At 60.2% G+C, this 57671-nt stretch carries 53 protein-coding genes (1 of these 53 running past the window's edge); 5 read left to right on the forward strand and 48 right to left on the reverse strand.

Features of this window, described 5'->3' with window-relative positions:
• Positions 1–39: 39 nt before the first annotated feature.
• The 3 genes from dut to ABHR63_RS02610 are packed head-to-tail and all read right to left on the reverse strand — an operon-like array spanning position 40 to position 1432.
• Positions 40–483, reverse strand: coding sequence for a dUTP diphosphatase (gene dut / locus ABHR63_RS02600; RefSeq protein WP_138112619.1), 444 nt, complete (start codon positions 481–483; stop codon positions 40–42).
• A 4-nt stretch (positions 484–487) separates the two neighbouring features.
• Positions 488–931 (reverse strand): transcriptional regulator NrdR, encoded by a 444-nt coding sequence (gene nrdR, locus ABHR63_RS02605; RefSeq protein WP_022093781.1) that lies wholly within the window; start codon positions 929–931, stop codon positions 488–490.
• Between the two features lie 51 nt (positions 932–982).
• On the reverse strand, positions 983–1432 hold the full coding sequence (locus tag ABHR63_RS02610; protein WP_346965321.1) for a LysM peptidoglycan-binding domain-containing protein: 450 nt from the start codon (positions 1430–1432) through the stop codon (positions 983–985).
• Positions 1433–1595: 163 nt separating this feature from the next.
• Between ABHR63_RS02610 and lexA the strand changes: the two genes are divergently transcribed.
• Together lexA and ABHR63_RS02620 are read left to right on the forward strand one after the other, a co-directional pair.
• On the forward strand, positions 1596–2240 hold the full coding sequence (gene lexA / locus ABHR63_RS02615; protein WP_138374200.1) for a transcriptional repressor LexA: 645 nt from the start codon (positions 1596–1598) through the stop codon (positions 2238–2240).
• Between the two features lie 103 nt (positions 2241–2343).
• Positions 2344–2943 (forward strand): heparan-alpha-glucosaminide N-acetyltransferase, encoded by a 600-nt coding sequence (locus ABHR63_RS02620; RefSeq protein WP_346965322.1) that lies wholly within the window; start codon positions 2344–2346, stop codon positions 2941–2943.
• On the opposite strand, the gene hflX is transcribed toward ABHR63_RS02620, so the two are convergent.
• The 42 genes from hflX to pyrR form a co-directional block, all read right to left on the reverse strand.
• Positions 2928–4217: a GTPase HflX gene (gene hflX, locus ABHR63_RS02625; protein WP_138374198.1), complete on the reverse strand. Its 1290-nt coding sequence runs from the start codon at positions 4215–4217 to the stop codon at positions 2928–2930. The genes ABHR63_RS02620 and hflX overlap by 16 nt on opposite strands.
• Positions 4217–5155, reverse strand: coding sequence for a tRNA (adenosine(37)-N6)-dimethylallyltransferase MiaA (miaA, locus tag ABHR63_RS02630; RefSeq protein ID WP_138374197.1), 939 nt, complete (start codon positions 5153–5155; stop codon positions 4217–4219). Before miaA ends, hflX begins: the two co-directional genes overlap by 1 nt.
• A complete protein-coding gene (miaB, locus tag ABHR63_RS02635) occupies positions 5155–6525 on the reverse strand; it encodes a tRNA (N6-isopentenyl adenosine(37)-C2)-methylthiotransferase MiaB (protein ID WP_238023075.1) in 1371 nt (456 codons plus the stop codon). The genes miaA and miaB overlap by 1 nt, the downstream gene beginning before the upstream one ends.
• 51 nt (positions 6526–6576) lie before the next feature.
• Complete coding sequence (locus ABHR63_RS02640) at positions 6577–6894, reverse strand: stage V sporulation protein S (protein WP_006235982.1); 318 nt, start codon at positions 6892–6894, stop codon at positions 6577–6579.
• Positions 6895–6968: 74 nt separating this feature from the next.
• On the reverse strand, positions 6969–8054 hold the full coding sequence (locus ABHR63_RS02645) for an ATP-binding protein (protein ID WP_006235981.1): 1086 nt from the start codon (positions 8052–8054) through the stop codon (positions 6969–6971).
• A gap of 1 nt (position 8055) precedes the next feature.
• Positions 8056–9606, reverse strand: a complete 1551-nt coding sequence (gene rny / locus ABHR63_RS02650; protein WP_346965323.1) for a ribonuclease Y — start codon at positions 9604–9606, stop codon at positions 8056–8058.
• 257 nt (positions 9607–9863) lie between these two features.
• Positions 9864–10556, reverse strand: a complete 693-nt coding sequence (locus tag ABHR63_RS02655) for a regulatory protein RecX (protein ID WP_346965324.1) — start codon at positions 10554–10556, stop codon at positions 9864–9866.
• 11 nt (positions 10557–10567) lie between these two features.
• Positions 10568–11716 (reverse strand): recombinase RecA, encoded by a 1149-nt coding sequence (gene recA / locus ABHR63_RS02660; protein WP_022094695.1) that lies wholly within the window; start codon positions 11714–11716, stop codon positions 10568–10570.
• Positions 11717–11973: 257 nt separating this feature from the next.
• Positions 11974–12504, reverse strand: a complete 531-nt coding sequence (locus ABHR63_RS02665; protein WP_346965325.1) for a CinA family protein — start codon at positions 12502–12504, stop codon at positions 11974–11976.
• Between the two features lie 12 nt (positions 12505–12516).
• Positions 12517–13065 carry a CDP-diacylglycerol--glycerol-3-phosphate 3-phosphatidyltransferase gene (gene pgsA, locus ABHR63_RS02670; RefSeq protein ID WP_430392752.1) on the reverse strand — a complete coding sequence of 183 codons (549 nt, stop codon included), beginning with the start codon at positions 13063–13065 and terminating at the stop codon, positions 12517–12519.
• 99 nt (positions 13066–13164) lie between these two features.
• Complete coding sequence (gene rimO / locus ABHR63_RS02675; RefSeq protein ID WP_022094698.1) at positions 13165–14514, reverse strand: 30S ribosomal protein S12 methylthiotransferase RimO; 1350 nt, start codon at positions 14512–14514, stop codon at positions 13165–13167.
• A gap of 27 nt (positions 14515–14541) precedes the next feature.
• Positions 14542–15039, reverse strand: coding sequence for a YajQ family cyclic di-GMP-binding protein (locus ABHR63_RS02680; RefSeq protein ID WP_161160281.1), 498 nt, complete (start codon positions 15037–15039; stop codon positions 14542–14544).
• A 26-nt stretch (positions 15040–15065) separates the two neighbouring features.
• Positions 15066–16577, reverse strand: coding sequence for a helix-turn-helix domain-containing protein (locus ABHR63_RS02685; protein WP_346965328.1), 1512 nt, complete (start codon positions 16575–16577; stop codon positions 15066–15068).
• On the reverse strand, positions 16577–19357 hold the full coding sequence (locus ABHR63_RS02690) for an FtsK/SpoIIIE family DNA translocase (protein WP_346965329.1): 2781 nt from the start codon (positions 19355–19357) through the stop codon (positions 16577–16579). The genes ABHR63_RS02685 and ABHR63_RS02690 overlap by 1 nt, the downstream gene beginning before the upstream one ends.
• Position 19358: 1 nt before the next feature.
• The gene (locus ABHR63_RS02695; RefSeq protein WP_022094702.1) at positions 19359–21029 is read right to left on the reverse strand and encodes a ribonuclease J; all 1671 of its coding nucleotides are present in this window, start codon (positions 21027–21029) and stop codon (positions 19359–19361) included.
• Between the two features lie 648 nt (positions 21030–21677).
• Positions 21678–23924 (reverse strand): polyribonucleotide nucleotidyltransferase, encoded by a 2247-nt coding sequence (locus tag ABHR63_RS02700; protein WP_055309899.1) that lies wholly within the window; start codon positions 23922–23924, stop codon positions 21678–21680.
• A 149-nt stretch (positions 23925–24073) separates the two neighbouring features.
• Positions 24074–24352, reverse strand: coding sequence for a 30S ribosomal protein S15 (rpsO, locus tag ABHR63_RS02705; RefSeq protein WP_035138510.1), 279 nt, complete (start codon positions 24350–24352; stop codon positions 24074–24076).
• A 138-nt stretch (positions 24353–24490) separates the two neighbouring features.
• Entirely contained in the window at positions 24491–25240 is a 750-nt protein-coding gene (gene recO / locus ABHR63_RS02710; protein WP_138112644.1) for a DNA repair protein RecO, read from the reverse strand.
• Between the two features lie 15 nt (positions 25241–25255).
• Positions 25256–26323: a GTPase Era gene (gene era, locus ABHR63_RS02715; RefSeq protein WP_346964752.1), complete on the reverse strand. Its 1068-nt coding sequence runs from the start codon at positions 26321–26323 to the stop codon at positions 25256–25258.
• Between the two features lie 12 nt (positions 26324–26335).
• A complete protein-coding gene (locus ABHR63_RS02720) occupies positions 26336–26713 on the reverse strand; it encodes a diacylglycerol kinase family protein (protein ID WP_099431794.1) in 378 nt (125 codons plus the stop codon).
• Positions 26714–26722: 9 nt separating this feature from the next.
• Positions 26723–27232: an rRNA maturation RNase YbeY gene (gene ybeY / locus ABHR63_RS02725; protein ID WP_117654802.1), complete on the reverse strand. Its 510-nt coding sequence runs from the start codon at positions 27230–27232 to the stop codon at positions 26723–26725.
• Positions 27229–28215: a PhoH family protein gene (locus ABHR63_RS02730; RefSeq protein WP_138112646.1), complete on the reverse strand. Its 987-nt coding sequence runs from the start codon at positions 28213–28215 to the stop codon at positions 27229–27231. The genes ybeY and ABHR63_RS02730 overlap by 4 nt, the downstream gene beginning before the upstream one ends.
• The gene (locus ABHR63_RS02735) at positions 28196–29488 is read right to left on the reverse strand and encodes a MiaB/RimO family radical SAM methylthiotransferase (protein WP_346964751.1); all 1293 of its coding nucleotides are present in this window, start codon (positions 29486–29488) and stop codon (positions 28196–28198) included. Before ABHR63_RS02735 ends, ABHR63_RS02730 begins: the two co-directional genes overlap by 20 nt.
• Positions 29489–29497: 9 nt before the next feature.
• A complete protein-coding gene (dnaJ, locus tag ABHR63_RS02740; RefSeq protein WP_346964750.1) occupies positions 29498–30646 on the reverse strand; it encodes a molecular chaperone DnaJ in 1149 nt (382 codons plus the stop codon).
• Between the two features lie 81 nt (positions 30647–30727).
• Positions 30728–31831 (reverse strand): DnaJ domain-containing protein, encoded by a 1104-nt coding sequence (locus tag ABHR63_RS02745; RefSeq protein ID WP_346964749.1) that lies wholly within the window; start codon positions 31829–31831, stop codon positions 30728–30730.
• 58 nt (positions 31832–31889) lie between these two features.
• Positions 31890–33122 carry a radical SAM family heme chaperone HemW gene (gene hemW / locus ABHR63_RS02750; RefSeq protein ID WP_346964748.1) on the reverse strand — a complete coding sequence of 411 codons (1233 nt, stop codon included), beginning with the start codon at positions 33120–33122 and terminating at the stop codon, positions 31890–31892.
• Positions 33123–33124: 2 nt separating this feature from the next.
• Positions 33125–34168 carry a tRNA dihydrouridine synthase DusB gene (dusB, locus tag ABHR63_RS02755; protein ID WP_346964747.1) on the reverse strand — a complete coding sequence of 348 codons (1044 nt, stop codon included), beginning with the start codon at positions 34166–34168 and terminating at the stop codon, positions 33125–33127.
• Positions 34169–34172: 4 nt separating this feature from the next.
• Entirely contained in the window at positions 34173–35984 is a 1812-nt protein-coding gene (gene lepA / locus ABHR63_RS02760) for a translation elongation factor 4 (RefSeq protein WP_117770326.1), read from the reverse strand.
• Between the two features lie 96 nt (positions 35985–36080).
• Positions 36081–36347 carry a 30S ribosomal protein S20 gene (rpsT, locus tag ABHR63_RS02765; RefSeq protein WP_022094714.1) on the reverse strand — a complete coding sequence of 89 codons (267 nt, stop codon included), beginning with the start codon at positions 36345–36347 and terminating at the stop codon, positions 36081–36083.
• Positions 36348–36480: 133 nt separating this feature from the next.
• Positions 36481–37443 (reverse strand): DNA polymerase III subunit delta, encoded by a 963-nt coding sequence (gene holA / locus ABHR63_RS02770; RefSeq protein ID WP_040359839.1) that lies wholly within the window; start codon positions 37441–37443, stop codon positions 36481–36483.
• A 78-nt stretch (positions 37444–37521) separates the two neighbouring features.
• Positions 37522–39825, reverse strand: coding sequence for a DNA internalization-related competence protein ComEC/Rec2 (locus ABHR63_RS02775; protein WP_346964746.1), 2304 nt, complete (start codon positions 39823–39825; stop codon positions 37522–37524).
• Complete coding sequence (locus ABHR63_RS02780; protein ID WP_346964745.1) at positions 39822–40499, reverse strand: helix-hairpin-helix domain-containing protein; 678 nt, start codon at positions 40497–40499, stop codon at positions 39822–39824. Before ABHR63_RS02780 ends, ABHR63_RS02775 begins: the two co-directional genes overlap by 4 nt.
• A gap of 249 nt (positions 40500–40748) precedes the next feature.
• Positions 40749–41993 (reverse strand): tRNA uracil 4-sulfurtransferase ThiI, encoded by a 1245-nt coding sequence (thiI, locus tag ABHR63_RS02785; RefSeq protein ID WP_006235944.1) that lies wholly within the window; start codon positions 41991–41993, stop codon positions 40749–40751.
• Entirely contained in the window at positions 41994–42275 is a 282-nt protein-coding gene (locus ABHR63_RS02790) for a DNA-directed RNA polymerase subunit omega (RefSeq protein ID WP_035138532.1), read from the reverse strand.
• Between the two features lie 5 nt (positions 42276–42280).
• Positions 42281–42850: a guanylate kinase gene (gene gmk, locus ABHR63_RS02795; protein WP_006236131.1), complete on the reverse strand. Its 570-nt coding sequence runs from the start codon at positions 42848–42850 to the stop codon at positions 42281–42283.
• Positions 42851–43159 (reverse strand): integration host factor, actinobacterial type, encoded by a 309-nt coding sequence (mihF, locus tag ABHR63_RS02800; RefSeq protein ID WP_006236130.1) that lies wholly within the window; start codon positions 43157–43159, stop codon positions 42851–42853.
• A 239-nt stretch (positions 43160–43398) separates the two neighbouring features.
• Positions 43399–44115 (reverse strand): orotidine-5'-phosphate decarboxylase, encoded by a 717-nt coding sequence (pyrF, locus tag ABHR63_RS02805; RefSeq protein WP_006236129.1) that lies wholly within the window; start codon positions 44113–44115, stop codon positions 43399–43401.
• Positions 44109–45017 carry a dihydroorotate dehydrogenase gene (locus tag ABHR63_RS02810; RefSeq protein WP_346964754.1) on the reverse strand — a complete coding sequence of 303 codons (909 nt, stop codon included), beginning with the start codon at positions 45015–45017 and terminating at the stop codon, positions 44109–44111. The genes pyrF and ABHR63_RS02810 overlap by 7 nt, the downstream gene beginning before the upstream one ends.
• 14 nt (positions 45018–45031) lie before the next feature.
• Positions 45032–45799: a dihydroorotate dehydrogenase electron transfer subunit gene (locus ABHR63_RS02815; protein ID WP_346964753.1), complete on the reverse strand. Its 768-nt coding sequence runs from the start codon at positions 45797–45799 to the stop codon at positions 45032–45034.
• Between the two features lie 116 nt (positions 45800–45915).
• Positions 45916–47205 (reverse strand): dihydroorotase, encoded by a 1290-nt coding sequence (locus ABHR63_RS02820; protein WP_217750514.1) that lies wholly within the window; start codon positions 47203–47205, stop codon positions 45916–45918.
• The gene (locus tag ABHR63_RS02825; protein ID WP_161161342.1) at positions 47189–48133 is read right to left on the reverse strand and encodes an aspartate carbamoyltransferase catalytic subunit; all 945 of its coding nucleotides are present in this window, start codon (positions 48131–48133) and stop codon (positions 47189–47191) included. The genes ABHR63_RS02820 and ABHR63_RS02825 overlap by 17 nt, the downstream gene beginning before the upstream one ends.
• A gap of 4 nt (positions 48134–48137) precedes the next feature.
• Positions 48138–48722: a bifunctional pyr operon transcriptional regulator/uracil phosphoribosyltransferase PyrR gene (gene pyrR, locus ABHR63_RS02830; protein ID WP_195361312.1), complete on the reverse strand. Its 585-nt coding sequence runs from the start codon at positions 48720–48722 to the stop codon at positions 48138–48140.
• Between the two features lie 450 nt (positions 48723–49172).
• On the opposite strand from pyrR, the gene rpmB reads away from it, so the two are divergent.
• From rpmB to ABHR63_RS02845, 3 genes are all read left to right on the forward strand, one after another.
• Complete coding sequence (gene rpmB / locus ABHR63_RS02835; RefSeq protein WP_022094725.1) at positions 49173–49361, forward strand: 50S ribosomal protein L28; 189 nt, start codon at positions 49173–49175, stop codon at positions 49359–49361.
• A gap of 502 nt (positions 49362–49863) precedes the next feature.
• Entirely contained in the window at positions 49864–52512 is a 2649-nt protein-coding gene (gene adhE / locus ABHR63_RS02840; protein WP_346964744.1) for a bifunctional acetaldehyde-CoA/alcohol dehydrogenase, read from the forward strand.
• Positions 52513–52601: 89 nt separating this feature from the next.
• On the forward strand, positions 52602–53366 hold the full coding sequence (locus ABHR63_RS02845; protein WP_006236119.1) for an aminoglycoside phosphotransferase family protein: 765 nt from the start codon (positions 52602–52604) through the stop codon (positions 53364–53366).
• 178 nt (positions 53367–53544) lie between these two features.
• Here ABHR63_RS02845 and ABHR63_RS02850 read toward each other — a convergent pair whose 3' ends face one another.
• The 3 genes in view from ABHR63_RS02850 to ABHR63_RS02860 are tightly spaced (at most 13 nt apart) and all read right to left on the reverse strand, a layout consistent with a single transcriptional unit that may run on beyond the window.
• Positions 53545–55266, reverse strand: coding sequence for a proline--tRNA ligase (locus ABHR63_RS02850; RefSeq protein ID WP_229090669.1), 1722 nt, complete (start codon positions 55264–55266; stop codon positions 53545–53547).
• A complete protein-coding gene (ispG, locus tag ABHR63_RS02855; RefSeq protein ID WP_082421791.1) occupies positions 55267–56349 on the reverse strand; it encodes a flavodoxin-dependent (E)-4-hydroxy-3-methylbut-2-enyl-diphosphate synthase in 1083 nt (360 codons plus the stop codon).
• A gap of 13 nt (positions 56350–56362) precedes the next feature.
• Positions 56363–57671 carry the 3' portion of a M50 family metallopeptidase gene (locus ABHR63_RS02860; RefSeq protein WP_346964743.1) on the reverse strand. It continues 53 nt past the right edge of the window, so 1309 of the gene's 1362 nt are visible here — the last part of the coding sequence; its start codon lies beyond the right edge, outside the window; it ends in the stop codon at positions 56363–56365.

Consider the following 57671-nt stretch of genomic DNA (forward strand, 5'->3'; position numbering starts at 1 on the left):
GATATAGGTAAGCCCCGGGCGGGAGGGATACGAGCGCCCCTAGGCGACGCCGCTGGAGCCGAAGCCTCCGTTGCCTCGGTCGGTTTCGTCTAGTTCTTCTACTTCTATGAGGTTGACCGTGGGGACTTCTTGGATGACGAGTTGGGCTATGCGGTCGCCTTTGTTGATTTGGATGTTGTTGGAGGGATCCAGGTTGATGAGGATAACCTTGAGTTCTCCTCGGTAGTGGGCGTCGATGAGGCCCGGCGTATTGACTATAGACAGGCCCTGCTTGATGGCCAAACCGCTTCGGGGCTGGACGAAGCCGGCGTAGCCATCGGGCAGGGCGATGGCCAGCCCAGTAGAGACCAGACGGCGTTCGAAGGGCTTCAGAATGCAGTCCTCGTTGGAGCGCAAATCCAAGCCGGCATCGGTGGGATGGGCGTATTTGGGAAGCTCGACGGTGGGGTCGAGACGCTTTATGTTGACGGTAATGTTGGACATGGAATCACCTTAGCTTGTCGAGCTCTTGCAGAAACTCATCGACGTCTTTGAAATCGCGGTAGACCGAGGCAAAGCGGATGTACGCCACCTTGTCGATCTTGGCCAAGCGCTTGAGTACCATGTCACCCAACTCATGGGACGTAACGGCCGTCAGCGTGCGAGAGCGCAGCTCGACCTCGATGTCATCGATAATCTCATTGAGCTTCTTAGTGTCGATATCGCGCTTGATAGTGGCGCGCATCAAGCCGACGAGCAGCTTATTGCGATCGAACCGCTGCTTGGTTCCGTCCGACTTAATGACCTCGATTGGGTCTTCGCATCGTTCGAACGTTGTAAAGCGATAGTTACACGAGCAACATTCGCGGCGACGCTTAATGGTGTTATTTGACTCCTGCATACGGGAATCAACGACGCGGGTATGTGCCTTGCCGCATTTGGGACAGCGCATGGTACCTCCTCTTAAACGATAACAAGGGTACCATGCGCAGCGCGATAATGATTACGAACGAGCAGGAACCTTAAGATGCGCACCGGCGGCGAGCGAACCATGCTCCAGATGATTGACGTTACGGATCATGTCGGAAGTCTCTTGCGTGGAAAGGCCTTCGATTGGATATTCCTCGGCAAGCGACCAAAGAGAATCACCAGACTGAACGCGAATGGTCTCATAGGTAACGTTGGAAACGGACTCGGCATACGCGGCGTGACGAGCGCTAAAGACCGACGTAGCGAGGACAAAGAAGAGCGTAAGCGCAACGGCAACGGCGACAATCGTCGGAACCTTCAGGGCAACGCGGCCCGGCGCGGCTACAGCCTGCTGATTGCGAGCAGGCTTTACGGTCAAAGGCTGAAAGCCGGAGCGGCCACCCTGAACAACCGTAAAAGTGTATTCTGCAGACGTCTCGAGCTTAAGGGCGAGGTTTCCCTGGACCATATTCGTTGCGTTCATCATGTTCTCCTCTCGCGTGTTTTGCTGAGAACAGTTTTATCAAGCCGCGCGGACAAAAATGTCTAGCGCGAGAACGAATGTTCGGTTATTATTATCTTCGAACAGTTGTTCCTGTCAAGCAAAATTCGAACATTTGTTTGACATGGGTAGAGAGGATGCCCTGATGGCTCGCAAAATTACCAAGCGTCAGCAGCAAATTTACGACTTCATCAAGGAATATCAGCAGGAGAAGGGTTATCCGCCCAGCGTGCGCGAGATGGCTTCTGCCGTGGGCCTTTCCTCCCCCAGCACCGTGCACGCCCATCTATCTGCCCTGGAGGCGCGCGGGCTACTCAAGCGCGATGCCACCAAACCGCGCGCTCTGGAACTCTTTAACGAGGACGGTTCCTCTGTCTCAATTTCTAAATCTGACGAGACCACCGCACCTCGCGGAACGGTCTCACTACCGCTCGTTGGTCGCGTCGCGGCTGGGATTCCCATTCTGGCCGAGCAGAATATCGAAGACACATTTACTATCCCGACCGAAATCGCCACTGATCAGGGTTCCTTTATCCTTGAGGTGCATGGGAGCTCAATGATCAATGTCGGTATCTTCAATGGCGATTACATCATCGTCCGTGAACAAAAGAGTGCCATGAACGGCGAAATTGTTGTGGCTATGATTGATGGTTCAGCGACCGTCAAGACGTTCTACAAGGAGCAGGGACGCGTACGCCTGCAGCCTGAGAATGACACCATGGAGCCTATCTATGCAACGAATCCCGTTATCTTGGGCAAAGTCGTCGGCTTGATGCGCCGGTTCTCGTAATGCAAAAACGCATCACCATCTTTGATACCGTCCGCGGGTTTACGATGATTTCAATGGCAGGTTTCACGCTTGCTACGATCTCGCCTACCTGTACGGTTGGGATATGCCCTGGTTTACACAGACCGTCTTTCAAGACATCTGGCGTGCCTGCATCAGCTGGGTATTCTTGTTTATCGCGGGTTGGATGTGCACGCTCTCACGCAACAATATCAAACGTGCCGCCAAATACGCCTTAGCAGCACTCGTCGTCTGGTTGGCAACAACACTTGTCTCAGTAGACGATTCGGTTAATTTTGGCATCATCTACTGCATGGCCGCATGTACCGGCATCGTGGCGTTGACCGATCCCGTCCTTAAGAAGATATCGGCGAGATGGGGCATGTCCCTATGCCTTGTGTTGTTCGCCCTCACCTGGAGTATCCCCAAAACGATCTATCCTGTCCCCTACCTGGCGTGGCTGGGATTTCCGAGCCCTGGGTTTGTTTCAGGTGATTACTACCCCATCATCCCGTTTTTCTTTATGTATCTTGCAGGATACTTCGCCGCACACATAGCGCAGGGAATCGATAAGACCGTCCCAAGCTGGGCCTACGCCAATCCCATCCCGGCGCTCGCCAGCCTTGGACGTCACGCACTCCCCTTTTATCTACTGCATCAGCCCACTATTCTGGGCTTTTTGGAGCTCGTCTACTCGGTGCGATAACGCTTGAGCCGCGGCGCGATACGAGCCGGCAGCTTCGCAACAATACGAACGCCGCCCTCAAGATATTCCTCGTGCAAAAGGGTTCCCTGTTCATGCACCAGCGTGATGAGGGCGCCCTCGCGATACGGGATATCAGCGGAGAGCAACACATCGGTGGCAGCCGCCTCACGAGCAATACGGTCGACGAGATCGTCGAGTCCCTCGCCCGTCTGGGCCGAGAACAGCACGGCCTCGGGATAGCGACGACGGAAACTCAATCGATCAACGCTATCGAGAAGATCGATTTTATTGAACACCGTAAGCGTCAAACGCTCGCCGGCACCGATCTCGTCAAGAACGCGATCGACTGCCTCGAGCTGGCGCTCGTAGTCCTCGTCAGAGGCATCCACAACTTTAAGGATCAGATCGGCACCAAGAACCTCAGACAGCGTGGACTTAAAGGCATCAACGAGACCATGCGGTAGCTTTTGAATAAAGCCAACGGTATCGGTAATCGTCATGCCGCGACCGCCGGGCAGGCGATACGAACGCGTCGTCGGGTCGAGCGTAGCAAACAGCTTGTCCTGCGAAAGTACCGTAGAGCCGGTCAGGCGATTAAGCAACGTCGATTTACCGGCATTGGTATAACCGGCTAACGCGACGCGAAACGCCGGTGACTCAATGCGGCTCTTGGACTGGACATCGCGACGCTGTTCAACCTGCTTGAGCTCACGACGAAGCGCAGCGATCTTATTACGAATGAGGCGACGGTCGACCTCGAGCTGACTTTCGCCCTGACCAAAGCGTGAACCGATGCCGCCGCGCGTCTGCTCCTTGGCAAGATGGCTCCACATTCCGCGCAGACGAGGCAACAGATATTGAAGCTGCGCCAGCTGTACCTGTAGGCGTCCCTCACGCGTCTGAGCATGCAGGCCAAAGATATCCAGGATCAGTGCTGTACGATCGATAATCTTTACCGGCTCGCCCACGGCTTTCTCCAAATAGGATTGCTGCGAGGGCGATAAATCGTCGTCGAAGATAACAACATCGACATCCATACGATGCACGAGCCCGCAAAGCTCCTCAACCTTACCGGAACCGATAAACGATTTTGGATACGGCTTAACCAGACGCTGTGACAAACGCGCCACGCACTGGGCGCCAGCCGTATGGGCCAGGCGCTCAAGCTCGTCAAGCGAACGATCGAGCGGCCATGCATTGTCGCGCCACTCAACACCAACTAAAATGGCACGCTCGGGCTCGGGTGCCGTGGGAACAAGGGGGAAACGGGCCATTAGGCAGCCTCAATACGATGCAGGATGTCCTCAACGACCTCATCGATCGTAAACTCGTCCATATCAAACCACACGATACGGTCATCGCGCTTAAACCACGAAAGCTGACGTTTGGCATAGCGACGCGAACGCATCTTGATGAGTTCGCGAGCCTCATCCATAGAAATCACGCCATTGAAAGCATCAATGATCTCTTTATAGCCAATTGCCTGCATCGAAGTCAGGGCATCTCCCAGCCCCTGGTCCATAAGACCGCGAACCTCATCAACAAGACCCTGTTCAAACATCAGATCGACACGCAGGTTAATGCGCTCGTAGAGCACCTCGCGATTACGCGTCAGACCAAACCATAGAGCATGATAATGCTCGCGCGGAACACTAAACTGACTTTTTTGCTGTGCATAGGAGATACCATCATCATGCATCTCGAGCGCACGAATCACACGGCGCACGTTATGGGGATGAATAACAGCAGCCGATTCTGGGTCGCGCTCGGCAAGCAGGGCATGCAGTTCTTCCTCGCCAATACGCTCGGCAAGCTCCTGATAGCCCACACGGCGATCGTCCTCAAGTTCACCCGAGGGAAAGTCCATCTCATCGAGGGCGGCCTTGAGATATAGCCCCGTACCTCCGCAAAAAACCGGCAGACAACCCGAACCAATGAGACGTTCAACATGCGCGCGAGCGTCAGCCTGATAAAGCGCAGCAGAATATGCCACACCCGGCTCTACAATGTCGACGAGACGCAGCGGCGCCGTACACTCATCGGGCGTCATCTTTGCGGTACCGATGTCCATGCCGCGATAGATTTGCATCGCATCGCACGACAGCACTTCGGACGAAAGACGAGCGGCCAAACGGTCGGCAACATCACTCTTACCAACCGCCGTCGGACCGACGATCGCAACGGCGGAAAGACCTGCCCCGGAAGAAACCATTAGCGCGGCTCGCCCACAACGGAGCCGGACAAATACCAGGTCTTGGCAACGTCAACGTCAACATCAACGATCTTGCCAACAAGCTGATCGATGCTGTAACCCTCGGGGATAGGCGCATGCACGGTCTGATTCTTGGGACTCTTGCCCAGCAGGACCGCGTCGTTCTTTTTACTCGTTCCCTCAATGAGCGCCGGAACCACAGTATGAAGTTCACCCTGGTTATACTCATGTGCCGTGGTCTCGATAACCTTAACCAGGCGGTTGAAACGCCCGAGAATAACCTCATGCGGCGTAGGATCGTCAATCTCTGCGGCCGGGGTACCGGCGCGCTTGGAATAGATGAAGGTATAGGCCTGGGCATAGCGGACCGTCTCGGCAAGTGAAAGCGTCTGCTCAAAGTCTTCTTCAGTCTCGCCCGGGAAGCCAACGATAATGTCAGTCGAGAGCGCGATATCGGGCATGCGGTTGCGAATGCGATCGACCAGGCCCAGATAGTCCTCGCGTGTATAACGGCGATTCATCTCTTTGAGGATCCGCGTCGAACCTGACTGGACGGCCAGGTGCAGCTGCGGCATAACAGCAGGCGTCTCGGCCATGGCGTCGATGGTCTCGGGCAGCAGATCCTTGGGATGCGAAGACGTAAAGAAGATGCGCTCCACACCCGTATCGCCCACGGCACGCAGCAAATCGGCAAAACGCGGCTTGCCAAACAGATCGCGACCATATGAGTTAACGTTTTGGCCCAGCAGCGTAATCTCACGCACGCCCTGGCGCACCAAACCGGTCACCTCGTCGACAATCTCCTCGAAGGAGCGGCTCTTTTCGCGACCGCGCACGTACGGAACGATGCAATAGGTACAGAAATTATTGCAGCCCGTCATGATGGGCACCCAAGCGTGATACTGGGTCTCGCGATGCCACGGCATGCTCATGGCATCCGTATCCTCATGCTCATTGGTGCGGATATGACGCTTGCCATCAAGGAACGCCTCGGCAATGAGCTCTGCCACATGTGCGATGGAATGCGTACCAAAGATGACATTGACGTTATCGACGTTGGTGAGCAGGCCCTCGCCATCGCGCTGCGCGATGCAACCACCAACGGCAACCACACGCTTGCCCGAAGGCGAAGGCGGCAGGCTTTTACAGGAATTGCACTGGCCGTACAGGCGAGTATCGGCGGCCTCGCGCACGCAGCATGTCATGAAGACAACAATATCGGCATGCTCGGGATCGAGCGCCATGAGGCAACCATACGAATCGAGCAGACCGCTCACGCGCTCGGAGTCGTGCTGATTCATCTGGCAGCCAAAGGTGCGGATAAAGTAGGTTTTACCGGCAAGAATATCGCGTACGGAACGCTGGTCCATGTGCATAAGTCCTAACGATGGAGAGGGGGGGCGAATCGAGGCAAGCAGAAGCTATGCCACAGGCTTAACATCATCCATGACGACGTTATCCATAGCAGCTCGATTGATCTGGTGAACGTAAATAGAAAGACGGATGGCCGTGCGCGACTCCCCGTTAATGAGGATGTCGGAGAACACGGGCGCGCAGGAAATATCAAACCCGGTTGGAATCAAAAAACCGCGCGCAATAGCCACGGCCTTTATGGCCTGGTTGACCGCACCGGCGCCGACACACTGAATGTTGACGGGCACACCATCCTTGACCATGCCGGCGATGGCGCCGGCAACGGACGCGGGCGATGATTTGCTTGATACCTTCAGGCAATCCATGAAGAAACTCCTGCGTTTAAAAGTACGTTTTAACTGCAATAACTGTATCGTACCGAGTGGACTCGGTAAAGGCACTATTCCTCTTTGGCAAGATCGAAGGTCACAGTGATTCGATCACGCGAAACACGAATCTTTGGGTCACCGCAAAGGTTGAGATAGTACCGGGCGGCAAGGTCATTAAAGTCACGCTCCACAGCACGCGAAAACTGTGCCATGTCATCCTTGGCAATACGTAGCCCGCGACGATCCTTTGCAAGATCGACAGGAGCCGGCGCATGCGAGGACGAATCACGCTCGCGCAGCAGACGCGCGGTCACACCGCGAACGGGTTTAATCTGCCCTGCCAAAATGCGATGGGCCGTGCGCTCGGACATCTCAAGACCCAAACCCGAACAGATACGGATAAAGTCCTCGGCATCAGAGGCAAGGCCTAAACGATCGACAACCGGAAGCTCGCTCTCGTCATCAATGAACAGGAGACGCGACGTATCGAGCCGACTTGACGCCTGAGCATAAAGGGTCGCGGCAATCTCAGACGGAGAACCAAGATAGACATCGCAACCACGCAACTCCTCGAGCGCAAACTCACAGGCAGCGCGAATAATATTATGCGGGCCGCGAGCACAGACATAACGTCCGTCCTCATCCTTGACGGCCTGGGGCCAGCTGGACTGATCGGCACGCTCGCTGAGGCGGTCGGCTGCAACGCTCACCTTAAAGGCTGAACCAAGATCGACGCCGGACGTGACCACACGGGCCTCGTCGGTGTTCTGCTTGATCGAAAACAATGCCATGCCACGACCGTGAACGCCCCAACGGTCCATCTTCATGCTCTCGAGCTTGGAGGTAACGCGAGCATCGAAGATTCGCTCTTGCATATCCTGCGGAACGCCCGAACCGTTATCCAGAAAGACAAGCGTGCGGACGCCATCTTCCTTGGTCGTGGCGAGATAGACCTTGTCGGCACCAGCATCGCGAGCATTACGGAGCATTTCGATGACGATATCCTCGACATGCTGAATGTCGTGCTTTGCCTGGCGCCGCTCGGCCTCCGAAACGCGGAGGCGGACATACCCCTCGCCAAGGTTCTCCTCGACGCGAAGGTTGCCCTCCCCCGACATCGACGCGATAAATGAGATGAGCTCGTTCGCGTCGCTCATGTTATTTAGCGATATCGACAGCGCGGCTCTCGCGAATCACGACGACGCGCACCTGACCGGGATACTCCATCTCTTCCTCGATCTGATGGGCGATATCGTGAGCCAGGACCGTGGACTGGGCATCGGAGATCTTGTCCGGCTGAACCATGACGTGTACCTCGCGACCAGCCTGCATGGCATAGGTACGCTCGACGCCTTCATGGGAGTTGGCGATCTCCTCGAGCTTCTCGAGACGCTTGATGTAGTTCTCGGCAGACTCGCGACGGGCACCGGGGCGAGAGGCAGAGACAGCATCGGCGGCCTGCACCAGGACATCGAGCACCGTGTTGGGGTCGACATCGGCATGGTGAGCCTCGATAGCGTGGACGATAACGGGCTTCTCGCCATAACGGCGGGCAAGCTCAGCGCCGATGACGGCATGCGACCCCTCGACGTCATGGTCGATTGCCTTGCCCAGGTCGTGCAGCAGGCCGGCGCGCTTGGCGGTCACGACGTCCAGGCCAAGCTCGGAAGCCATCACGCCGCACAGGTCAGAGACTTCGAGGGAGTGCTGAAGCACGTTCTGACCAAACGAGGTACGGTAGCGCAGGGCACCAAGGGTCTTGACGATCTCGGGGTGCAGGTCGTGAATGCCGGTATCGAATGCAGCTTGCTCGCCAGCCTCGCGCACGCGCTGCTGAACCAGGTCGGCAGCCTTGTGATACATCTCCTCGATGCGGGCGGGGTGAATGCGGCCGTCGGCGATGAGGTTCTCGAGGGCGACACGGGCGGTCTCACGACGGACCGGATCGAAGCTCGAAAGAACGACGGTCTCGGGCGTGTCGTCGATCACGAGGTTGACGCCGGAAACCTGCTCGAAGGTCCGGATGTTGCGACCCTCGCGACCGATGATACGGCCCTTGAGGTCATCAGAGGGAATGTGCACGGAGGTAACGGTGACCTCGGCAGTGTGGTCGGCAGCGCAGCGCTGAATCGCCAGGGAAAGAATCTCCTGGGCGGTCTTGTGGCACTCGGCGCGAACCTGCTGCTCGGACTCGCGAATAATCGTGGCGGCCTCGTGGGTGACCTCGCCGCGAACCTTATCGAGGAGCTCCTTGTGGGCATCCTCGCGGGTAAGGTCGGCGATACGCTCGAGCTCGGAGGTCTGCTTTGCGCAGAGTTCCTCGAGCTCACGGGAGCGCTTCTCGACCTGACCGGCCTGACTGGACAGCTGATGCTCGCGCTTGTCGAGAGCGTCGTTGCGGCGATCGAGGGATTCCTCGCGCTGCATCACGCGGTTCTCGAGCGTACGAATCTCGCTCTTACGCTGCTTGTCCTCGGCCTCGGCGGCCTGCTTGTTCTTGATGATCTCCTCTTTAGCCTCGAGCAGAGCCTCTTTTTTGAGGGTCTCGGCCTGACGCTTTGCATCACCGATCAGGGACTCAGCCTGTGCGTGTGCCGACTGGATCTTTTCGTCGGCCTCGTGAAGACTACCCTGCTTGGCGGTGCGCATGTAGGCAATGGCGGCGATGGCACCCAAAACGATGCCAACGAGCGCTGCAATGATAGGCATGCTCACTCCTTTTTATGGATTCGTTACACAACAAAGCGAACCGTCCTTATGAACGGCTCGCGACATTTGAGTAATATGGGCGCAGCTTATGCGGGTCGGATACAGATAAACATATAAACAAACTCATCACAGATGAGCACATATCACAAAGCAAATGACAGTGTTTATCGTACGTTGAACCACAACAACTGTCAAATAAATGGCCCCAGTACGGCGGCTAAAACGCGGTGAACGGCGGGGCCACAAAACGCATACGCCTAAAGCGCACATCCCTCGCATTCGGCATCGAGACGTGCCTTAACGGCATCGGCGGCGATGTGATACGAGAAGCCCTTGCCCATCAAAAACCGAACCAGTTTTTCGAATCCGCACGTCTCTGGAACACGCCGCTTGGCGAGCAGGGCTGACGCACGCGCCAAATCGTCTTCGACGGCAAAATAATCCTCGGGATAACCGGGAATGTCATCGAGCACGACATGACGGCGCTTAAGTTCGGTCTCGATTTTGCGCTGACCCCAACCGCGCCGCTTGCGTTCCTCGATAAAGTACGAGCAAAAGCGGTTCTCGTCTAAAAAGTGATACTCGGTGGCGCGCTCGACGGCGAAATCGATCGCGGGCTGGCGGAAGCCGTAGCAAACCAGCTTGTCACGGACCTCACCCGTCGCATGGTCACGGCGTGATAACATCTCGGTCACCATGGTAAGTGCACATTTACGCTCGATGAGCTGCACAGCCTCACGAAAGTTATCCCAATCACAGGGAAAATCGGGGCGGTTTTTGAGATACAGCCGCGCAACCCGCACGGGAATCCAAATGGACCGTTCAAAACCGCCCTCAAGCTCACAATCGATATGCGCGCAGGGCTTTTTAGACGCATACCCGCTCGAGAACGAGGAGGCCGCCTTCTTATCGGGAAAGACGACCGTAGCCTCGGTCACCGTATACGACATGAGCGTAACCGCTACTCGTCGTCATCATCGAGCATGGCGGAACCATCGATGGCGTAAAGCTCGTCAAACTCCTCAGGCGCAGGCTGATCGGTCAGCTCGACCTCGGACGGAGCATCGTCATCAAACTCAAGCCCGCAGGCAAGGCGGACCTTATGCTCAATCTCGTCAGCGCAATCGGGGTGTTCGCGCAGGAACGCCTTGGCGGCCTCGCGACCGTTGCCGAGCTTGTCCTCGCCATAGGCAAACCAGGAGCCCATCTTCTTGCAGATGCCGCACTCGACAGCCATGTCCAAGATCGAGCCCTCCTTAGAGATGCCCGTACCATACATGATGTCGAACTCAGCAGAACGGAACGGAGCCGCCACCTTGTTCTTAACGACCTTGGCGCGCACGCGGTTACCGATAACCTCGTCCTTAAGCTTAATGCTGTCGATACGGCGAATGTCGATACGCACCGAAGAGAAGAACTTAAGGGCGCGGCCGCCCGTCGTAGTCTCGGGGTTGCCGAACATGACGCCGATCTTCTCACGCAGCTGGTTAATGAAGATGCACGTCGTGTTGGACTTAGACAGCGAGCCGGCGAGCTTGCGGAGCGCCTGGCTCATCAGGCGAGCCTGAAGACCGACCGTAGTGTCGCCGATCTCTCCCTCGATCTCGGCACGCGGGGTCAGCGCGGCGACGGAGTCGACGACGATGGCATCGATGGCGCCGGAACGCACGAGCATGTCAACAATCTCAAGCGCCTGCTCGCCCGTATCGGGCTGGGAAATGAGCACCTCGTCGATATCCACGCCGATGCGCGCGGCATACGTGGGATCAAGCGCGTGCTCGGCATCGATAAATGCCACAACGCCACCCATAGCCTGGGCCTCTGCCAAAATCTCGAGCGAAAGCGTCGTCTTACCGGAGGACTCAGGACCGTAAATCTCGACGATACGGCCGCGCGGCACACCGCCGATACCCAGAGCGGCATCGAGTGCCAGAGCGCCCGTAGGGATGGCCTCGACCTCGAGCTCGGGACCACCGTCGCCGTACCTCATGATGGAACCCTGGCCGAATTTCTTCTCGATCTCGGCCTTGGTGGTGGCGATCATCTCATCGCGCTCTTTACCCGTCGTGCGAGCATGAACGGTACGTACGGGACCTGAATTCTTGGCCATGAATAGCCCTCCTCTTAACAACCTGCATCGATAATAAACGAACGGCTGTTCGTGGTCAACCGTTCAGGCCAATCATATGCAGGCGGTCTTTCCAAAACCCAACCAAACGCCGACCAAACACTGACCAAATGCTTGACCACAAAGGACCAAATATGAACAAGGCAGGCAAAAATACATCTACAACCAGCACAAACGCCAAATGAGCCTAAGGTCCCTATCTCCACAATTAAGGGGCTCGGAGGCCCCTTAAAACACGTCTATTCCATAGAGTTGAGCACAAGGGCAATGCGACCCAATGCCTCCGTGACCGCATGGGCACGAACACACGAACGGTCGCCCTCATAGTGGCAGCGCACAGAGTCCACGACCGGCACGCCCCCATCGGCGGAACGATGCGCCCAGCCAATATAGAAAGTGCCCGCCGGATCGTCCTCAGTACCACCGCCGGGGCCGGCATAACCCGTTGCGCTCACTGCAATATCGCTCTGGTACAGCTCCAGCGAACCCGACGCCATCTCGCGCGCAGTCTGATGCGACACCGCAGTGTAACGGTCGAGCGTCTCCTGCTCAACACCCAGCACGCGATGCTTAATCTCATCGCAGTAGGTCACCGCACCGCCACGCAGCACCGCCGAGGCACCAGGGATATCGGCGATCGTCGAGGCGATCATGCCAGCTGTCAGAGATTCAGCCGTCGAAACCGTCACACCACGAAAGCTTGCACGCTCGACAATATCGCGTGCGAGCTCTTCGTTATGCGCGGCAATCTGCTCAAATGATTCCGTCATGCCTACCAGGACCTAGACGGAAAAGACTATCTTGCGGCAGTTCCAGAAGTACTGGGCGCCCGAGATAACGGTCAGGACAACGGCAACGGCGTACAGGAAGCGCGACACCGAGTAGATGCCGAGCGTCAGCGCCACCGGGCCAAGGTGCAAGCCGGCCATAGCAAAAACGCACAGGTAACCGCAAATGGAGACCATCGTGGTTGCCGTCTTGTACTTGCCGAGCTTATCGGCCGCAACGACCACACCGGCCGCACTCGCGACCATGCGAAGGGCACTCACCAGAAGCTCACGGAACAGGATAATGAACACGGACCACACGGTCACCGCGCCAAAATCCAAGAACAGCAGCAGGGCCGAGAACACGAGCAGCTTATCGGCGATGGGGTCCAAGAACTTACCGAAGTCGGTGATCTCGTTGCGCGAACGCGCCAGATAACCGTCGACCTTATCGGTGCACGACAGAATCACATACAGAATGAAGGCAGCGGCGGCGAGCGGGCCGTCGAAGGCACTCCAATCCGTACCGGCAACACTCGTGTGAGAAAGCGCCGACACGATCATGAACACCGGGATAAAGACGATGCGAACGCACGTCACGATGTTGGCGGGCGTCCAGACACTCGTCAGTTCCTTATTGCTCTCGTTAGCCACGACGCTCTCCTACTCCACAACATGACCGATAAGCTCATAGCAGAAGCTATCGGTAAACTCGACGGTCAGAATATCGCCCACGGACGCCTCGCTGGCGTCCAGATGCACCGCGCCATCGGAATCGGGCGCCTGGAACCAGGCATGGCCGATCAGCTCGGCGCCATCCTCGGTCTCTTCGATACCGTCGACGATCACCTGGGCGCGCTCGCCCACATGGGCGGCAGTGGCGGCAAAACCGAGCGACTCGGCCAGGTCCATGGCCTCCTGGGCGCGCTCGAGCTTGACCTCTTCGTCGACCTGACCCTCCATCTTAGCGGCCAGGCTGCCCTCCTCCTGCGAGTAGGCAAAGACGCTCGTGTAGTCAAAGCCGACGGTGTCCATAAAGTCGATAAGGTCGCGGAACTCGTCGTCGGTCTCGGTCGGGAAGCCGACCATGGCCGTGGAACGGATCACGATGCCGGGGATACGCTCACGCAGATCGCGGAACAGGTCCTCGAGCTCCTGGCGTGAACCGGAGCGACGCATGGCCTTGAGAATGCGCGCGTCGCAGTGCTGCACGGGGATATCGATATAGGGCAGCACCTCGGGCGTATCGCGAATCGTCTCGATGAGTTCGTCAGTCATGCCCTCGGGCTGCAGATAGAGCACGCGGACCCAGACGTTGTGCGGGCGCACGGCCTCGGCGACGGCACGCAGCAGCTGCGCCAGATTGCGCGGCGAGCCATCGGCGACGTCCTCGTCGGCAAAGTCGGTACCCCAGATGCCCGTGTCCTGGCCGATCAGCACGATCTCGCGCACACCGCCGGCAACCAGGTCGCGCACCTCGGAGATGATGCTCTCGGCATTGCGCGAATGATAGCGGCCGCGGATGTAGGGAATCATGCAGAAGCTGCAGAAGCGGTTGCAGCCATCGGAAATCTTGACGTAGGCGACAGCACCCTCGACGGTACGTTTGACCTGCGGGATATAGGCTGCAATCTCGCGCTCGACACCCAGCACGCCATCGATGACCGCCACGATGCCGTCCTCCTCGTCGGCCTTCACAAAGGCAGCGACCTCGGGCAGCTCGTCAGGTAGGTCATCGCCATAGCGCGACGGCACGCAGCCGCACATGACGATGGGGCAAGAACGAACGCCGTCCTGAACCTCGTTGGCGAGTTCGAGCGTGGTCTCGATGCTCTCGGACGTTGCGGAGGCGAGGAACGAGCAAGTATTGACGATGGCAATATCGGCATCCTGCGGGTCGAATGCCTCCTCGTAGCCCGCGGCGGTCAAAAGAGAACGCATGCGGTCAGTGTCAACCTCGTTCTTAGCGCACCCGAGGGTGATGTAGAGCACGGAGCCCAACGGTGTATCCATGTTGGAGAGCGGTCCTTTCGATTGATATTAGCGGTAGTTGGTGAACTGCAGCGGCTGGCCGTAGTCCTGGTCGCGCAGGAACTGGATCACGGACTGCAACGCGTCCTTCGAAGCAGAGGAAACACGCAGTTTGTCGGCCTCGATGGTCACCTTGACCTTGAGCTTTTGGTCCTTGATGTCCTTGTTGATCTTCTTGGCGGTCGCTTGGTCGATACCCTCGACGATATGGCCGAGCACGCGCACGGTGCCGCCCGATGCCGCCTGCGGAGCATCCCACGAGACGGCCTTGAGGTCGATGCCGCGCTTGATGAGCTTGGAGCTCAGCACGTCGACAATCTGCTTGGAGACAAAGTCGGCCGGGGCGTTGATCGTAAAGAGCTTGTCGCCCTTCGAAAGCTCGATCGTGGCGCCGGAATCCTTAAGGTCATAGCGCTGGGAAATCTCGCGCGTGGTCTGCTGAAAGGCGTTATCGACCTCTTGCATGTTGACCTCGGACACGACGTCGAAGCTGGAATCTTTAGCCATGATGTTTCCTTTCGCGTACGAGCGGCCTAGTAGCTATCGTACGAATTGTCGGTAGAATCGGTGGGTGTCTGACCGTCAGTTGCGGTATCGGCGCCATCCGTGGACTGGGCATCGGTACCGTCGGTGGTATCGGTACCATCGGTGGTGTCGGTACCATCAGAACTTTCACCATTCTCGGAATCAGTCGTCTCCTTCTTGGGAACGGTGATTGTCACACGTGCCACGCCCGAGGTCTTGGTATCGTAACGGACCTTTTCACCGTTCTTGGTAACGGTGACATCGGAAGGCTTGGATGTGGTGATCTCGATCGAGGACTCGGGCGTGTACTCCTGCTCAAAGGGGCCAGTCGCCTGGGCGCCATAGACCGACTTGCCGTCGACCTTGACCTCAATCCACGCGGTCTTTCCCTTGGCAACGGAGACCTTGACCTTCGTGACCTCATTCTCTTCCTTCTTGGCCGTCGTCTTGGTAGCGTCCGAATCAGTCGACGCATCCGTCGCCTCATCGGCGTCTTCGTCCTCGTCGACCGTTTCGGACTTCTTAGAAGACTTCTTGGTCGTCGTCTTGGTAGCAGTGGGCGTCTCGGGCGTGTTCTCGGGCGCCGAAGATGCGCAGCCGCGCAGAAGCACCACGATGAGCACGATCAGCAGCAGCGCCACGGCACCGATGCCGGCGTAGACGATACGCGGATCGAGCCCGTTGTTTTGAGGAGTACGGGATCCGCCACGTCCACGACCGGAACTGCTGCGGCCGCCTCCCTGAGGCATACGACCACGATTGCTATCGGAACGGCCGCGATAGCCGCCCTGGCCCTGAAGGCTGCGCTGACCCGAGCGGGGCGCAAGCTCACCGCGGCCTTGATAGCCACGCTGGCCCGAACGCGAAGCCGAAGAGCGCTGGCCATACGGCTGTGATTGAGAGCGAAGACGCGGCGTCACCTGCGTGGTATCGGCATCCGCATAGCCACCGCGAGAGCGTCCCATAGAGGCACCACGGTAACCGCGATCGGAATAGCCGCCGTCGCCGTAGCCGGCACGAGGGTCACGCGCCACGCCGCGGGCAGCGGGAAGTGCACGGTCCTCGGGCATCGGCGTACTGCGGAACCGGTCACGCTGTGAGCGAATCTCCTCGCCCGAACCCGTCTCGGTAATATAACCGGCCTGCTGAGGACGCTGTCCATAGCGGGTCGAACGACCGCCCTGAACCATCAGGAAGCGCCCGTTATCGACCGAGGAACGCGAATTGACGTAGCCGGCGGCGTCCTGAAAACGACCGCCCTGCTGCGACGTCTCGCGTTCGTATGCCATCAGGTCGTCAAAGTAGGCATTGACGACCTCGCGCGGATTGAGGCCCAAAAAGCGAGCATAGCTCGAAATCATGCCCTGCGCATAGCCGCGCGGCGGCATCGAGGCAAAGTTACCGGTCTCGAAAAACTCGATGATCTGCGGCCTGATTTTGATGGTGTTGGCGACCTGCTGAATGGAAAGGCCCATTCGGCGACGCTGCTCGAGCAGCATGTCACCAAAGCGTGCAGCCATCAGAATCCTCCAAACTCACGATCTTCACGTGCCATCTCGGCGTCGACAGATTCCAGCGCGGCAAGCCCCTCCTCGTCCAACAGGACCTCGCGCGGCTTGGAACCGTCGGGCGGGCCGACGACACCCTTTTCTTCCAGCATGTCCATAATACGCCCGGCACGCGCATAGCCAACCTTCAGACGACGTTGCAGGCCAGATGTGGAGCCAAGCTGCGATTCCACCACAATATGGGCGGCTTCCCAAATGAGCGGATCATCGTCTTGCGGCTCGGCTACTCCGGTGCGGACAATACCGCCGCCACCCGCCATGGACATGGAAGCGGGCGCCACGGCAGACAGAATCTCCTCGTGGTAGTCGGGCTCGCTCTGCGACTTGACGAACTCGACAATCTCGTTGATCTCATCATCCGAAACAAAGCATCCCTGAATACGGCGAGGCTTGCCCCAGTCGACCTTGGAGAACAGCATGTCGCCCAAACCGGTAAGCTTTTCGGCACCCATCTGGTCGATGATGACGCGCGAGTCGATACCCGTGGCGACGTTAAAGGCGATGCGGTTGGTGATGTTGGCCTTGATAAGGCCCGTCACCACGTTGGAGCTGGGGCGCTGCGTGGCCACGATAAGATGAATACCGGCGGCACGGCCCAGCTGGGCGATACGCACAATCGACGCCTCGACGTCCTTGCCGGCAACCATCATCAGGTCCGAGAGCTCGTCAATAATGATGACCAGGTAGGGCATCTTTTGCGGCGGGTTGTCGTAATGCTCAAACTCGCCGGCGGCCTGCTTTTCGTTGTAGGTCGAGATCTTACGCACGTTAAGGCGCTCGAAGACCTTCAGGCGACGCTCCATCTCGGACACGGCCCATTGCAGAGCGCTCGCGGCCTGCTTGGGTTCGGTAACGACCGGTACATAAAGATGCGGCAGGCCGTTATAGCCCGCAAGCTCGACGCGCTTGGGGTCGACCATGATCAAGCGAACGTCCTCGGGAAGCGCGCGCATGAGCAGGGTCGTGATGATGGAGTTGATCATCACCGACTTACCGGAACCAGTGGTACCGGCGATCAGCAGGTGGGGCATCTTGGCAAGGTCGGCGACGACCGGCGTGCCCTCGGCATCGCGCCCGATTGCGAGCTCGAGCGGACCGCCCTTCACATAGGGCAGCACGTCGCCCAGGTTGACGTTCTGGCGCTTGCGATTGGGGATCTCGATGCCCACGAGCGAGGTGCCGGGGATCGGGGCAAAGATACGCACCGACTGGGCAGCGAGCGAAAGCGCGATATCGTCCTCGAGGCTCGAGATCTTGCTCACGCGCTCGCCCTCGCCAGGTTGCAGCTTAAAGGTCGTCACCGTGGGGCCGGCGATCCAGCCGACCACGCGGGCACTGCGGCCAAACTCAAGCAACGTGGACTGAAGCGACTCGGCAGTCTGCTCCAGCTCCTTGTCCGAAGACGCGGCGGACGCCGACTGCGGGTTGGCGTGCAGGATCTCGAGCGGCGGAAGCTTGAGGCCGTCCTCTTCTTCGCCCTCGTTATCTGCGGCGCCGCCGTCCGCTCCCCCATCGCTAGGAGTAGGCGCCTCGGCAGCGCCCGCGACAGCCGTATCGGCAACCTTGGGATGCTTCAAGAAGTCGGGAATCTGAGGTGTTGCCGAGACAGGACTCACGGCAAACGGCGGCTCGGACTCGTCGATCTTATCGGGGTCGTCTTCCATCGAAAGCTGGCCGGTTACCTGTTCGCGCTTAGCATGGCGACGCGGCAGCAAAGTTGTCTTTGCGGTCTCAATCGGAGCCTCGTCGTCCTCGTCATCGCCCTCGGTAAGCTCAATCTCGCTATCGGACCAAGACGGGTCGGGCTCGCTTGTATTCAACTTGGGCGTGGCCTTGCCCTTCTTGACATGACGGCGCGGCAGCAGCGTCGTCTTAGCGCGCTCGGCCTCCACGGCATCGGATACGTCGACAAACGGATCCTCGTCCTCGTCGTCATCGTCCAAAACCGGGTCCACATCGTTGCCCATGACCGTGGTCACGGCAGCATCGGAGCCCTTTTGACGAAGAATGCTCAGGTGCGGACGGGCAACGCCGGGCACCGACAGGGCTTCGTCGTCACCCCACGGGCTCGCGTTAACATCGGCACGACGGCGCTCGGCAAAATCGGCCGCGCGGTCGCGAGCAGAGCGCAGCACGCCACCCACCGAAAAGCCGATGATGACAAAACCAACGACGGCCAGACCCAACAGGACCACCATCGCGATAGGCTTACCCAGGGCATTCTGCAGCGCACTCGCAATAAACGCACCGATGTAGCCACCCGAGGCGGACAGATTTTGCGGCGTGAACATAAGGTCACACGAGTCGCTCGTACCCGGCACCATCAGCGAAAGAATGGAGACAACGGTGATAAAGACCACGGCTCCGCCCGCGACCGAGCGCACGTTGAGCGGCGAGTCCTCGCCTAAAAAGAGCGTGGCGGCAAACAGCAAAATGACGATCGGCAGCACGTAGGCGCCCAGACCAAAGCCCAAGTGGTAGAAACCGGCAACCGCAGCCGTAACGGGCGCAGTCGCCGGCGAAATCACGGCAATAAAGGACGCAATCGCCAAAACGGCAATGACCACGCCGGCGATATCGCGGTTGGCCGAGGGCTCGACCAAGGGCTCGAAATCATCGAACTCGGACTCGTGGCCCTTATTGGCACGCAGATGGGAACCGGCACCCTTAGCAGATGCCGGTTGGTTATTGGCCTTATTGCCTTTGGCGTTTTGTGCAGATCCGCGCGCCAAACTAAACCTCCATGACGACCGGGATGATCATCGGACGGGTGCGAGTACGGCTCCAGATAAAGTTAGAGAGCGAATCGCGCACGGCCTTGCGAATGGCATCGGAACCGCTGCTCGTAAAGCTGAACTTGCCCTTCTCGATCGTCTTCATAATGGACGCGGAGGCATCCTCGGAGAACTGGTCGTCGATGGCAAACGAGACGCCGCGGCCCGAGAACTCGATGGCCTCGATCTTCTTGTGCTTGAGCGAGACGATGGCAACAGCGGTAACCATACCGTCGTTGGCGAGCTTCTGACGATCACGCAGGACGATGGGGTCGGTATCGCCGATGCGCAGGCCGTCGACGTAAACGACGCCGGACTCGACGGGCGTACCGCGCTTAACGATACCGCCGCGCATCTCGAGCGTGTCGCCGTTGTCGAGGATAAAGATATGATCGTCCTTGAGACCCATCTTGCGGGCCAGCTGGGCATGGGCGCGCAGATGCACGGCTTCACCGTGAACCGGCATAAAGTACGTGGGCTTGGCCATGGCCATCAGGAGCTTGAGCTCCTCCTGGCTACCGTGACCGGAAACGTGAACGAGGGCGCGGTTCTTATCCCACACGTCGCAGCCGAGCTTGGCCAGGCTGTTGACGACCTGCTGGACGGCTTTCTCATTGCCGGGAACAGGAGTTGCCGAGAGGATAACGGTATCGCCCTCGTGGATGGAGAGCGTCTTGTGCTCGCCATTGGCCATGCGGGACAGGGCCGACAGCGGCTCGCCCTGCGAACCGGTGCACATGACAACAATCTTGTCGTCAGGCAGGTTATCAATGTCAAAGGCATCGATGATATCGGCGTCGTCGATGTTGAGGTAGCCAAGCTCGCGCGCCACGCGGGTGTTAGTGAGCATGGAGCGACCGGTCACAACGACCTTACGGCCGCACTTGCGGGCGGCATCGCAGATCTGCTGCAAACGATGGATGTGGCTCGAGAACGACGCAACGAACACGCGACCCGGCGCGTTCTTGATGGCGTGCAGCAGGTTGGGACCAACCTCGGCCTCGGACTTGGTAAAGCCGGGAACCGTGGCGTTGGTGGAGTCGGAAAGCAGCAGGTCGATACCCTGCTTGGCAAAGCGGCTGATAGCGGCATAGTCGGGCGTGACGCCGTCGATGGGCGTCTGGTCGAGCTTAAAGTCGCCGGTGTGCATAACGGTACCCTGGTTGGTGCGGATGAACACGCCCAGAGCGCCGGGAATGGAGTGCGTCATCGAGAAGAAGTCGAGCGAGATGCCGCCGAGGTTGACATGGCTGCCGCCCTTGACCTCGCGGAACTTGGGTGCGCGGATGCGGAACTCAGAAAGCTTGCCCTCGATAAAGCCAAGCGTCAGCTTGCTCGAAAAGATGGGCACCTTATTGTTGAGGTCCTGCAGCAGGTACGGAAGCGAACCGGTGTGGTCCTCGTGGCCGTGGGTGACGACGATACCGCGGAGCTTCTCCTCGTTTTCAAGAACGTAGGTGTAGTCAGGAAGCACCAGGTCGATACCGGGCTGGGAGTCGTCGGGGAACATGAGGCCAGCGTCGACGAGCACCATGTCGTCGCCGCACTCGAAGACCGTCATGTTCTTGCCGATGCCGTCAAGGCCGCCGAGCGGAATGATCTTCAAGGGAGATGATTTTTTAGCTGCCATAGGTTAGTGTGGTTTCCTTTCTTCGAAACGGGTCTGGAACAACCGGCGGGGCGCTTCTGGCAAACCGACCGCCGGGAACGTACAAACATGCATCACAGAGTCGATGCAATAACCAAAACATGATACCCATTTGCACGAGCACAGACCACCCATGCATCAAAGCCCCATCTGAACCTGTGTATCCCGCCGGTCAGGGCTCAGCGGCCCCGGCACGGGCTAAGTTTCCTGCTCTACAGTCCTGCTCACGACGGAGGCCACATTAAGTGGCCTCCTGTTCGTGCGGAACTCGCGATAAACTTAGCCCGTGCCGGGGCCGCTGAGCCCTGACCTGCCAATATGAGATAGGTTTATTTTGGTAGGTTTTATCAGGGGAAATACTGCTGTGTCTATCTACAGATCCGAAATCTGACTACTGAATAGACTGTCTAACTCAATAGCGAGCGGCACTAACCAGCCCTTTTGCTTGCGCCCGGGAGGGCCGCATATGAAGTTTATCGCGAGTTCCGCACGCAAAGGAAAGCACTTAATGTGCTTTCCGTCTTGCGCAGGACTGTAGAGCAGGAAACTTCATATGCGGCCCTCCCGGGCGCAAGCAAAAGGGCGACCCCATTGCGGAGTCGCCCTTGTTGAACTGCTTATGTGTAGCTGTTACTCGGCGTCGTGGTGACGGCGGGGCTTGCGGCCTCCGTTGTCGCCGGGACGGCGCGGACGGTCGCTGCGCTCGGAGCGCTCGCGACGCGGACGCTCACGGCGCTGGAAGTGCTCGCCGTCGCCCTCTGAGGCACCCTCGGCGCGAGCCGGGGCCTCGGGCTTATCCAGACGATCGAGCGAAATCTTGCCGCGGTCATCGACTTCGATGACGACGACCTTGACCTCGTCGCCCACATTGAGGACGTCCTCGACCTTCTCCACGCGGCCCTTGGCGACGCGGGAGATGTGCAGCAGGCCGTCCTTACCGGGCAGCAGGTTGACGAAGGCGCCGAAGGGCTGGATGGAGACCACGCGACCGGTGTACTCCTCGCCCGGCTCGGGAACCTTGATGATGAGCTTGATACGCTCGACGGCCTGGTCGACGGACTCGCCGGTGCCGCCGACAAAGACGGTGCCGTCCTCCTGGATGTCGACCGAGGCGCCGGTCTCGTCCTGGATACCGCGGATGACCTTACCGCCGGAACCGATGACGTCGCGGATCTTGTCGGTCGGAACCTGGATGGAAACGATGCGCGGAGCGGTGCTGCGCGTGGTGTGGCGCGGCTCGGGGATCACATCGAGCATCTTCTGCAGGATGAAGGCGCGACCCTCCTTGGCCTGCTGCAGAGCGCGGGCCAGGATGTCGAAGGTGAGGCCGGTGGCCTTGTTGTCCATCTGCAGGGCGGTGATGCCCTCGGTGGTGCCGGTGACCTTAAAGTCCATGTCGCCCAGGAAGTCCTCGAGACCCTGGATGTCGGACAGCACCACGGTCTTGCCCTCCTCCTGGATCAGGCCCATGGCGATACCGGAGACCGGGCGCTTAATGGGCACGCCGCCGTCCATAAGGGCGAGCGTGGAGCCGCAGGTCGAAGCCATCGAAGAGGAGCCGTTGGACTCCATGACCTCGGAGACGACGCGGATGGCGTAGGGGAACTCGTTCTCGTCGGGAAGCACCGGAAGCAGAGCGCGCTCGGCCAGATTGCCATGGCCGATCTCGCGGCGCTTGGGGCTGCCCATGCGGCCGGTCTCGCCGGTGCAGAAAGGCGGGAAGTTGTAGTGGTGCATGTAGCGCTTGCCCTCGGTGGGCTCGATGGTATCCAGACGCTGGCCCTCGTTGAGCATGCCGAGCGAAAGAACCGAGAGCACCTGGGTCTGGCCACGCTGGAACAAACCGGAGCCGTGAACGAGCGGCAGGTAGTTGTCCTTCACCATGATGGGACGGATCTCGTCGGCGGCACGACCGTCGACGCGCTCACCGGTCTCGACGACCATGGTGCGCATGGCCTTCTTCTCGAGCTTCTTGAGCGCCACGGGGATCTCGCGCTCCCAAGCGGCCTGCTCCTCCTCGGTGAACTCGGCACGGATGGACTCCTTCAGAGCCTCAACCTTGCCGATACGGGAGAGCTTGTCGGCGTCACGAAGGGCGGCTGCCATCTCGTCGTAGTGGGCGAAGATGCGCTCCTGGACCTCCTCGACGGGCTGGTCGAGCGGGTACTCCTTCTTGACGATGGGGCCGTTGACCTGCTCCCACTCGGCGACGAACTCGTCCTGAGCCTGGCAGAAAGCGGCAAGGGCCTCCTGGCCAAACTTCATGGCGGCGAGCATGTCGTCCTCGGAGATCTCCTCGGCGCCGGCCTCGACCATCGAGATGAAGTCGGCGGATCCGCCCAGCTCCAGGTCCAGATCGGAGTTCTCGCGCTCCTCGTAGGTGGGGTTGACGATAAACTCGCCGGTCTCCACGTTGCGGCCGATGCGCACGCAGGCAAGCGGGCCCTCGAAGGGCACGCCGCCGAGCGTCATGGCCAGGGAAGCACCCATGACGTTGATGACGTCAAAGGGGTTGACTTGGTCGGCGACAAGCGAGGTGGCGACGATGTGCACCTCGTTGCGGAAACCGTCCGGGAAGCTCGGGCGAATCGGACGGTCGATCATGCGCGCGGTGAGCGTGGCCTTCTCGCTGGGACGGCCCTCACGCTTGAGGTAGCCACCCGGGATGCGCCCTGCGGCGTACATCTTCTCGTTGAAGTCGACGGTCAGCGGGAAGAAGTCGTAGTTCTTGCGCTCCTTGGAGACGACCACGGTGTCGAGCATCGTGGTGTCGCCCTGCTTGACCAGGCAGGCGCCGGTGGCCTGCTTGGCAAGCTCGCCCGACTCGAAGGTGTAGGTCTTGCCGTACAGCTCAAAGGTCTTGGATACGAGTGTCATTGTTCTCCTTTACCCCACAGGCCCCTTGCCTGCGGGCTTCTCATGTGACGCGGGCCCCCTGCCCCCGCCACGCTTCAGAGCGTGATTGTTCGCGCCCTTACACAAAAAGAGCGCCCCGCTGCGCAGGACGCTCTTAGCATGTACAAATCCTACTGGATGTTGTCGCGGATGCCCAGAGCCTTGATGAGCTCACGGTACTCGACGATGTCGTTCTTCTTGATGTAGGAAAGAAGACGACGACGACGACCGACGAGCATGAGCAGGCCACGACGGGTGTGGAAGTCCTTCTGGTGGGACTTCATGTGCTCGGTCAGCTCCTTGATGCGCTCGGACAGGATGGCGACCTGAACCTTGGGGTTGCCGGTGTCGACCGGGGTGTTACCGAACTGGGCAGTCAGCTCCGCCTTGCGCTCTTTGGAAACAGTCATTGTTTCACCTTTCGTTTTGCGTCGCCCACGGGCGACTCGATTCGCCTCGGACTGGGAAGCCGCCGGTGGAGCGAACAACCAAGGTCGAGGTACCAACAGGTCGGTATGTTACCACAAGCAGCCCGCGCCTGCGCATCATCACCGACCCAACATGAATTCCATCGCGCGGAGGCGCTGATCGGTGTGCGTCGCAGCCCAAACATGCGAAAGCCCGAGCAGGAATGCCGCCGTATGCGGGTCGATTCGCTCGGCCATGAGCGCATCGAAGGTCATGGACATGAGGGCGCGCAGCCATGCGGTCTCACCGGTCGACACCAGTTCGGCACCTGGAACGCTCGACGCGCACGACCCGCACATGAGACCGCCCGCCTGGGCTGAAAAATACGACAGCATGGGGTCTCCGCACAGCACACAGGCCGAAAAATCGGGTCGATAGCCAACGTGCGACAGCAGCTTAAAGACATATGCCGCCACAAGTAGGTCCATATGCGCCGTGTCAAGCCCGCTGCCCACCAGGGCAAGCGCTCGCTGCGTGATGGCAAAGGTAAACGGGTCCTCGGCGTCCTCGAACGAGCACACGCGCGCAACCTCGGCGATCGCGCTTGCGGCGCAGGTCGTCTCGTAATCGGGCGCAGCGCCGAGCGGCGCCTCCATAAGCTCGGCCTGGGAAACCACGTCGAGTGACCGTCCATGTGCGAGCAGCATATCGACCGTACAGAACAGCTCGCAGCGCGCAGCCAGGCGTCCGCCGGGTTTGCGGGCGCCCTTTGCCACGGCACGAACCTGCCGCCCCCGCTCGTCAAGCATCGTCAAGATCAGGTCGGTCTCTTTGAGCTTAGTCTTATCGAGCACGACCACTTTCGTGCGATATGTCCGGGAGCCTGCCATGCGCGCCGCGCGTCCTTAGTCCTCGGCGTTATAGCCAAAGCGGCGAATCTGGGCCTCGTCGTCACGCCAGCCGGCCTTGACCTTCACGTCCAGCTCCAAAAAGACCTGCGTGCCAAAGATGCGCTCAAGATCGCGACGGGCGTCGATACCGATATGCTTGATCATCTCGCCGCCCTTGCCGATGATGATGCCCTTTTGGCCCTCGCGCTCGACGTAAATGGTGGCGTGCACGCGCAGCACCTTCTTGGTCTGCTCAAGCGCATCGCAGATCACGCCAACGGAGTGCGGAATCTCATCACGGGTGCGGCGCAAGACCTTCTCGCGCACAAACTCGGCAACGAGCGTCTCATCGGAAGCGTCGGTACCCATGTCCTCGGGGAACCAACGCGGACCCTCGGGCAAAAAGTGCGCAACGGTCTCGATAAAGGCATCGACGTTGAAGTTCTTGACCGACGACGTCACGATCTCATCGTCATATTCCATGAGCTCGTGGGCAGCCTTAAGCTGCTCCATGACCTGTGCGGGGTCGGCCTCATCGGCCTTAGTGAGCACCAGAACCTTCTTGGAACGGGCGCATCTGACGCGCTCGGCAACCCAAGCGTCTCCCCTGCCGATAGGTTTGGTGGCATCAATCAAAAACGCGACGACGTCAACATCGTTCAGCTCGAACAACGCACTCTTGTTGAGCTCGGAACCCAGACCGTCCTTGGGCTTGTGGATACCCGGGGTATCGACAAAGACCAGCTGGTAGCCGGGACGGCTAACGACGGCGCGCATGCGGCGGCGGGTCGTCTGGGCCACCGGCGAGGTGATGGCGACCTTTTTGCCATAGCAGGCATTAAGCAGCGTGGACTTGCCAGCGTTGGGACGACCGACCAGGGCCACAAAGCCGCTGCGGAAACCGGGCTCCACGTCGCCAAAGCCCGCGAGGTTGTCGTCCTCGTCGCACAGGGCGTCGAGTTCCTCGTCGCTCATACCCTCAAACGGGTCGAACTCCTCGACATCCTCGAGCTCCTCGGTATCCACCGCGTCCAGGGACTCGTCGTCCAAAATCTCATCGGTAGGCTGCATATTGTCGGACATGGGAATCCCTTTCTAAATAAAGCCGAGCGCGTGGGCAAATACCAGCAAGCCCACAATCGCGGCGGTGATGGAAAGAACGTATACGGAGGCGGCGGCGATGTCCTTCGCACGCTTGGCCAGCGGATGGAGCTCCTGGGTCGCCAGGTCGACGATGGCCTCCATGGCGGTATTGCAAAGCTCGCCGTGGATCACCAGGCCGCAACAGATGATAATCGTGGCCCACTCGGCAATGTCGAGCCCCACGATGCAGCCTGCAATGACGGTGCACACGCCCGCCACGAGCATGACCTTAATGTTGCGCTCGGTCTTGACGGCGGTGACGAAGCCCTCCATAGCGTAAGAAAACGACTTTAAGAAGGACGGATGGTCCTTGTTCGATCCGGGAATCATAGACGGCTCCTAGTCGTGGGCGTGGTTGGTGATGGGGCCGACGTGGACTAGCTTGGGGTCCTCGCCGCGCTCGAGCGCCAAATCGCGCAGGATGGCGTCCTCGCGGGCCTCCATGACCTCGGCCTCGTCGTCCTCGATGTGGTCATAGCCCAGCAGGTGCAGCATGCCGTGAACGAGCATCAGACGGCACTCGTCAGCGGGGCTATTGCCAAAACCGGGGGCCTGACGGGCAATAACCTGCGGGGCCAAGATAATATCGCCGAGCTCGAGCGTCTCATCGGCGGGAATGTCATCGTCAAAGGCCGAATCGCACTCAAACGAGAGTACATCGGTGGTGCGATCGATACCGCGCCACTCGTGGTTGAGCTCGTGCATCTCGTCCTCGTCGACATACGAAAGGGAAATCTCGACTTCACGCTCAACGCCCTCGGCGGCAAGCACGACCTCGCAGATGTGCTCCACCTCCTGCGCATCGAGCAGCGTATCGAGCTCGGCATCGTTGCTGATCAATACACTCAACGGGACTCCTTTCGGTCGCGCGGGCGCTGCTCGCGCACGTCATCATAAGTGTCGTATGCCTCGACGATACGTCCCACCAAGGCATGGCGCACCACGTCGGCGCGCTCGAGGTGCGAAAATGCGACATCGTCGACACGGCCCAAAATCTGCTCAACGTCGGCAAGACCGCCACGACGACCCACCAGGTCGCGCTGGCTCAGGTCGCCGGTAATCACAAACTTGGAGTTAAAGCCCAAGCGCGTCAGGAACATCTTCATCTGCTCAGGCGTGGTATTTTGCGCCTCGTCGAGCACCACGAAGGCATCGCTCAGCGTGCGGCCGCGCATGTAGGCAAGCGGGGCGATCTCGATCACGCCACGCTCCATAAGCTCATCGGTGCGCTCGCGATCCATCATGTCAAAAAGGGCGTCGTAGAGCGGACGCATGTAGGGATCGATCTTTTCCTCGAGGGTGCCGGGCAAAAAGCCCAAGTTCTCCCCCGCCTCGACAACCGGACGCGTCAAGATCAGCCGGCCCACCTCGTGGCGCTTGAGCGCGGCAACGGCGAGCGCCATGGCCAGATAGGTCTTACCGGTGCCGGCAGGACCCAGGCCAAACGTGATGGTATGCGTGCGGATGGCATCCACATAGCGCTTTTGGCCCAGCGTCTTGGGGCGAATGGCACGGCCGCGATACGAAAGCAGCACGTCATCGCGAAGCGACGTAGCCTCGTGCTCACCGTCGCGCAAGACGGCCAGGCAGCGAGAGACATCGTCGGCAGACAGTGTGCGCCCGGCGGCCGCCTCGCGAAAAGCATGCTCGAAAAAGCGCGCCACGAGCTCAACCTCATCCGGGTCACCGCCCACGGCGATGCTGTCACCACGGGCAACCACGTGGGCGCGAACCAGGCCCTCGAGCGTGCGCAGAACGCCGTCACCAGCGCCCAGCACACGAGAGGGGTCAATTCCCTCGGGAACGGTAAGTCTAATCTTCGAGGCTTCCATGAACCTCCCTGCGTGCATGGACCAAGCCGGAATCATCGACTCCGATGATAGCAACATCGAGCAGGCACGGGGCCGTGAGTCCACGGGTATCGTCAAGGCGGGCATGATGGAAGGAGCCGAGCGTCAGGTTGTCGCCATACTCGAGCACGGCACGCTCGACGGAGCCCACGCGGCGACGGGCGTCGGCAACGGCGAGCTCCTGGGCCGCCGCGCGCATGCGACGGCTGCGCTCAGCCATGACCTCGGGCGCCACCTGGTCGGGCATATCGGCCGCCAAGGTGCCGGGGCGCTTGCTGTAGCGGAACACGTGCATACGCGAGAAGCCCACGCGACGGCAGAGCGCCAGCGACTCCTCAAACTCCTCGTCCGTCTCGCCGGGAAAACCGACGATGACATCGCACGAAAGCGAAGCCTGCGGCAAAATCTCGCGAATCATACGCACCGTGCCCTCGAAGGACTCAGCGCTATAGGGACGGCCCATACGATGCAGGGTCGCCGTGCAACCGGACTGCACGGGCAGGTGCAAAAACGGGGCGATACGCTGCGGATAGCGAGCCATGACCTTCAGCAGGCGCTCGGAGATATCCATGGGTTCCACCGAAGAAATGCGCACATGGGGAATCGAGGTGCGCTCCATGATGGTCTCGAGCAGCTCGTCGATCTCCACGTGTTCGTCGGTCGCGCTCTTGCCGTCGTAGGCACCGAGGTTCACGCCCGTCAGCACGACCTCGGGCACGCCGGCCTCCTGGGCCTCGAGCACCTGCTCGAGCACAGACTCGACAGGCACGGAGCGCTCGGGGCCGCGCGCCTTCCACACGATGCAGTAGGTGCAGCGGTGATTGCAGCCGTCTTGGATCTTTACGCCCAAGCGGGAGCGCCCAAGCGCATCGACCACATCGCTATCGCTGCAAGCGGCGACGCTGTCGGATTCAACGCCTAGCACTTCGCAAACGCGGTCGGCAACATCGATCTTGGACGGCTCGGCAATCACGCGGTCCGAAAGCTCCAGCAGCTCCTCGGGATGCAAATTGACAACGCATCCGGTCACGATCACATAGGGTTCGTTTGGATAAGCCAGCGCATGGCGAACGGCCTTACGGGTCTTGGCCTCGGCCTCGCCCGTAACGGCACAGGTGTTAATGACGATCAGCTCAGCATCCTGAGGCTCCACCATCGCAAAGCCCAGGCGCATGAGATCGGCAGTGATACGGTCGGACTCAACCCGGTTGACGCGGCAGCCGAGGTTGACGACAGAGATATGAGGTGCGAGCACGCGGGCTCCTTAATCGAGGATGTCGTCGAGAGCGCTCTTGATGCGATCGGTCACGGATTTCTTACCGGATGCGACGTCATCGCCCATCTCGTCGGCAAAGGCGCGAAGCAGCTCGCGCTGCTTGTTGGAAAGGTTCGTGGGGACGACCACGCGCATCTGCACGATCAGACGACCGCGCGAACCGCCACCGCCGATACGCGGCATGCCGTAATTGTTGACGCTCACGGTGTCACCGTACTGTGTGCCGGCGGGAACCGTCACCTTGACGACCTCGTCAGGCATAATGCCCTCGACCTCGATCTCGCAACCGAGCGCGGCCTGCGCAATCGAGATATCGCTCACCAAGTACAGGTCATCGCCATTACGCTTAAAACGCTCGTGGTCGGCGACACGCACGTTGACGATCAGGTCGCCCGAGGGCTCACCGCGAAGGCCGGCCTCGCCAAAGCCACTCACGCGCAGCTGGCGACCGGTCGAAACACCGGCGGGAATATCGATGTCGATCTTTTCGTGCGAAGGCGTACGACCCTGACCGTCGCAGGTCTCGCAGGGATGATCGATGACCGTGCCCTCGCCGTGGCAGTCGGGACAGGGCGAAGAAGACTGGACCTGGCCTAGGAACGAACGCTGGACCGTCGTGACATAGCCCGTGCCGTGGCAGCGGCTGCACTGCTTTTCCTGTGCGCCCTCGGCCCTACCAGTGCCGTTGCAATCCTCGCAGGGGGCAAGGCGGTCATAGCTGATCGTCTTTTTGCAACCGAGTGCCGCCTCCTCAAGGGTCACCGAAAGGGAGATGGCCATATCGCGGCCGCGACGACGCTCACGGCGATTTCGGGCGCCACCGCCGGCACCGCCGCCAAAGAACGACGAGAACAGGTCGTCCATGCCCATGCCGCCAAAGATATCGTTGATGTCGACATAGCCAGAGCCACCGGGGCCGTCCGCGGTGCCGTAACGGTCGTAGTTAGCACGCTTCTGCTCGTCGGAAAGAACGGAATAGGCCTCGTTGAGCTCTTTGAACTTGGCCTCGGCCTCGGGGTCGTCCGAAACGTCCGGGTGTACGGTACGGGCCTTCTTTAGAAACGCGCGCTTAATCGTCCGCGCGTCGGCATCCTTGTCGACGCCAAGCACCTCGTAGTAATCCCTATTTTCCGACACGACCGAATCCTTCCGACTTTCATTATTGTCACAGTGCGTCCTATACCCAAGCTGGGCCGGCCGCAAACAGAGGGTTTGATGTTATTGCATTCCGTAAGGCGAAAGCATGGCACGCTGCGAGCAGCTCGCAAACCAAACCGACACGAGCGCAAACATAAATCCGTTGGCAAAACCGTTGACAAACTGCATCGCGCCGCGCTTCCACCACAGCAGGCTGCGATGCAGCACGCCATCCGAGAGCACCATAAACAGGCCCATGGCAAACGGAATAAAGCACATCACGGCAAAGGCCGAGAACACGCCCGAGATGGCCGATAGCACCAAAAACGGCGCCACGATGCCCATCAGGTAAAAACCGGCACGGGCCTTGCCTTCCAGACGCTCGGCCTCGACATGGGCGCGGCCGACCAGATCGCCGCCCGAGGCACCGTTGGTGCCGGCGTGACCCATGCCACCAATACGGACATCATCGCCATCGTGCGTACCGGCAGGAAACTCAATCGTCTGCTCGGAGGTCACACGGACACGGCCGCTGCCGCCGCAATCGGGGCAGGGATCGGCGACGACCTTACCGGAACCGCCGCACTCGGGGCAGACCGACTGAAACGTGCCGGCGCCAAACAGGAAAGACAGGTCGACGTCGATGTGGCCGCGACCACCGCAGCTCGGACAAGTATGTGCATGCTCGGACGAAACAGAACCCGAACCTCCGCAGTGACCACAGGTATCGAAGCGCGTATAGCGGACGGTCTTGCGGGCACCGCCCTTGGCCTCCTTGGCGTCGAGCTTGATATCGACGACCACGTTGGCGCCGTTCTCGGGATTGTAGGCAGCCTGCCCGCGACGCGGCTGGCCCCAGGCGCCACCAAAGGGAAAGCCGCCCTCAAAGGGATTGCCATAGCCCGCGCTACCGGCGTAGCCGCCGCCATAGGGAGAAGCCGTAGGAGCGCCGGCGAAGGGATTGCCCGAGCGCATGGCGTCGTAGCGCGCACGCTTCTGCTCGTCCGAAAGCACGGCATAGGCCTCGGAAACCTCTTTGAACTTTTCCTCGGCATCCGGTTCTTTGTTGACGTCCGGATGGAGCTTGCGGGCCTTTTGCTGGAAGGCCTTCTGTATATCACGCGAGGTGGCGTCCTTGGAGACACCCAAAATCTCGTAGTAATCTTTTTCGTTCATCGTCGCCATGCGCGGCAACCTCCTGCTCACAGCAGCGTATATATTGCGGTAATTCTACCCGAGCGGCCTAGGCTAGACCCCAAAACAGCTCGAACAGCACATTTCCATCGAGCCAGCCCAAGTGGCTGGGCGCCAAACGAGCACGGACGCGACCTGCGATAACGTCTTTCGAGGCGACGCGCTCCGCAAGCCCCTCAACGCCATCGGGCACCCAAGTGGCAAGGCCCAACTCGAGCGCACGGTCACAGGTCGCCGCCAACTCATCTGCAGCGATCACGTTTGCCGAGCGAACCAACAGGTCGGGCCCAATGCCACGCGTCATGCGGCAGGCGAGCATCAAATCCTCGGCCGCAGCCTCGCGCTGCGACAGATACTCGGCATCAAACGTCGTCGCGGCATCGTCGCGTTGCACCAAGCGCACGCGATATGCATCGCCGCGAGCGGGCACGTCGGGAAACAGCCCGGCCAGGCGATCGAAATCCTCGGCGTCGAGCATACCGGCGGCAGAGCGACCCAAGCCCAGATAGCCCTGTCCGGTCCAATAGGCAATGTTGTGGGCACACTCATGGCCGTCGAGCGCGTAGCTTGCCACCTCATACGGGTGATAGCCGGCCGCACCCAGGCGCTCGCGCGCCGCATCCATGCATGCAGCCTGAAAATCCTCGTCGGGCTCGAGCGACTCGTCGCGACACGCCATGCGGTAGAGCGGCGTGCCCTCCTCAAGCGTGAGCGGGTACACCGATACGTGATGCGGCGCCGCCGCCAACAAGCCATCGAGCGTGCGCTGCCAGCTTACGGCGGTCTGCCCGGGAAGGCCACACATGAGGTCGCAGGACACATCGAGCCCAGCGTCCTTAACCGTCGTGATGGCAGCGAGCGCCCGATCGGCATCGTGAATGCGACCGATGGCGGTAAGTTCGGCGTTATCGAGCGTTTGCACGCCCAGAGAGACGCGTGTGACACCAACCTTGGCAAGCGCAGCGGTAAGCTCGGCGGTCAGCGACTCAGGATTGGCTTCGCAGGTAAACTCAACGGGCTTGCACCACGCAGAGATACGCCGGGCGAGTTCTACCAGACGCTCCCCCGCCAGCGACGGCGTGCCGCCGCCAACATAGACGGTACGGATCTGCGCAAGCGCCCCGACGTCTCCAAAGGCATCAAGGCGCGCATACAACTGCTCAAAATAGGCATCGAGCGCAGCGCTCAGGTCGCACGGAGCAAAACTGCGCGAGTCAAAGTCGCAGTACCGGCACTTTTGGGCGCAAAACGGCACGTGCACGTACAGCGCGGTAACGGCCACCCTTAGGCCTCCAGCGGATGAGGGGGCACCGACTCGCCGGCGGCAAGTGCGGCCTCGCAGGCCACCACATCGCGCTCGATATCATCGACCACTGCCATGAACTCCTCGTACGTGGAGCAGCGCACCACCTGGGCGCGCCAGGCCGCAGCATGGGGCATGCCCTTTAAATACCAACTCGCGTACGTACGGGCACGCGACATGAGCGGCAACAGCTCGTGCGTGAGCGTCAGGTGCTCGCGCAGAGCGCCCAGTCGCTCGACCGAGCTACGCACCGGCACCGGCGTGCCATCGAGCGCAAGGGCGCGAGCATCGCCGAACACCCAGGGGTTGCCATAGATACCGCGCGCGATGAACACGGCGCTGGCGCCGGAGCTGCGCAGACGCTCCGCCGCATCCTCGGCCGAGAAAACGTCGCCCGAACCGATCACGGGAATCTCGACGGCGTCGGCCACCTCATCGACGACCGACCAATCGGCCTGGCCCGTATAGAGCTGCGTGGCACAGCGACCATGTACCGCCACCGCAGCGGCCCCTGCCCCCTCGAGCATCTGGGCAAACGTCGCGGCATTGCGGTCCTCGGCGTAAAAGCCTTTGCGAATCTTTACGGTCACGGGCACATGCGCCGCGCCCACCGCCGCCTCGACGATCTGCTCGGCCAGATCGGGAGTGCGCATAAGCGCCGAGCCCTCGCCCTTGGTGACGACCTTGCGAGCCGGGCAGGCCATGTTGATATCAATCAATGACAGGCGATCGCCCACGCGTTCCTCGACGGCAGCGACGGCACTCGCAAACTGATCGGGCTTGGAGCCAAAGAGCTGCACGCAGATCTGCTGCTCCTCGTCGGCCGGCAGCACCAGACGCCAAGTCTTATTGCTGGCATAGGCAAGACCCGCCACGCTCACCATCTCGCTATAGGCAAGATGGGCACCGCGGCGGCGGCACATGATGCGGTAGGCGGGATCGGTCACGCCCGCCATGGGAGCCATAAGGAACGGCTGCTCGGCATAAGCACCCAGCAGCCGCGTACTGTATTCAGAAAGCGCCATGGACCTACTCGTCCACCTTGAGGATCGCCATAAAGGCCTCCTGCGGGACCTCGACCGAACCGATGGCCTTCATGCGCTTCTTGCCCTCTTTCTGCTTCTCGAGCAGTTTGCGCTTACGCGAGATATCGCCGCCGTAGCACTTGGCAAGCACGTCCTTGCGGCGCGCCTTGACGGTGGAGCGGGCAATGATCTTGTTGCCGATGGCGCCCTGAATAGGCACCTCGAACAGCTGACGCGGAATGATTTCCTTGAGCTTGTCACACAGGCCGCGGGCCAGGCCATAGGCCTTGTCCTTGTGGACGATAAACGAAAGCGCGTCCACCTCGTCGCCCGAAAGCAAAATATCGAGCTTAACGAGCTCGGAGGGACGGTACTCGTTGAACTCGTAGTCGAGCGAGGCATAGCCCTTGGTACGGCTCTTGAGCTGGTCAAAGAAGTCCAGGATGAGCTCGGCAAGCGGCATATCAAAGCGCATCTCGACCGATTTGCTCGTGAGATGGATCATGTCGGTCGTAATGCCGCGGTGCTCGATAGCGAGCTGCATGACGGCGCCCGTATACTCGGGCGGGCAGATAATCTTGGCCTTGAGGTAGGGCTCCTCGATGCGCTCGATGCGCGTAGCCTCGGGCAGATCCTGCGGGCTGCGAACATCAATCATCTCGCCGTCGGTTTTATAGACGTGATAGTCCACCGAAGGGCTCGTGGCAATGAGGTCAAGGTTGAACTCGCGCTCCAGGCGCTCCTTGACGACTTCCATATGCAGCAGGCCTAAGAAGCCCACGCGGAAGCCAAAGCCGAGCGCCACCGAGGTCTCGGGCTCCCACACCAACGACGGGTCGTTGACGTGCAGCTTATCGAGCGCGTCACGCAGGTTCTCGTAGTCCTTGTTATCGATCGGGAACAGGCCCGTATAGACCATGGGCTTGGCCTCGCGGTAGCCGGGAAGCGGCTCGGGGCAGGGATTCGACGCCCACGTGAGGGTATCGCCCACGCGAACGGCCTCGGGGTCCTTCAGGCCCGTGACCACGTATCCGACCTCGCCGACCGTGAGCGCGTCGACCGGGGTCTCGGCGGGACGCTTGACGCCCACGCCATCGACCAAAAAGTCGCCCTTTGCCTGCATCATGCGCAGGGTATCACCCTTTTTGATGGAGCCGTCAAAGATGCGCACCGTGGCGACGACGCCACGATACTCGTCGAAGTACGAATCCAGAATGAGTGCCTTGAGCGGCGCGTTCGCATCGCCCTTGGGCGGAGAGATCAAAAAGACAATGGACTCTAGCAGATCGTGGATGCCCTCGCCGGTCTTGCCCGAGACACACACGGCATCATCGGCAGGAATCGCCAGGTCATCCTCGATCTCGGTCTTAACCTCATCGGGATGGGCCGAGGGCAGGTCAATCTTGTTGATGGCCGGCACAATGTCCAGATTGGCGTTCATGGCGAGCGTCGCGTTGGAGACGGTCTGCGCCTCGACGCCCTGCGTGGCGTCGACAACGAGCACCGCGCCCTCACAGGCTGCCAGCGAGCGCGAGACCTCGTAGGTAAAGTCCACGTGGCCCGGCGTATCGATCAGATTGAACTGATACGTCTCGCCATCGTCGGCGTCATAGGACACGCGAACGGCATTGGACTTGATCGTGATGCCGCGCTCGCGCTCGATATCCATAGTGTCGAGCAGCTGCGACTCCATATCGCGCTCGTCAACGGTATGGGTGAGCTCGAGAATGCGGTCACTGATCGTGGACTTGCCATGGTCGATGTGCGCAACAATCGAGAAGTTGCGGATGTGGGAAATGTCAATTGAAGTATTCATGCGGACTATCTTACCCGAGCGATACAAAAAATGGAGCCTGTTCCATAAAACAGGCTCCATTTATGCGCGTAATCTGTGTGATGTGAAATTTACAACTTAGGCGTTGATGCTGTTCACGAGCTTGGCAAGACCGGACTTGCGGTTGGAAGCCTGGTTCTTGTGGATAACATGCTTGGCGGCAGCCATGTCGAGACGCTTGGTGACGGTCTTGAGTGCAGCCTGGGCCTTCTCGGCGTCGCCCTCGGCGACGGCGGACTGGACGTGCTTGGTCAGCGTCTTGAGCTCGGACTTGACAGCCTTGTTACGCATGCGAGCTGCCTCATTGGTGCGGATACGCTTCTTCTGAGACTTGATGTTTGCCACTTCTGGAGTTCCTTTCGAGTTCCTTGCAAAAAATGTATGACACCTCTGAGACACGGTGAGGTCATGCAAGCGCTTATTATAGCACGCTCCCCCTCAAAGGGATAGAACGAATTTGTCAAATAGGCAGGTATCATCACGATTTTCTCAAGATGTTCGTAATCCAGAGCAAAAGCGCGGTCCGAGAATCGGCCGAACCCTTGAGCGCGAGCTCCACATCGACCGCACCCTCGAGCGCTGCGACGAGCTCTGCCATCGAAAAGCGACGTGCCCAGGTCAGGTGATTCTTGACCTGCCAGGACTGGAGCTTGAGCGTTGCGGCCAGCTCACGACCCTGTCCGCGCGCATCGAGCGCCTTGGCAACGATAAGCTCGCGAATGCGGCCGCACAGCAATGTGTAGGTCCACACGTAGCTCTTGGAGGGCAGTAGATTGAAAAGCTCGAGTGAGCGGCGCATGTCACGTGCCGAGACCGCATTGAGAAAGTCCCAGGGCTGGACTTCGGCCGTGCGCACGATCCAGCGTTCCACATCGGCAAGCTCAATCTGAGGCGCCTCAACCATTTGGGCAAGCTTAGCCAAGTCGTTATCGAGCATGCGAGTGTTTTCACCCGAACGCGAGACAAGTTCCTCGGCGGCCGCCGTCGAGATCGACTTGCCATGCTGCGTCGCCATCTGCTGCACGCGGCGCGGAAGCTCCCAGCGCTTGGTGCCGGAGCAATCGATCACGGCCTTCTTGTCAATCTTGGCGATTGCCTTGTACAGGCGCGTGTTCTTGGCAAGCGAATCGGCGATTATGAGGCAAACCGTTGTGGGGCTGGGACTCGCCAGATACTCGACGAGCGGCTCCGAGACCGCCTTGGCGAGCTTTGAGCAGCCATCAAGGATTACCAGGCGAAACTCGCTGCCCATCGGAAAGGTGTTAAGCGATCCGATAATCGACTCGATATCGGGGTCCTTGGTCATGTCGCGCTCGTCGAGGTTGAACTCGACCATACCCGACTTTTCCAGACGCGCTTTCATACGCGAGACGGCGTGATCGCGCTTGACTCCGTCGGTACCGACAATCAGATATGCCGGCAGCAGACCGGTTTCGGACATTGCGCTCCCCTCCCGCAGGCCTTCGTATTCGCTCCGTGCCATTCTAGCCCAGGGGCCCACCACACGCCAACGACGTCGTCACGGTCGCTGGCATCGCATCGCAAAGCCATTCGCAGTCGGCGTGACGGTAATGTCGCCGTGTTCGATAGTGCACGCGAACACGCCGCCCGCTTCCTTAACGGCATCGATGCAGGCGTCGGACGGATGGCCGTATCGATTCCCCTCGCCCGCGCTCGCGAGGGAAAGCTCGGGCTTCAGGACGTCCAGCAACTCACCATCGACTGAAACCTTAGAGCCGTGATGCCCAAGTTTAAGGACATCGATATCCCCCACCTCCTGCACGAATTCCCGTTCTTGGTCGAGCTCGGCATCGCCGGTGAGGAGCATACGCAGGCCCTTGCCTTCCTGAATATAAGAGAGCAGCAGGACAAGCGAGTCCTCATTTCCCTCGCCATCCACGGACTCGAATGGCCACATCACGCGGGCGCAAAATGAGCCGATGTCGACTGTATCCCCACGGCGCACCTGCCGATACTCCACGCCAGGTCGGTTCAACACCTCGGCAGGAGCATCCTCCAGCGCATCAGCCGCCACGGCAATCGTTCCGACCGAAAACTGTTCGAGCACGGCAGGCAGACCACCCCAGTGGTCCTCATCCCAATGCGTCACAAAGACGGCATCGATATGGTGCACGTTATTGCGGACCAACGCCGCCACCACGCGCTCGTCGAGCCCGCAGTCGACGAGTGCTACTGCGCCGCCCTGGCGGATAAGAATCGCATCGGCCTGGCCCACATCGAGCACCGTCACCGAAGGCGGAGCGAATCGATCCCAGTAGACGTACGGAATCGCAGCCAAGAGCACCAGGCATGCAAGCCCCACCGCCATAGGACGTGCACGGGGACGCGGCCACCGGACAAGCAGAACCGCCAGCAAACACGGCACTAGGTAAATCCACATGCTATCGGGCGGCACGCTCACGGATGCACCCGGCACGGCGGCAAACAGCCGCTCGAAGAACAGCGCGCAACGGGCGGCAATCATGGGCACAACGAGCGCCCAAGTCCGCGACGGCGCCACGAGCGAAAAGGGAACCAGCACGATCGACACAGCAAGCAGTACGCTCACCACCGGACCGATGACCGCATTTGCCAACGGAGCAATGAGCGAGAACGTACCAAAGGCAGGAATGGTGATGGGGAGCGTCGCCAACTGCGAGCACAGTGTGACGGAGAGCATGCTGGCAATGCCCGACGGCACGCTCAGCTCACCCAAAGCGTAGGTAGCATACGGGCAAAAGCACAGGATGGCAAAGACGCTGGCACATGAAAGCTGAAAGCCCATCTCGAACAGCACCGTCGGCCTCAGTAGCACAAAGATGGACATGGTTACGAAGAGTGCCGATGCGCCGTGCCGACGACGCCCCGCTCCGTTTACGACAAGCGTCGCGAACACCATGCAGCACGCGCGCACGGCCGAGGGAGACGCGCCCGTAAAGGCAGCGTAGCCCACAAGCGTTATCGCCAATATCACCCGCTGAAAACCACGTGAGCACCGAGTCTTTTGCAATACGCCCTCGATCACAAACCCCACGATAGCCAGATGGCTGCCCGAGACGGCGATAAGATGCGCCGTTCCCGTCACCGAAAACCAGTCGCCCGCCGGCTGGGCGCGCAGCTCGGCCGAACGACCACAGACGACACCGGCTATGAGCGCACGTGCCGGGTCGGTCGCAGGCGCGATGAACGCAAGCAGCCAATTTCGCAGCCGAAGCAGCGGCCCCGGAGAGCCCTCATCGACCGACACAATCCGAACGGCTTGAACCTTGCGCACCTCGCCTCGGAGCACGCGCAATCGTCCATACGCATCGTTCTCAAAACGTGAAACGCGACCGATAACACGCACGTGCGCCCCGACCTTGAGCTCGCGGTCGCACGATAGGCGAACCGTTGCCAAGTTCTTACCGTCCGCGCGTACCTCGCAGGTATAGGAATACACGTCGTCGTTTATGGATGGATCACCCTGCACGACAAACTCGAGGCTGCTTGCCGCTCGACCGTCGAGCGCCTTCGAGGCGTTGAGCGCGCCCGCAGCCCACCACGCCGAGACGACCGCTCCCGCCACGAGACCGACGGACGCGGCATACAGCCACCGCTTCCAAGGGGCAAGCCGCGCACAAGATTGAGCCAGCACAACGAATACCGCCGCCGCAACGGGAATGGCCCATAGCAGCCCGACCGCCGGCGCCTGCTCCCTCAGCAGCGCATCAGCGGCCACGTTGAGCACCAAGGCGCAGCTCATACACATGCCGGCACACAGGGCCATCGTCCACGGCATCAGGGGCCGCGGAGGCATCACATGTTCGCGCTCGGTCGCACTCATACGCAGATGCAATCTTTGATTTTGGCAAGCTTCTTCTCGCCGATTCCCGACACACGCATCAGATCGTCAACCGAGGCAAAAGCACCGTTCTTTGTACGCTCATCGATAATCGACTGTGCCATGGAGGGACCGATGCCCGAGAGCGTCTGCAGCTCTGCCGCGCTTGCCGTATTGATGTTGACTAGGCCCGTTGCGCCACTCACGCCCAATGATGCGGAAGCCCCACCATCAACACCGGCTTCCGCAATGGACGCCTGCTGCTCCCCCACCGTTGGAACGTGAATCTTCTGCCCATCGACGACCTTGGATGCCCGATTGAGCCCCGTAACGTCTGCCTCGGGCGCCAGCCCGCCGGCGGCATCTATCGCCTGAGCCACCCGCGCGCCGTCCTTGACGCGATATACACCGGGCGACACAACGGCACCATCAACATCGACATAAACCTCTGCCGCGGCAGACGCCTTAGACGAAGAGCCTTCGGATGTCTTTCCGCTCGAGGCATCGCCGGATCCCGGCTCCACTAACGAGCCCGAACCATCAGTGCGCTCAAACGACACGCCGCCAGTACCGCCGCCAAGGTTCGCCATCGCCAAGCCGCTCGCCATCGCAATGACGACCAGTATCGCCATCACCACTGCCTTGTGACCGAGCAGCTTGTCCGCCAAGCGGTCCATCCGTTTGACCCGTTCGTGTTGTTCGCGCTGCGCCATAGCAAAACCTCCCAACACCATCGTGTCAGGAAAAAAGCCCTGCAACAGCCACGCTCCAAAACCGGTTTTAGCGGTCAAACCAAATACCGACCAAAACCTTGCACAAATCTGTCCATTTATTCAGGCACACGTCAGCAAATGAACACTTAGCCGCAAAAAGCCCAGATAGCAAAAGACCGACGATGCAGGCGCATCGTCGGTCTATGCACAAATTTACTCGTGATCTTGGTAAATCTCACGCGGAGCAAGCTCCGAATGTTTGCGTTTTAAGGTCTTGGGGGCCTTATACGTGTTGCTTTCGAAGTCGATGTACTCAGTCTGCTTGAGTAGGCGCTCGATCATCTCCTCGTGATCGAACAACTCCCAGGCCTCATGCACGGCATCGAGTTTAGCGTGCGTCTCGGGACGACGCGGCATAAACAGCGTGCAGCAGTCGGGAGCGGCCTCAGTCGAGATATCGAACGTACCAATCTCCTCGGCGCGCGCGATGATCTCCTGCTTGTCCGAACCGATGAGAGGACGGAACACGGGAATCTTCACGGCCTCGTTAACGGCCATGATATTCTCAAGCGTTTGGGAGGCAACCTGTCCAAGCGATTCGCCCGTCACGATGGCCTTGGCGCCCTCGATGTGTGCAATGCGCTCGGCAACCGAATACATAATGCGGCGATACATGATCACGCGCAGGTTGCTGGGACAGGTGACCGAAATCTCACGCTGGCAGTCGCCAAACGGCACCACGTACAGGCGGCCGATCTGGACACCCGGCTCAAGCGCACGGATGATGTCCTGCACCAAATACTCGCTCGTGTCGGGCGTCTGCGGACGACCTGAGAAATGTACCGGCACGCACACCGCGCCGCGACGCGCGAGCATCCAGGTTGCCACCGGAGAATCAATACCCGACGACAGCAGCGTCACGACCTTGCCGGCAGAACCCACCGGCAGACCGCCCACGCCGCGCTCGGAGCGCGCGTACACATAAACGCTACCCTGGACCACCAGTACGTGCACCATCGCATCGGGGTCGTGCATTTGAACCTTTTTATCGGGGAAGGCCTCGCACAGCACCTCGCCCACCTGACGATTGATGTCAATCGAGGTGAGCTCATAATCGGTATTGGAGCGCTTGGCGTGCACCTTAAACGAATCGAAGGAACCAAACTCGCGCAGCGCCTTCACGGCGGCGGCACAGTACTCCTGAGGGTCGCGATTGGTGTGATACGCCAAAGACACACGAGCAACGCCGGGAACGGTGCGAATGACACGCGCCGCCTCGTCGGCCTGATGCTCGTTAAAGGTCACGAGGATATAACCGGAAATTCGAGACACGGCATTCACGGAAAAGGCGGCCAAGGCCGCCTTGATGTTATCCATGAGGATATGCTCAAAATGTGCGCGGTTCTTACCCTTCAGTCCAACCTCGTGATAGTGGACCAGGCAGACGCGAGCCGCCATTTAGGCTTCAGCAACCTTGTGGCCGAGCGCCTTCTCGTAACGGGCCTCGTCGTAAGAGATGTCGCCGTCGACAATCTCGTCCATAGCCATCGAGATGGTGTCGGCACCGGAAAGCCCGATGGTGATGTCATCGACATCCTGGACGGCAAGCACGCGGTTGTGCTGGCCACGCAGCATGCTATTGATATCGCAGGCGCGCTTGGAGGCAAGCGAAGCGAGCAGGAAGCGGTTGTGATCGGTCTTCTCCAGAAGATCGTCAATGCAAGGCTTTACAACGGACACGGACCTCAGATCCTTTCATGCATATCGAGAACGCGAACGAGCTCATCGGTCGCGCGGTCGAGATCGTCATTAACCACGACGTCGTCGTAGCGGTCGGCAAGGGCAAGCTCATCGGCGGCGTTTGCCATACGCAGCTCAATCGTCTCGGGCGTCTCGGTACCGCGACCGACTAGACGCTCGCGGAGCACCTCAAGCGAAGGCGGCTTGATAAAGATCAGCACGGCCTCGGGGAAACGCTCCTTCACCTGCAGGGCGCCCTGGACATCGATCTCCAAAATCAGAGATGCGCCAGAGGCGAGCTTGGATGTGACCTCGCTCACCAACGTGCCGTAGCAGTTACCGTGGACCTCGGCCCACTCAACAAACTCACCGTTTGCCACGCGGCGGTCGAACTCCTCGCGCGTCAGAAAAAAGTAGTTGACGCCGTCGACCTCACCTTTGCGTGGTGCTCGCGTGGTAGCCGAAACCGTCAGGCCCAGGTTCGAGCGGCGCTCGCGCACACGAGTGACGAGCGTACCCTTCCCTGCGCCTGACGGTCCAGAAATCACAAAGAGCTTGGAATCCTGAGCGCTCACTTATTTGGTCAGCTGCTCGAGGAGCTGCTCGCGCTGACGGACGCCGAGGCCCTGGACGCGACGGGTAGCGGAGATACCGAGCTCCTCCATGATCTTGGCGGCCTTGGCCTTGCCATAACCAGGGAGAGACTCGATGAGGGTGGAAACCTTCATGCGGGAAGCGATGGGGTCATCGGAGTTGAGCACGGACTCAAGGGACTTCTCGCCCTTCTTGATCTGCTCGCGAAGCTCAGCGCGGGCGTGACGTGCGGCAGCAGCCTTCTCAAGAGCCTGCTTGCGCTGCTCATCGGTAAGCTGAGGGAGTGCCATTCGTACCTCCAAATAGTTGGGTTATATCTGATTCAATAATTGGCATTTTAGCACGTAGAACGTGCAAAATGCCCAATCGCGGCTCCATAGGTTAGACGATACCCGCAAAAAGTGCAATATACTGCGCCCAAAGTTAAGCCCCTGACCTGCGATTCCACACAAAGGATGGGAAAGTTTACGCAGGCACAGGGGCTATTTTGTGCTAATGAGACCCAAAAGTGGTGACTTAGGGGAATCTTTTACGCGACGTTTTCGACCAGCTCGGCGACGATGGCGTCAAAGGCGGCAACCGGATCGTCGGCGCCGGTGATGGGACGGCCCACCACAATGTGGCTTGCGCCGCGCTCGATAGCCTGGGAAGGCGTCGCCACGCGGGACTGGTCGCCTAAGGCGGCGCCCACCGGACGCACACCCGGAGTCACGATCAGGGCATCAGGACCCAGCAGCTCACGCATGTCGTGAGCCTCCATCGGCGAGCACACGATGCCATCGATGCCACTGGCCTGAGCGAGCTTTGCCAGGCGGGCGGCCTCCTCGGCCACCGGCGACTCGACGCCAATCTCGCTCAAGGCATCCTGATTCATGCTCGTGAGCACGGTGATGGCGACGAGCTTGGCGCGGTCCTCGCGTGCTTCCTCGGCACCCTCGCGGCAGGCAGCGAGCATGGCGCCCGAACCCAAGCCGTGAACCGAGAGCAGGTCGGCACCGGCAAGCGAGGCCGAGCGGGCGGCACCGCGAACCTGATGCGGAATGTCATGGAACTTAAGGTCAAGGAAAACCTTAAAGCCCAGGTCCTTAAAGGTCTTGACGATCTCGGGGCCCTCAGCGTAATAGAGCGTCATACCAACTTTAAGCCAGGCGGCATGGCCCGAAAGCTCGTGGGCGAGCTCGAGCGCACGCTCGCGGTCGCAGTCGAGAGCGACGATTACGCGGTCGCGGGCATCGGTCTCTAGCATTCGAAAGCACCTACCAGTTCGTTGATGTCCTTCACGCCTTGGGACTCAGCCCAGGCCTCGAGCTCGTGCGCGATCTTGAGCGAAGCGCACGGATCGACGAAGTTGGCCATGCCGACCGACACGCAGGTGGCGCCGGCCAGGATAAACTCGGCCGCATCCTCGCCGGTCATGACACCGCCGACGCCGTTGATGGGGATATCGACGGCCCGGGCAACCTCCCAGACCATGCGCACGGCGATGTGGTGGCACAGCGGGCCCGAAAGGCCGCCCTTGGGCTTGGCCACGCGGGACTTGCGGGTATGGACGTCGATGGCCATGCCCTGAATGGAGTTGATGACCGAAAGGCCGTCGGCGCCGGCAGCCTCGAGGGCCTTGGCAATCTCGGCGACGTTGACCGGCGCCATCTTCACGAACAGCGGCTTATCGGTCACCTTGCGGCAGGCAGCCATAACGGATGAGGCGCCCTCGGGCGTAGAGCCCATGGCGGCACCGCCGGCGGCGATATTAGGGCAGCTCACGTTGATCTCGTAGCCGGCAGCCCAGGGGCACAGCTCGACATACATCTCGAGCGCGCGGACAAACTCGTCAACGGAGTGGCCGGCAACCTGACAGATGACCTGGCAGCCGTCCTTGGACAGCTGTTCGAGCCACGGACCGGACTCGCGAGCAAAGGCGGCCACGCCGGGGTTCTGAAGGCCCACGGAGTTGATCATACCGCCGGGGATCTCGGCCATGCGGGGCGCGGGGTTGCCGGGCCAGGGCTCGGCAGCGCAACCCTTGGTGGTGATGGCGCCCAGCTGGGAAACATCAAAGAAGTTCTGGAACTGCCAACCGTAACCAAAAGTACCGGCTGCGGTGTTGATGGGGTTCTGCATCTTGACGCCGCCGAAATCGACGGCCATGTTCACGGTACCCACTAGAAGACCACCACCTTGGAAGCATCGAACACGGGGCCGCACATGCAAGCACCCTTCATACCGTCGACCGTCTCGACATTGCAGGTGTTGCAGGCGCCAAAGCCACAGCTCATCATGCGCTCAAGCGACACCTCGCAGTACGCACCGGCCTCGGCGGCAGCGGCGGCGACTTTCTTCATCATGACAGCGGGGCCGCAGCTGGCGACGTAGTCGTAGCCGCCCTCGCCGAGCAGCTCGGCTGCCGGGTCGGTGCAAAAACCGTGCGTGCCCAGCGTGCCATCGTCGGTGCACACGTTAACCGTGGCGCCCAGCGCGCGGAACTCATCGACACCCACGGCCTTGGAAGCGGTGCCAAAGCCCAGGCACACGTCAACATCCACGCCCTGCTCGGCAAGCATACCGGCAAGACACAGCACAGGCGGAACGCCGATGCCACCGGCGACGAGCAGCGCCTTCCTGGTGCCCTCGGGAACAAGCCAGCCGCGGCCGCCAGGGCCCAACAGGTTGGACTTGGAGCCGGGACCCATCTGCGACAGACGACGGGTGTCGTCACCCACGACGGCGTACCACAGCTCGACGGTACCGGCCTCGGCGTCAGCGCGATAGAAGCTCAAGGGCACGCGAAGCAGCGAGGACGCATCGCCGGGCACGGCAATGTTCACAAACTGGCCGGGCTTGAGCGCACTTGCAAGCTTGGGGGCCGAGATGACGAGCGAGAAGATGCCATCGGCGATCTCCTGGTTCGAGACGACCTCGAAGTCGTGCATGCGTGCAGTGGAAGGTGTGGGCATAGACGCTCCAATCCCCCATGCGGTTGCATGGTCAAAACGAACAGAAAGCGCGGCACCGCAAGGGCACCGCGCACAAAAGCGATAAGGCTATGCTAGCAGATGCAGCCGTCGGCGAGCGTCTGCTTACCGCCGACAAACACATCGGTGGCACGACCGGTAAGCGTGCGGCCGGCAAAACCGGAGTTCTCGGCGCGCGACTCGTAACCGTCCTCGCCGACCGTCCAGGTGGCAGAGGGGTCGAACACGGTCAGGTCGGCAACGGAGCCCGCCTTGACCTGAACCTGGTCGAGGCCCAGGATCTCACGCGGCTTGATGGCCATGAGCTCGACCATACGGCCCATGCTCATCTTGCCCGTGTTGACCAGCTCGGTGAGTACGAGCGACAGCGAGGTCTCGAGGCCGATCATGCCAAAGGGCGCAAGCTCGAACTCGCGGGCCTTCTCCCACGGGGTGTGGGGAGCGTGATCGGTGACGATAGCGTCGACGGTGCCGTCGATGACGCCCTGACGGATGGCCTCGGCATCCTCCTCGGTACGCAACGGCGGATTGACCTTGAGCGAGGTGTTGTAGGTCTCGTCCAGGTCGTTCTCGGTCAGGAACATGTGGTGCGGGGTGGCCTCGCAGGTAACCTGAACGCCCGCGGCCTTGCCGGCACGCACGAGCTCCAGGCCATGGGCGGTGGAGATGTGCTGGATGTGCAGCTTGGCACCGGTCAGCTTGGCGATCTCGATGTCGCGGGCGATCTGGAGCTCCTCGCCGGCAGCCGGCCAGCCCTCGAGAGCCAGACGGGTCGAAACCTTGCCCTCGTTGATCTGGCCGTGGCCGACCAGATCCTCGTCCTGGCAGTGGCTCATAAAGACCTTGCCGAACATCTTGCCGTAGTCCATGCAGCGACGGAGCATGCCCGCGCCCTGCACGCCGCGACCATCGTCGGTGAAGGCGACGGCGCCGTGGGCGACCATATCGCCCATCTCGGACATGGCCTCGCCCTTAAGACCGCGGGTCATGGCGCCCGAAGGATAGACGCGGCAGTGACCGACCTCGGCAGCACGGGACTTGACGAACTCCACGACGGTGCCGTTATCGGTGACGGGATCGGTGTTGGGCATGGAGCACACGCCGGTAAAGCCGCCCTTGGCAGCCGCGCGGGTACCGCTCTCGATGTCCTCTTTGACCTCGTAGCCGGGCTCGCGAAGGTGAACGTGCATATCCACCAGGCCGGGGACGAGGTACTTGCCGGAAAGGTCGCGGACCTCGGCTCCCTCGACGGCGAGATTCTCGCCGACCTCGGCGATCTTGTCGCCGTCAATCAGGACGTCAACGACACCGTCAAGCTCGACGGACGGGTCGACGACGTGGGCATTCTTAAGAAGCAAGGCCATTATCGGCACCTCCAAGCAGCAGATACAGGATAGCCATACGCACGCAGATACCGGCGTAGACCTGCTCCAGGATGACGGAGCGTTGCGGGTGGTCGGCCATATAGGAGTCGAACTCGACGCCGCGGTTGATGGGACCCGGGTGGCAGATGATCGCATCGGGCTTCATGAGCTTCTCGCGGTCCTTGGTCAGGCCGAAGAGCCTGTGGTACTCACGAATGGTCGGGAACGGGGCACCCTCGAGGCGCTCCTGCTGCACGCGCAGCATGTAGACGACGTCCAGCTCGGGCAGGACGGAATCGAGGTCGCTCGTCACGTGGTCGCAGCCCAGAACCTCGGGCGCCGGCGGCAGCAGCGTGCCGGGGGCGACGGCGTAGGTCTCGCAGCCCATGATCTTAAGGGCGGGGATCAGCGAGCCGCAGACGCGGGAGTGCGCGATATCGCCGACGACAGCGACCTTCAGACCGTGGAAGTCACCCTTGTGCTCCCAGATGGTGTACAGGTCGAGCAGGGCCTGCGTGGGATGGTTGTGCTTGCCGTCACCGGCGCAGATGACGCTCGCGGGCGAGTTCTGCGTGACGATGTAGGGAGCGCCGGCGTGCTTATCACGCACGACGATACAGTCGATCTTATAGGCGTTGAGGGTCTCGACGGTGTCGACAAGGCTCTCGCCCTTGACCGTGGAGGTCGAGGAGCCGCCAAAGTTGAGGCTGTCGGCCGAAAGACGCTTCTCGGCGAGCTCGAAGGAGCTACGGGTGCGCGTCGAGGGCTCGTTGAACATGTTGACGATGGTCTTGCCCTTGAGCGTGGGGACCTTCTTGATCGCACGCTCGTTAACCTCGGAGAACGCCTTGGCGGTCTCGAGGATGAGCTTGATGTCCTCTTCGGAGTACTCGGTAATGTCGATCAGGTGCTTATGGTTGAACGCCACGGTACTACTCACCTCCCAGCGGCGCGGAGCCCACGTGGGAACCCGGCGCGACGTCGTTAATCTCGACGGCGGTGTGGCCGTCGACTTCCTTCATATATAGGTGCACGTTCTCCTCATGCGACGAGGGAACGTTCTTGCCGACAAAGTCCGGCGAGATGGGGAGCTCGCGGTGGCCGCGGTCAACGAGGACAGCCAGCTCAATGCGGTTCGGACGGCCCAGGTCCATGACGGCGTCGAGAGCGGCGCGAATGGTACGGCCCGTATACAGGATGTCGTCCACCAGCACGACGCGCTTGCCGTCGACGCTGAAGGGAATGTTGGTGGCGTGGATCGCGGGAGCGAAATTGGTCGCATAGTCATCGCGGTAGAAGCTGATGTCGAGGCTGCCGAGCGGAACGTCGACGCCCTCGATCTCCTTGATCTCCTCGGCGAGCTTCTTTGCCAGAAGGTCGCCGCGCGTGACGATGCCGACCAGAGCGAGGTCTTCACAGCCCTCGTTGCGCTCGAGAATCTCGTGCGCGATGCGGGTCATCGCTCGATTGACGGCGGTCTCGTCCATGATGACCGCCTTGGGGGAAGTCGTGCCCATCGATCTCCTTCCTCACATGTCTTGACTGCTGACACAGTCAAAAAAATAGATGCCCGACCGCTTAAAGCGGACCAGACACCCACAGGAAGGGCTGCTCTTTGGGCAGCTATGTAATTCCATGTGGGTATCTCGTACCCCTTTAATGGTCATGGGATAGTGTAGCCAACCTCGAGCTTAATTGCGAGCATAAATACAGAGCAATCCGTAAACGGAGCCCAAAGCTCAATAAACCTATATATTTGTGGGACGAGCTTGAAAACGCACGCACGAGCTGGCATAATCCCCTCTGCTGCACGCAAATCGGATCTACGTCCAGGGCCGTGGCGTGAGCACTATCGCCAAAAGAGGAATATCTCTGTGTAGATTGCGCACAGGGAGCGACTTCTGTGCTATAGTTCAGGCTTGTTTGTTAACGCGACATGTTCGTTTGTCGCCCAAGGAGGGTCAGTTATGTCCAAAGTTTGCGAAGTTTGCGGTAAGCACCCCGTTGCCGGTCGCTCCATCAGCCACTCTCACCGCGTCACCAACCGTAAGTTCCGCCCCAACATCCAGCGCGTTTACGTCGTCGTCGATGGTCACCGTCGCAAGATGAACGTTTGCTCCACCTGCCTCAAGTCCGGCAAGGTTGCGCGCTCGTAAATAAGGTCTTACCAACAAGTACCTCGGACTCTCCGGGTCAAAGACCTCGCGTTCATATAGAACTTACCAAAGGCGCCCTCCCCTACGGAGGGCGCCTTTTTGCACTCATTGGGGACAGACTTATATGAGGGTTTGCAGATGTCAAAGGGATCATAGCGCAGCTGGTATGCCTTGTAACTAACGGTACGCCTCGAGCGAGTCGGACGCACCTTACACGGGATTGAAATGGATGTAATCGAGTAGCTGCACCGCCTGTGTGTCCGACTCAACCGCGACCCGCGAATAGCGATTATCAAACAGATGTCCCGTTTTCCCATTGAAATACTCATGAGAGTCTGTCCCCAATGAGCGGGGCGATGCAGCGGGCAGATAGTTCTAGTTAAAACGTTTCAGTTTATTGAAGCGTTTTAGTGTGCCTTTTAGAGGAATCTGACCGTTCGCCGAATAATTTCTTGCTATCATGCAAGACGTAGGGTAAATCTCCGATCGCAAGGAGACACAAATGGTGAAAAAGTCACCGGAAAACACTACTCCCGCAATTGTGGACAACGTAGAGGCGCTTGAGGCTAAGCTCGCTCAGATGCGAGAGGCCCAGGCGCTTTTTGCTACGTACACGCAGGAGCAGGTCGACAAGATCTTCTATGAGGCCGCCATGGCCGCCAACAAGGCTCGTATCCCGTTGGCGAAAATGGCCATCGAGGAGACCGGCCGCGGCGTTCTTGAGGACAAGGTCATCAAGAACCACTACGCCGCAGAGTACATCTACAACGCTTACAAGAACACCAAGACCTGTGGTGTCCTGGAGCGCGACGAGGCTTACGGCATCACCAAGATCGCCGAGCCCATCGGCATCGTGGGCGCCGTCATCCCGACGACCAACCCCACCTCCACCGCAATCTTCAAGACGCTGATCAGCCTGAAGACCCGCAACGCCATCATCATCTCCCCGCACCCGGCTGCCGCCAAGTGCACCATCGCCGCCGCCAAGCTCGTGCTTGACGCCGCCGTCAAGGCTGGTGCCCCCGAGGGCATCATCGGCTGGGTCGATGTCCCCTCCATCGAGCTGACCAACATGGTCATGCGCGACGTCGACATCATCCTCGCCACCGGTGGCCCGGGCATGGTCAAGGCCGCCTACTCCTCGGGCAAGCCCGCCCTGGGCGTTGGCGCCGGTAACACCCCGGTCGTCATCGACGACACCGCCGACGTGCTGCTCGCCGTCAACTCCATCATCCACTCCAAGACCTTCGACAACGGCATGATCTGCGCTTCCGAGCAGTCCGTGACCGTCATCGACACCATCTATGACCAGGTCAAGGCCGAGTTCCAGAAGCGCGGCTGCTACTTCGTCAAGCAGGGTGCCGAGATGGAGGCCCTGCGTGCCGCCATGTTCAAGAACGGCGCCCTCGATCACCGCATCCCCGGCATGGCTGCCGCCAAGATCGCCGAGCTCGCCGGCATCGAGGTTCCCGCCAAGACCAAGATCCTGATCGCCGAGGTCACTTCCACCGACCCCGCCAAGGAGGAGTTCTCCCACGAGAAGCTCTCCCCGGTCCTGGCCATGTATCACGCCAAGGACTTCCAGGAGGCCGTCGACAAGGCCGAGCACCTGGTGCTCGCCGGTGGCCCGGGCCACACCGCCTCTCTGTACGTGCACCCCGCCCAGGCCGAGAAGATCAGCCTGTTCGAGCACGTCATGAAGGCCTGCCGTATCGTCATCAACACCCCGTCTTCGCACGGCGGCATCGGTGACCTGTACAACTTTGGCATGAAGCCGTCTCTGACCCTGGGCTGCGGCTCCTGGGGCGGCAACTCCGTCTCCGAGAACGTTGGGGTGAAGCACTTGATCAACGTTAAGACTGTGGCCGAGCGCCGTGAGAACATGCTGTGGTTCCGCGCTCCCGAGAAGGTCTACTTCAAGAAGGGTTCCACGCCCGTCGCTCTCGACGAGCTCGGCACCGTCATGGGCAAGAAGCGCGCCTTCATCGTCACCGACCAGTTCCTCTTCAAGAATGGCAACACCCGCGCCATCGAGGCCAAGCTCGACGAGATGGGCATCGCCCACGACTGCTTCTACGACGTTGAGCCTGATCCGTCGCTGCAGTGCGCACGTCGCGGCGCCAAGCAGATGGCTCTCTTTGAGCCGGACGTCATCATCGCCGTCGGCGGTGGCTCCGCTATGGACGCCGGCAAGATTATGTGGATGATGTACGAGCACCCCGAGTGCAAGTTCGAGGACATGGCCATGGACTTCATGGACATCCGCAAGCGTATCTTCACCTTCCCCAAGATGGGCAAGAAGGCCTACTTCGTCGCCGTCCCGACCTCCTCGGGTACCGGCTCCGAGTGCACGCCGTTCGCCATCATCACCGACAAGGAGACCGGCATCAAGTGGCCGCTCGCCGACTACGCGCTGCTCCCCAACATGGCTATCGTCGACGCCGACAACTGCATGACCGCCCCGCGCGGCCTGACCGCTGCCTCCGGCATCGACGTCATGACCCACGCCATCGAGTCCTACGTCTCCATCATGGCTTCCGACTACACCAAGGGCCTCTCCGAGCGCGCTGCCAAGCTCGTCTTTGAGAACCTGCCCTCCAGCTTCACGAACGGCGCCAAGGACCCGCACGCCCGCGAGGAGATGCACAACGCCTCCTGCATGGCCGGTATGGCCTTCGCCAACGCTTTCCTGGGCCTCAACCACTCCATGGCTCACAAGCTCGGCGCTTTCCATCACCTGCCCCACGGCATCGCTAACGCCGTCATCCTGACCCGCGTCATGCGCTACAACGCCGCCGAGGCTCCCGTCAAGATGGGTACCTTCTCCCAGTATCCTTACCCCAACGCGCTGCACAACTACGCCGAGATGGCCAAGTACTGCGGCATCGAGGGCAAGGACGACAAGGAGGTCTTCGAGAACTTCATCACGAAGCTCGAGGAGCTCAAGGACTTCATCGGTGTCAAGAAGACCATCGCCGACTACGGTGTTGACGAGCAGTACTTCCTCGACACCCTCGACGAGATGACCGAGCAGGCATTCAACGACCAGTGCACCGGCGCTAACCCGCGCTACCCGCTCATGAGCGAGATCAAGGAGCTCTACCTGGACGCCTACTACGGCCGCGAGCCCCAGGACTACGCCGTCTGCTAGTTTTTAGCACGGTTTTTTGCGGCGGGGGTGCACGGGTGTTTCACACATCCCCGCCGTCGCTTCTATCGCATCGTTGAAAGGATGCAACCATGCTGCTACCCGATTCCAAGACCGAGCTCGTCCGCCGTGGCAACAAGGTCGTTTACGACCTGGGCGACAAGATCGTCAAGGTCTTTAACGAGACCAAGCCTGTCTCCGACGTGTTCAACGAGGCTTTGAATCTTGCCCGCATCAATGAGTGCGGCATCCGCAGCCCCAAGGCTCTCGAGGTTTCCCAGCTCGAGAACGCCAACGGCTGGGCGCTCGTGACCGAGAAGGTTCCGGGCACCACCCTTGCCGAGAAGATGACTGCCGAGCCCCAGCGCTTTGGTGAGTACCTCGAGATGTTCGTCGACCTCCAGATCGAGATCCACGGCTACACCTCCCCGCTGCTCAACCGTCAGCGCGACAAGTTCGCCCGCATGATCGACAGCCTTGATCAGCTCAATGCCACCACGCGCTACAACCTTCAGGAGCGTCTGGACGGCATGACCAAGGAGTTCAAGGTCTGCCACGGCGACTTCAACCCCTCCAACGTCATCGTCGGCGACGACGGCCAGCTCTATGTGTGCGACTGGGCACACGCTACCCAGGGCTCCCCTGCTGCCGACGTTGCCACCACCTACCTGCTCTTTGCCCTCAACAGCAAGGACCAGGCCGAGGCTTATCTGGAGCTCTACTGCGACCGCGCCGACATGCCCATGCAGGTCGTGCGTCAGTGGACGAGCATCGTCGCCGCTTCCGAGCTCGCTCGTAAGCGCAACGTGAACGATGAGTTCCTGAAGAACTGGATCGACGTCGTCGATTATCAGTAATATCTGAGCGATTTATTTCGCATCGGAGGCACAAAGGAAACCCCGCAGCTCGCATGGGCTGTGGGGTTTCCTTTTAGCGATTGAGTACGCCGACAAGATAAAAGGACGGCCCCGCATCTCCCCTATCTGGAGAAATGCGGGGCCGTCCCGTATATCGAACTACAAGCGAAATCGCCGATTAACGGCGTGCCGCCTTCACAAGCTCGGCGACCTTGGCGACGACCTCGTCGATCGCCACGTCCTCGCGCTCACCCGTAGCACGGTCCTTGAGCTCGACGGTGCCGTTCTTGAGGCCACGCTTACCCAGAACGACCTGATACGGGAAGCCCATAAGGTCGTTGTCGGCAAATTTAAAGCCGGGACGCTCGTCACGGTCATCGACGACGACCTCGATACCCTCGGCGCACAGGCCATCAACGATCTGCTCGCAGACGGTAGCGCACTCCTCCTTCTTGGGATCGAGCGGAATCACCGCGACCTCGTACGGGGCAACGGAGACCGGCCAGACGATACCGTGCTCGTCGTTGTGCTGCTCCACGACGGCAGCGAGCGAGCGGGACACACCAACGCCGTAGCAGCCCATGATGAGCGGCTTCTCCTTGCCATCCTCGTCCATAAAGGTGGCACCCATGGCCTCGGAATACTTGGTGCCCAGCTGGAAGACCTGAGAGACCTCGATGCCGCGGGCAGCGGAGAGCGGCTTGCCGCAGTGCGGGCAGGGGTCGCCGGCAACGACGGTGACCAGATCGGCCCACTCATCGACGGTAAAGTCGCGCTCGGGGCAGGCACCGGTAAAGTGATAATCGACCTCGTTGGCACCGCAGGCCCACTGCTTGGAATCGCGCAGGCTCTCGTCGCACACCAGACGGATGCCCTCGGGCAGGTTGACCGGTCCGATAAAGCCCTTGTGCAGGCCGTTCGCTTGAAGCTCCTCGTCGGTCATCATGCGGTAGCCCTTGCCAAAGACATGCTCGGCCTTGCAGTCATTGAGCTCGTGGTCGCCCGGGACAATGGCCACGACCGGCTTGCCCTCGGAGTCGATGAGTGCCAGCGACTTGCGCGTGCCGTTCTCGGGGAAGCCGAAGAACTTGGCAACGGCCTCGATGGTGCCCATACCCGGAGTCTCGACCTTGGTGAGCGTGCCATCGCCGGGGCCCTCGGTCACAACGACCTTGGTGCTTGCAGCCTCGTCATCGGCAGCAAAACCGCAATCGTCGCAGTAGACGAGCGAAGCCTCGCCGGCGTCGGCAAGAGCCATGTACTCGACGGAAGTGTCGCCGCCGATCTCGCCGGAGTCGGCGACAACGGGCAGAGCCTTGATGTAGCAGCGCTCGCAGATGTTAGCGTAGGCCTGCTTCATCTTGTCGTACTCCTCCTGCAGGCTCTCCTGCGTGGCGGAGAAGCTGTAGGCGTCCTTCATGATGAACTCGCGACCGCGCATCAGGCCAAAGCGGGGTCGGAACTCGTCGCGGAACTTGTCCTGAATGTGGTACAGGTTGACGGGCAGCTGTTTGTAGGAGCGCAGCTCATTGCGCACCAGGGCCGTGACGGTCTCCTCGTGGGTGGGACCCAGGACGAACTCGCGACCGTGACGGTCGTCAAAGCGCACAAGCTCCTTGCCATAGGCGTCGATGCGGCCGGACTCACGCCACAACTCGGCGTCGACCATGATAGGCATCATAAGCTCCTGGGCACCGGCAGCGTCCATCTCGTCGCGCACGATATTCTCGATCTTGCGGATCGAGCGCCATGCGAGCGGCAGATAGGAATACAGGCCGGCGGCCTCTTTGCGGATCATGCCGGCACGGAGCAGCAGGCGGTGGCTGGCGAGCTCAGCGTCCGCCGGATCCTCTTTAAGCGTCGGCGCATAGAGCTTAGACATATACATTGCTCGGGTCATTTATTTCTCCTCAATAAGCTTGTCGACCTCTGCCATAAGCGCGTCGACAATTTGGTCCTCAGCTACTTTACCAATGATCTGGCCATGCGAAAAGAGCAAGGCCTGACCACGTCCGCAAGCAACGCCCAGATCGGCATCAGAAGCCTCGCCGGGGCCATTAACGGCACATCCCATCACAGCGATCGAAAGCGGCGCGGAGTAGTTCTTAAGCCGCTCGGTAACCTCCTCGGCAATGGGAATAAGGTTAACCTGGCAGCGGGCGCATGTGGGGCACGAGACAATCTCGGGGCCACGGCGACGCAGGCCCAACGACTGCAGAATACCCCAGGCAACCGGCGGCTCCTCGACCGGATCGGCTGTGAGCGACACACGCATGGTGTCGCCAATGCCTTCGGAAAGCAAGATACCCAAGCCTACAGAGCTCTTGATGGTGCCCTGGAGCTTGGTCCCCGCCTCCGTCACGCCCAGGTGAAGCGGAACGTGGGGAATCTCACGCGACAGGGCTCGATAGGTATCAAGCGTCGTTTGCACGCTATGGGCCTTGGCCGAAAGCACAATGTTCGTAAAACCGCGGTCCTCAAAGTGCTTGACGAAGCGCTCGCTCGACATCACGAGCTTTTCGGGCTGCATGAGGTCGTCGCGCTCGGCGATATCCTGTTCGAGCGAACCGGCATTGACACCGATACGAATCGCGCACCCAGCGGCGCCCGCGGCATCGATCACGGCATCGACCTTGGCCCAATCGCCGATATTACCGGGATTGATGCGGAGCTTGGCGGCACCGGCCTCCACAGCGCCAATGGCCAGCTTGTGGTTAAAGTGGATATCGGCAACGATTGGCACCGGAGACTCGGCACAGATGGTGCGGAAACCCTCAAGCGCGGCCTCAGTGGGCACGCTCACACGCACGATATCGCAGCCAGCCTGCGCCAACGCGCACACTTGCGCAAGCGTTGCCTGGGCATCAGCGGTATCGGTGCAGGTCATGGATTGGACCACCACCGGCGCGCCGCCACCGATCTGCACACCGCCCACATGCACGGGGCGCGTCAACTCGCGAGGCAAAGGATGGGATAAAGACAATCCAAACACTCCCCTACAGAATAAATCGAAGGATGTCGGAACGAAGCATATAGACAAACAGCAGCGCAAAGAGCGCGATGCCCACATAGCTCACAATCGTCTGGACCTTGAGCGGAAGCTCGCGGCCAGCAATCTTTTGAATGATCTCGATGACCAGCTTGCCGCCATCGAGTGGTGGGATGGGCAGCAGGTTCATAAAGCCAAGCGAGAACGAAATGAGGGCGGCAAACGAAAGGAACGTGGCAGGGCCGGCAGCAGCAGCCTGTGAGGACATAACGCTAATGCCCACGATCGAAGAAGACTGATCGAGAATCTCCATCGTATGCTGCGGCTGGAGCAGGCGCATCACGCCCTCCGCTGTCTGCACGACACAGGAGAACGAAAGGCGAGCCGACGTGATGGGGTCTAAACGGACCACCTGCGTAGAGGCATACACACCTAGGCGCTCGTCCTCTTTGAGCGCAACCGAGGTCGAATGCTGCTTGCCGTCGCGCTCATACTCGATGGCGATATCGTCCTTACCGGCGGCCTTGCCGATGGCATCGTAAACGTCCATCCAGGTAGAGCACGATACTCCGTCAACCGAAAGGATCGCGTCGCCGCCCTCGATACCCGCCTTGGCGGCAATAGACCCCTCGTCAACCTGACCGATCACGTTGGTATCCATCGGCACGGTGACACCCGCAATAGAGTAGATGCTCATAAGCAGCAAAAAGCCCGTCAGGATATTGACGAGAATGCCCGCGAGCAGCATAAAGGCGCGCTTGAGAAAACCCTGGCCCAGATAGGTATGCGAACGCTCTTGCGCAAGGAACTCGGCTTCGCCGCACGGCAGCTCCCACACATCGCCCTCGGTAGTCGCATGCTCTCGATCGAAACGGCGGCCGTCAAAGGTGGTGTAACCCGCCGCGTCTCGCGGCAGCGTCTGATACTTGGTGGGATAGTAGCTCGGCGAGGGCTTCTCCCCTTCCTCATACCAAGGCGCGATAGAGCCCCAACCCAAGAGCAAGGCGCATGCCTCGAGCACAACCTCCTCGGATAGCTCGAGCTCGACAGCAAGGTCGGCCACGGTCACGCGACCATGACGATAGATAGCCGCGAGCACGCGATCGGCACACGAGACGTCGGTCGGATCCATACCGCAGATGGCAGCGTAGCCACCCAGCAGCAGCGGAGTCACGCCAAACTTGGTTCCAATGCGACGCGACGTGTAATGGATGTCAAAGCGGCAAGGCAGGCCCAAAAAGAACTCGGTCACACGGACGCCGCAGGCACGCGCCGCCAAAAAGTGGCCGCCCTCGTGCAAAAACACGAGGACGGAA

The organism is Collinsella aerofaciens (assembly GCF_039752775.1).
GTDB classification, from domain to species: Bacteria; Actinomycetota; Coriobacteriia; order Coriobacteriales; family Coriobacteriaceae; genus Collinsella; species Collinsella aerofaciens_R.

What these genes read in the sequence shown, in the direction of transcription:
- dut (WP_138112619.1), bottom strand. Translation starts at nt 483, where the DNA reads ATGTCCAACATTACCGTCAACATAAAGCGTCTCGACCCCACCGTCGAG.
- nrdR (WP_022093781.1), bottom strand. Translation starts at nt 931, where the DNA reads ATGCGCTGTCCCAAATGCGGCAAGGCACATACCCGCGTCGTTGATTCC.
- ABHR63_RS02610 (WP_346965321.1), bottom strand. Translation starts at nt 1,432, where the DNA reads ATGAACGCAACGAATATGGTCCAGGGAAACCTCGCCCTTAAGCTCGAG.
- lexA (WP_138374200.1), top strand. Translation starts at nt 1,596, where the DNA reads ATGGCTCGCAAAATTACCAAGCGTCAGCAGCAAATTTACGACTTCATC.
- ABHR63_RS02620 (WP_346965322.1), top strand. Translation starts at nt 2,344, where the DNA reads ATGCCCTGGTTTACACAGACCGTCTTTCAAGACATCTGGCGTGCCTGC.
- hflX (WP_138374198.1), bottom strand. Translation starts at nt 4,217, where the DNA reads ATGGCCCGTTTCCCCCTTGTTCCCACGGCACCCGAGCCCGAGCGTGCC.
- miaA (WP_138374197.1), bottom strand. Translation starts at nt 5,155, where the DNA reads ATGGTTTCTTCCGGGGCAGGTCTTTCCGCCGTTGCGATCGTCGGTCCG.
- miaB (WP_238023075.1), bottom strand. Translation starts at nt 6,525, where the DNA reads ATGGACCAGCGTTCCGTACGCGATATTCTTGCCGGTAAAACCTACTTT.
- ABHR63_RS02640 (WP_006235982.1), bottom strand. Translation starts at nt 6,894, where the DNA reads ATGGATTGCCTGAAGGTATCAAGCAAATCATCGCCCGCGTCCGTTGCC.
- ABHR63_RS02645 (WP_006235981.1), bottom strand. Translation starts at nt 8,054, where the DNA reads ATGAGCGACGCGAACGAGCTCATCTCATTTATCGCGTCGATGTCGGGG.
- rny (WP_346965323.1), bottom strand. Translation starts at nt 9,606, where the DNA reads ATGCCTATCATTGCAGCGCTCGTTGGCATCGTTTTGGGTGCCATCGCC.
- ABHR63_RS02655 (WP_346965324.1), bottom strand. Translation starts at nt 10,556, where the DNA reads ATGTCGTATACGGTGACCGAGGCTACGGTCGTCTTTCCCGATAAGAAG.
- recA (WP_022094695.1), bottom strand. Translation starts at nt 11,716, where the DNA reads ATGGCCAAGAATTCAGGTCCCGTACGTACCGTTCATGCTCGCACGACG.
- ABHR63_RS02665 (WP_346965325.1), bottom strand. Translation starts at nt 12,504, where the DNA reads ATGACGGAATCATTTGAGCAGATTGCCGCGCATAACGAAGAGCTCGCA.
- pgsA (WP_430392752.1), bottom strand. Translation starts at nt 13,065, where the DNA reads ATGATCGTGTCGGCGCTTTCTCACACGAGTGTTGCCGGTACGGATTGG.
- rimO (WP_022094698.1), bottom strand. Translation starts at nt 14,514, where the DNA reads ATGGATACACCGTTGGGCTCCGTGCTCTACATCACCCTCGGGTGCGCT.
- ABHR63_RS02680 (WP_161160281.1), bottom strand. Translation starts at nt 15,039, where the DNA reads ATGGCTAAAGATTCCAGCTTCGACGTCGTGTCCGAGGTCAACATGCAA.
- ABHR63_RS02685 (WP_346965328.1), bottom strand. Translation starts at nt 16,577, where the DNA reads ATGGCTGCACGCTTTGGTGACATGCTGCTCGAGCAGCGTCGCCGAATG.
- ABHR63_RS02695 (WP_022094702.1), bottom strand. Translation starts at nt 21,029, where the DNA reads ATGGCAGCTAAAAAATCATCTCCCTTGAAGATCATTCCGCTCGGCGGC.
- ABHR63_RS02700 (WP_055309899.1), bottom strand. Translation starts at nt 23,924, where the DNA reads ATGACACTCGTATCCAAGACCTTTGAGCTGTACGGCAAGACCTACACC.
- rpsO (WP_035138510.1), bottom strand. Translation starts at nt 24,352, where the DNA reads ATGACTGTTTCCAAAGAGCGCAAGGCGGAGCTGACTGCCCAGTTCGGT.
- recO (WP_138112644.1), bottom strand. Translation starts at nt 25,240, where the DNA reads ATGGCAGGCTCCCGGACATATCGCACGAAAGTGGTCGTGCTCGATAAG.
- era (WP_346964752.1), bottom strand. Translation starts at nt 26,323, where the DNA reads ATGTCCGACAATATGCAGCCTACCGATGAGATTTTGGACGACGAGTCC.
- ABHR63_RS02720 (WP_099431794.1), bottom strand. Translation starts at nt 26,713, where the DNA reads ATGATTCCCGGATCGAACAAGGACCATCCGTCCTTCTTAAAGTCGTTT.
- ABHR63_RS02730 (WP_138112646.1), bottom strand. Translation starts at nt 28,215, where the DNA reads ATGGAAGCCTCGAAGATTAGACTTACCGTTCCCGAGGGAATTGACCCC.
- ABHR63_RS02745 (WP_346964749.1), bottom strand. Translation starts at nt 31,831, where the DNA reads ATGGCGACGATGAACGAAAAAGATTACTACGAGATTTTGGGTGTCTCC.
- dusB (WP_346964747.1), bottom strand. Translation starts at nt 34,168, where the DNA reads ATGGCGCTTTCTGAATACAGTACGCGGCTGCTGGGTGCTTATGCCGAG.
- lepA (WP_117770326.1), bottom strand. Translation starts at nt 35,984, where the DNA reads ATGAATACTTCAATTGACATTTCCCACATCCGCAACTTCTCGATTGTT.
- holA (WP_040359839.1), bottom strand. Translation starts at nt 37,443, where the DNA reads ATGTCCGAAACCGGTCTGCTGCCGGCATATCTGATTGTCGGTACCGAC.
- ABHR63_RS02775 (WP_346964746.1), bottom strand. Translation starts at nt 39,825, where the DNA reads ATGAGTGCGACCGAGCGCGAACATGTGATGCCTCCGCGGCCCCTGATG.
- ABHR63_RS02780 (WP_346964745.1), bottom strand. Translation starts at nt 40,499, where the DNA reads ATGGACCGCTTGGCGGACAAGCTGCTCGGTCACAAGGCAGTGGTGATG.
- thiI (WP_006235944.1), bottom strand. Translation starts at nt 41,993, where the DNA reads ATGGCGGCTCGCGTCTGCCTGGTCCACTATCACGAGGTTGGACTGAAG.
- mihF (WP_006236130.1), bottom strand. Translation starts at nt 43,159, where the DNA reads ATGGCACTCCCTCAGCTTACCGATGAGCAGCGCAAGCAGGCTCTTGAG.
- pyrF (WP_006236129.1), bottom strand. Translation starts at nt 44,115, where the DNA reads ATGCTAGAGACCGATGCCCGCGACCGCGTAATCGTCGCTCTCGACTGC.
- ABHR63_RS02810 (WP_346964754.1), bottom strand. Translation starts at nt 45,017, where the DNA reads ATGGCCGTCGATTTCGGCGGCGTCAAGATGCAGAACCCCATCAACACC.
- ABHR63_RS02815 (WP_346964753.1), bottom strand. Translation starts at nt 45,799, where the DNA reads ATGCACGACTTCGAGGTCGTCTCGAACCAGGAGATCGCCGATGGCATC.
- ABHR63_RS02820 (WP_217750514.1), bottom strand. Translation starts at nt 47,205, where the DNA reads ATGGCCTTGCTTCTTAAGAATGCCCACGTCGTCGACCCGTCCGTCGAG.
- pyrR (WP_195361312.1), bottom strand. Translation starts at nt 48,722, where the DNA reads ATGGGCACGACTTCCCCCAAGGCGGTCATCATGGACGAGACCGCCGTC.
- rpmB (WP_022094725.1), top strand. Translation starts at nt 49,173, where the DNA reads ATGTCCAAAGTTTGCGAAGTTTGCGGTAAGCACCCCGTTGCCGGTCGC.
- adhE (WP_346964744.1), top strand. Translation starts at nt 49,864, where the DNA reads ATGGTGAAAAAGTCACCGGAAAACACTACTCCCGCAATTGTGGACAAC.
- ABHR63_RS02845 (WP_006236119.1), top strand. Translation starts at nt 52,602, where the DNA reads ATGCTGCTACCCGATTCCAAGACCGAGCTCGTCCGCCGTGGCAACAAG.
- ABHR63_RS02850 (WP_229090669.1), bottom strand. Translation starts at nt 55,266, where the DNA reads ATGACCCGAGCAATGTATATGTCTAAGCTCTATGCGCCGACGCTTAAA.